This window comes from Streptomyces sp. AM25 (genome assembly GCF_058146165.1).
Window position 1 is genome coordinate 449,631 of sequence record NZ_JBKIWN010000002.1, and the last position, 42,263, is coordinate 491,893.

The 42,263-nt window shown below is 73.5% G+C and carries 28 protein-coding genes (1 of these 28 only partly in view); 9 read left to right on the forward strand and 19 right to left on the reverse strand.

Going from position 1 to position 42,263, the window contains the following annotated elements; all coding sequences use genetic code 11:
• The 5 genes from ACLHRZ_RS04015 to ACLHRZ_RS04035 form a co-directional block, all read right to left on the reverse strand.
• Positions 1-282 carry the beginning of a thioesterase II family protein gene (locus ACLHRZ_RS04015; RefSeq protein ID WP_490416815.1) on the reverse strand. It extends 456 nt beyond the left edge of the window, so only the first 282 of its 738 coding nucleotides appear in the window; it begins with the start codon at positions 280-282; the stop codon falls past the left edge of the window.
• On the reverse strand, positions 279-6,386 hold the full coding sequence (locus tag ACLHRZ_RS04020; protein ID WP_490416816.1) for a condensation domain-containing protein: 6,108 nt from the start codon (positions 6,384-6,386) through the stop codon (positions 279-281). The genes ACLHRZ_RS04015 and ACLHRZ_RS04020 overlap by 4 nt, the downstream gene beginning before the upstream one ends.
• The gene (locus ACLHRZ_RS04025) at positions 6,383-8,089 is read right to left on the reverse strand and encodes a non-ribosomal peptide synthetase (protein ID WP_490416817.1); all 1,707 of its coding nucleotides are present in this window, start codon (positions 8,087-8,089) and stop codon (positions 6,383-6,385) included. The genes ACLHRZ_RS04020 and ACLHRZ_RS04025 overlap by 4 nt, the downstream gene beginning before the upstream one ends.
• A gap of 6 nt (positions 8,090-8,095) precedes the next feature.
• Positions 8,096-8,713: a cysteine dioxygenase gene (locus ACLHRZ_RS04030; RefSeq protein ID WP_490416818.1), complete on the reverse strand. Its 618-nt coding sequence runs from the start codon at positions 8,711-8,713 to the stop codon at positions 8,096-8,098.
• Positions 8,714-9,163: 450 nt separating this feature from the next.
• On the reverse strand, positions 9,164-10,024 hold the full coding sequence (locus tag ACLHRZ_RS04035; protein WP_490416819.1) for an SCO6745 family protein: 861 nt from the start codon (positions 10,022-10,024) through the stop codon (positions 9,164-9,166).
• A gap of 224 nt (positions 10,025-10,248) precedes the next feature.
• On the opposite strand from ACLHRZ_RS04035, the gene ACLHRZ_RS04040 reads away from it, so the two are divergent.
• Positions 10,249-11,457 carry an NAD(P)/FAD-dependent oxidoreductase gene (locus ACLHRZ_RS04040; protein WP_490416820.1) on the forward strand — a complete coding sequence of 403 codons (1,209 nt, stop codon included), beginning with the start codon at positions 10,249-10,251 and terminating at the stop codon, positions 11,455-11,457.
• A gap of 38 nt (positions 11,458-11,495) precedes the next feature.
• Here the strand turns inward: ACLHRZ_RS04040 and ACLHRZ_RS04045 are convergent, their stop codons facing one another.
• The 5 genes from ACLHRZ_RS04045 to ACLHRZ_RS04065 all read right to left on the reverse strand — a co-directional run bounded on the left by ACLHRZ_RS04045 (position 11,496) and on the right by ACLHRZ_RS04065 (position 18,251).
• Positions 11,496-12,278, reverse strand: coding sequence for an SDR family NAD(P)-dependent oxidoreductase (locus ACLHRZ_RS04045; RefSeq protein ID WP_490416821.1), 783 nt, complete (start codon positions 12,276-12,278; stop codon positions 11,496-11,498).
• Positions 12,279-12,363: 85 nt separating this feature from the next.
• The gene (locus ACLHRZ_RS04050; protein ID WP_490416822.1) at positions 12,364-13,965 is read right to left on the reverse strand and encodes an ABC-F family ATP-binding cassette domain-containing protein; all 1,602 of its coding nucleotides are present in this window, start codon (positions 13,963-13,965) and stop codon (positions 12,364-12,366) included.
• Positions 13,966-14,026: 61 nt separating this feature from the next.
• The gene (locus ACLHRZ_RS04055; protein WP_490416823.1) at positions 14,027-15,403 is read right to left on the reverse strand and encodes an MFS transporter; all 1,377 of its coding nucleotides are present in this window, start codon (positions 15,401-15,403) and stop codon (positions 14,027-14,029) included.
• A gap of 108 nt (positions 15,404-15,511) precedes the next feature.
• Positions 15,512-16,933, reverse strand: coding sequence for an aldehyde dehydrogenase family protein (locus tag ACLHRZ_RS04060; RefSeq protein ID WP_490416824.1), 1,422 nt, complete (start codon positions 16,931-16,933; stop codon positions 15,512-15,514).
• A 67-nt stretch (positions 16,934-17,000) separates the two neighbouring features.
• Entirely contained in the window at positions 17,001-18,251 is a 1,251-nt protein-coding gene (locus ACLHRZ_RS04065) for a cytochrome P450 (RefSeq protein ID WP_490416825.1), read from the reverse strand.
• A gap of 792 nt (positions 18,252-19,043) precedes the next feature.
• On the opposite strand from ACLHRZ_RS04065, the gene ACLHRZ_RS04070 reads away from it, so the two are divergent.
• Genes ACLHRZ_RS04070 through mdlC form a run of 7 tightly spaced genes read left to right on the forward strand, consistent with a single transcriptional unit; the run spans position 19,044 to position 26,491 of the window.
• Positions 19,044-20,387, forward strand: a complete 1,344-nt coding sequence (locus ACLHRZ_RS04070; protein ID WP_490416826.1) for an aromatic ring-hydroxylating oxygenase subunit alpha — start codon at positions 19,044-19,046, stop codon at positions 20,385-20,387.
• Entirely contained in the window at positions 20,384-20,971 is a 588-nt protein-coding gene (locus ACLHRZ_RS04075; protein ID WP_490416827.1) for an aromatic-ring-hydroxylating dioxygenase subunit beta, read from the forward strand. The genes ACLHRZ_RS04070 and ACLHRZ_RS04075 overlap by 4 nt, the downstream gene beginning before the upstream one ends.
• Positions 20,946-21,212, forward strand: a complete 267-nt coding sequence (locus ACLHRZ_RS04080) for a hypothetical protein (protein WP_490416828.1) — start codon at positions 20,946-20,948, stop codon at positions 21,210-21,212. Before ACLHRZ_RS04075 ends, ACLHRZ_RS04080 begins: the two co-directional genes overlap by 26 nt.
• Positions 21,209-22,069, forward strand: a complete 861-nt coding sequence (locus ACLHRZ_RS04085; protein ID WP_490416829.1) for an FAD binding domain-containing protein — start codon at positions 21,209-21,211, stop codon at positions 22,067-22,069. The genes ACLHRZ_RS04080 and ACLHRZ_RS04085 overlap by 4 nt, the downstream gene beginning before the upstream one ends.
• Positions 22,066-22,530, forward strand: a complete 465-nt coding sequence (locus ACLHRZ_RS04090; RefSeq protein WP_490416830.1) for a (2Fe-2S)-binding protein — start codon at positions 22,066-22,068, stop codon at positions 22,528-22,530. Before ACLHRZ_RS04085 ends, ACLHRZ_RS04090 begins: the two co-directional genes overlap by 4 nt.
• On the forward strand, positions 22,527-24,911 hold the full coding sequence (locus ACLHRZ_RS04095; protein WP_490416831.1) for a xanthine dehydrogenase family protein molybdopterin-binding subunit: 2,385 nt from the start codon (positions 22,527-22,529) through the stop codon (positions 24,909-24,911). Before ACLHRZ_RS04090 ends, ACLHRZ_RS04095 begins: the two co-directional genes overlap by 4 nt.
• A complete protein-coding gene (gene mdlC, locus ACLHRZ_RS04100) occupies positions 24,908-26,491 on the forward strand; it encodes a benzoylformate decarboxylase (protein ID WP_490416832.1) in 1,584 nt (527 codons plus the stop codon). Before ACLHRZ_RS04095 ends, mdlC begins: the two co-directional genes overlap by 4 nt.
• A 14-nt stretch (positions 26,492-26,505) precedes the next feature.
• On the opposite strand, the gene ACLHRZ_RS04105 is transcribed toward mdlC, so the two are convergent.
• From ACLHRZ_RS04105 to ACLHRZ_RS04145, 9 genes are all read right to left on the reverse strand, one after another.
• Positions 26,506-27,294, reverse strand: a complete 789-nt coding sequence (locus ACLHRZ_RS04105; protein ID WP_490416833.1) for an SDR family oxidoreductase — start codon at positions 27,292-27,294, stop codon at positions 26,506-26,508.
• 58 nt (positions 27,295-27,352) lie between these two features.
• Positions 27,353-28,417 carry a VOC family protein gene (locus ACLHRZ_RS04110; RefSeq protein ID WP_490416834.1) on the reverse strand — a complete coding sequence of 355 codons (1,065 nt, stop codon included), beginning with the start codon at positions 28,415-28,417 and terminating at the stop codon, positions 27,353-27,355.
• 412 nt (positions 28,418-28,829) lie between these two features.
• A complete protein-coding gene (locus tag ACLHRZ_RS04115; RefSeq protein ID WP_490416835.1) occupies positions 28,830-28,991 on the reverse strand; it encodes a hypothetical protein in 162 nt (53 codons plus the stop codon).
• Positions 28,991-31,819 carry a condensation domain-containing protein gene (locus tag ACLHRZ_RS04120; RefSeq protein WP_490416836.1) on the reverse strand — a complete coding sequence of 943 codons (2,829 nt, stop codon included), beginning with the start codon at positions 31,817-31,819 and terminating at the stop codon, positions 28,991-28,993. Before ACLHRZ_RS04120 ends, ACLHRZ_RS04115 begins: the two co-directional genes overlap by 1 nt.
• A complete protein-coding gene (locus ACLHRZ_RS04125; RefSeq protein ID WP_490416837.1) occupies positions 31,809-33,584 on the reverse strand; it encodes an amino acid adenylation domain-containing protein in 1,776 nt (591 codons plus the stop codon). Before ACLHRZ_RS04125 ends, ACLHRZ_RS04120 begins: the two co-directional genes overlap by 11 nt.
• Positions 33,585-33,631: 47 nt before the next feature.
• Positions 33,632-35,503 carry a non-ribosomal peptide synthetase gene (locus ACLHRZ_RS04130; protein ID WP_490416838.1) on the reverse strand — a complete coding sequence of 624 codons (1,872 nt, stop codon included), beginning with the start codon at positions 35,501-35,503 and terminating at the stop codon, positions 33,632-33,634.
• Positions 35,503-38,616, reverse strand: coding sequence for a non-ribosomal peptide synthetase (locus ACLHRZ_RS04135; protein ID WP_490416839.1), 3,114 nt, complete (start codon positions 38,614-38,616; stop codon positions 35,503-35,505). The genes ACLHRZ_RS04130 and ACLHRZ_RS04135 overlap by 1 nt, the downstream gene beginning before the upstream one ends.
• A gap of 106 nt (positions 38,617-38,722) precedes the next feature.
• Positions 38,723-40,018 (reverse strand): non-ribosomal peptide synthetase, encoded by a 1,296-nt coding sequence (locus ACLHRZ_RS04140; protein ID WP_490416840.1) that lies wholly within the window; start codon positions 40,016-40,018, stop codon positions 38,723-38,725.
• Positions 40,019-40,074: 56 nt separating this feature from the next.
• On the reverse strand, positions 40,075-41,355 hold the full coding sequence (locus ACLHRZ_RS04145) for an MFS transporter (RefSeq protein ID WP_490416841.1): 1,281 nt from the start codon (positions 41,353-41,355) through the stop codon (positions 40,075-40,077).
• A gap of 377 nt (positions 41,356-41,732) precedes the next feature.
• On the opposite strand from ACLHRZ_RS04145, the gene ACLHRZ_RS04150 reads away from it, so the two are divergent.
• A partial coding sequence (locus ACLHRZ_RS04150; protein ID WP_490416842.1) for a GNAT family N-acetyltransferase occupies positions 41,733-42,263 on the forward strand: 531 nt, incomplete at its 3' end.

Here is a 42,263-nt window from a genome sequence, read left to right on the forward strand (position 1 = left end):
CGACCCCGACGAGTGGCCGTACAAGACGATCTGCGCTCCGCCCGCGTGGGCGCGGATGGCGTCGGCCGACTGCTTGGCCAGGACCGGGAGGTCGCTGAGCGGAGGGTCGTCGAGCAGTGCCTCCCTCCCGGGCAGGCGGATCGCCACCGGGTGCGGGTCCGGGGCCAGGGCCCGGCCCAGTGCCAGCACCGCGCTCACGCCTGCACCCGCGTGCGGGAACAGGTACGCCACCCGCTCCGGCCGCTCGGCGGGCACGAGGTCCACCAGCCATTTCCCGCTCACCGCGACTCCTTCCGCTGTGCTGTGTCCAGGTCGGTGGCGAGGGCACGGAGACAGTCGCAGGCGGTGTCCAGAAGGCGTTCCGCCTGGCCTTCGTCCCCCGCGTGCGCCAGTCGCAGCGTCAGCTCGTTCCCCTTCGTGTATGCGCTGAACTCCCAGTGGAACGGCCTGGGGTTGTCCGGGCCGCGGTCACCCCGGTCCGGCAGCGGGACTTCCGCAAGGTCGTCCTCTCCGCTTCCCGCTGTGCCGGCGAACACCGATCCGAGTCGGCCCAGGTAGTTCACGCTCATCCACGGGCGGTCCGCTGCCGTGAGCCGGGCGTTGTGCGAGCGGGCGGCCCGTGCGTTGTCGAGCACCTTGCGCGGGTCGGCGTCCGGTGCGGTGTCGACCAGTACGGGGGCCAGCGCGGTGAACCAGCCAACCGTCCGTGACAGGTCCGCGTCGTCGACCACGTCCTCGTCGCGGCCGTGCAGTTCCATCACGGCGCGGACCGCGCGGCATCCGAGGGCCGCGGCGGCCGCGGCGGTGGCCGCCGCCAGCACGGCGTCCGCCGGGTGTGCACCCTGCCCCAGCAGTCCGTCGAGCAGCGAGCCGGTCTGCGCGGAGCCGAGCGTGCGCTCGGCGACACGGGTGCTGCCCTCGTACGTCGTGGGCGGCGGACCGGGGACCGCGCCGGGTGCGTCGTACCGCCCGGCGAGGCCGGCGGTGTGCCCCTGCACAGCGCGCGCCCACTGGTCGTAGGCGACGGGCACGGGGGGCAGCCGGACGGGATCCCCCGCGGTCCTGTGGGCGCAGGCGGTGCGCAGGTCGTCCAGCAGTACGCCCCACGACAGCACGTCCATCACGAGGTGGTGTGCGGTCAGGACCAGCAGGCGGCGGTCCGCCGCGTCCCGGATCAGGGTGGCGCGCAGCAGCGGGCCCGCGGCGATGTCCAGGCCCCGCCTGGCCCGTTCGATCGCGGCCGCCACGGCCTCGTCCCGGGCGGCCGACACCTCCTCGATGGCCACGGTGTGTGCCGTCGGGTCGCTGACCTGCTCCCAGTCCGTTCCCCGCTTGCGGAAGCGGTGACGCAGCACACCGTGGTGGCCGGCCACTGACTGGACGGCGGCCAGCAGCGCCTCGGAGGACAGCGGTTGCGGTATCTGCAGCGCGACCGACTGGTTCCAGTGGCCCGCATCGGGCAACTCCAGCCCGAAGAACCAGCGTTGGACGGGGGTCAGGGGGATGGACCTGCGCCGGGCGAAGCTCTTGCTCACCGTGACCGACCGGGCGGCCGAGGTGGTGACCTGGGCCAGCGAGCGGACGGTGGGGTGGGTGAACAGGTGCCGCCGGGTGACCTGAAGCCCCCGGTCGGCGGCTTTCGTGGCGATCCGTACGGCCTGTACCGAGTCGCCGCCCAGGGAGTAGTAGTCGTCGTCCAGGCCGACGTGCTCGACGCCGAGGATCTCGCGCCAGACGTCCGCCAGTGCCGCCTCGGTCTCGGTCATGTCCTCGATGGGCCCGGGCGCCTCGGGACCGGTGTCCGTCGGCCCCGGCAGGGTGCGTGACGCCTTGCCGTCCGGTGTCCTGGGCAACTGCTCCTCGCACAGCAGCTGTTGGGGCAGCAGGTGGGCGGGTATCTCGCGGCGCAGCAGGTCCATCAGCTCGCTCGTGGAGACGGTGCCGTCCGTTTCCGCCACCGCGGTGGATCCCTCCGTCCCGCCTTCTGGAGCCGTGGCCGCCCGTACGGCGGGGTGAGTGCGCAGCACCTGCTCGACCCGCGCCGGGTCGTGGTGGTAGCCGTGTGCGGAGCGGATTTCCGCGTCCCGGCCGAGGACGACGAGCCTGCCGTCCGGGAGGAACACGCCTGCGTCGCCCGTCCGTTGCACGTGGGCGTGCGGGAGCAGAGGGTGTGGGAGGGCGGGGGTCTCGGGCGCCGCCCCGAGGGGCGCCGGGGCATCCTCCGCACCGATGCAGATCTCCCCGGGAACCCCTGTCGGGCACGCGCGGCCCCATGCATCCACCACGCACAGTGGTGAACCGGCTGGGGGCCTGCCCACCGGCACGATGCCGGTGGCCGGCGGTGCGGTCGGTGCACCGTGGTCGACGGGCACCTCCTCCTCGGACAGGGCCGGTCCCCACTCGACGCCGCCGTACGCATGGACGAGGCGAACGCTTGGGGCGTGGGAGCGCCACCGGTGGACGAGGTCCTGGCCGAGCGTCTCGCCGCCGACCACCAGGGTCCGTACCGCGGGGGTGCCGCCGTCGGCGTCCAAGCGGGAGACGAGTGCGGCCAGTTCGGTGGAGGCGATCGTGGCCGAGGCGGCTGCCCGCCCGCGCGCCAGCTGCTCCAGTCGCACGTCCGGGGCCAGGGGCACGGCGGCGTTTCCCGCCGCCAGGGTGGTGAGCAGGTCGAGTGCGAGCCGGTCGGCCGTGCCGCGGGCGATCAGTACCTCGCCCGGTCCGTCGTCGCGTACCGCGCGCGCGAGCGCCCGGTGCGTGAGCATCATCGGACGTCGGGCCCCGGTGGTGCCGCTGGTGCGCACCACCAGGGCGGGTGCTGCGAGGCCGACGGGGTGCGCTGCCGGGGGCGCGGACGCAGAGTCGACGCGCACCACCGGGGTGCCGGGGACGTCCGCGGATCCCGTCATGTCCAGCAGGGCCGACGCTCCCGCCTCGGACAGCTCGGCGGGTGCGGAGTCGCCCCCGGTGACGAGGGGGGCGCAGACCAGGCCCGCGCGCAGCACTCCCAGGCACGCGGCGGCCAGGTCGGCGGACCGTTCGGCCTGCACGGCCACCACGGCGGAGGGGCCGAGGTCGGTGCGTGCATCGAGTGCGGCCGCCACCAGGTCCGCGGCGCGGTCGACCTCGCCGTAGGTGGCGGTGTCCGGGCCGTCGACGACCGCCGGGGCTCCGGGGTCCGCTGCGGCCCACCGTCGCACGCGGTCGGTGACCGGTTCGCCGGGGCTCTCTTCGGGGAGTGTGTCTGCGCGCGGGGCCAGTGCGGTCAGGGCGCGCAACTGGGCATCGGGTGCGGCGAGCAGCGCATCGACCAGGATCTCGAACCGGTTTGCCAGCCGGTCCACCGTGGCCGCGGTGAACAGGTCGGTGTCGTACTCCCAGGTGATCGCGATCGAGTCGTCGTTTTCGAAGACCGCACCGGCCAGGTCGTAGACGGCCCCTGTGCGGGGCAGCGCGACGGTTTCCAGGGTCAGTCGGCCCAGGGGCACGCGCTCGCCGTCGCGGTCGGCGGACAGCAGGGTGCCCGCCGTGCTCAGCGCGGGGTCGTGCGCGGTCTGCTGTCCGAAGCAGACCTCCACCAGTGGAGCGCGGCCGCGGTCGCGGGGGACGTCCACCGACCCCAGCAGGTTGTCGAAGGTGACGCCGCCGTGTTCGAGTCCCTCCAGAAGTTCCCGGCCGACGGCGTCGGCCAGGGCCGAGAACGACTGGTCCGGCGTCATCCGGACCCGGTGCACCACGGGGTTGGCGAAGTAGCCGAGGACGTCGGCGAATTCGGGCCGCTCGCGGTTGGCGGTGAGTACGGCGACAGCGCTGTCCGCGCGTCCGGTGCAGGCGTGCAGCAGCACGTGGAACACCGTGAGCAGTACGGCGAAGGGGGTCGTCCCGGTGGTACCGGCGTACGCGCGCACGGCGGCGGCCTGTGCCGGTGAGAGGTCCCTGCGCAGCGTCGCGCCGTGTTGCCCGCGCACCACCGGCCGGGGCCGGTCGGCGGGCAGGTCCGCGGGCGGGGGCGGGGGCGTCAGCCGCTGCACCCAGTGTCGGAGGTCGTCGGTGCCGAGGGGGGTACGGGCCCGCGCGAGCGACCACGTCGCGAAGTCGGCGTAGCCGTGCGCGGGCGCGGGCAGGTAGGCCTCGGTGCCGGTGCTCTCCGCCGCGTAGAGCACCGCCAGCTCCCGCAGCATGGTGATCATGGACCAGTAGTCGGTGATCAGGTGGTGCTGGGACACCACCATCACCGGGCCCCCGGACAGTCCGGTGTAGAGGCGGACGCGCAGCGGTGGCCGTGCGGTCAGGTCGAAGGGCGCGAAGGCGGAGCGGACCAGGTCTTCGCGGTGCGTGCGGTCCCAGTCCGGTGGCACCGGCACGGTCGAGAAGTCCAACCCGGGCTCGGCGGCCACTTGTTGGACGGGGTTGCCGTTGTGCAGGGGGAAGGCGGTGCGCAGTACCGGGTGCCGGTGGGCCAGGGCCGTCCAGGCCCGCTGCAGGGCCTCCGCGTCGCAGCCGTCGGCGAAGCGCGCGGCGACGGCCACCACGTAGGCCGACCCGCCCAGGTCGAGATGCTCGGCGTGCCACAGCGACATCTGGTTCGGTGCGAGCGGGAACCGGCCCTCGGCCGGCCCGTGCGGAACCGGGTCGGTGTCGTCCTCGGGTTCGTCGAGGCGTTCGGCGAGCTCGTCGGCCAGCTCCATCAGCGTGCGGGGGCCCAGGATGTCGGGCAGCGGCAGCTTCACCCCCAACTCCCTGTGCACGGCCATGCGCAGCCGCAGCGCGGACAGCGAGTCCACACCGGCCGCCCGGGCCGGGGCGGCGGGGTCCACCGTCGCGGGTGCCGCGCCCATCACCTCGGCCACCTTGAGGCGCAGGTGGTGGCCGACTTCGGCGCGGCGCTCGTGCGGGGGCAGTGCCGCCAGCCGCTCGCGCACCCCGGCCTCCGCCCTGTCCTGCTCGTCCGCGAGCAGGGCGGCGAGGGATGGACGGCGCACCTTGCCGAGCGGAGTGCGCGGCACTTCGGTCACCACGCGCACCCGCCGGGGCACCGCGTGGGCGGGCAAGTGCCGTGCGCAGTGCGCGAGGATGTCGGCGGGCTCCGTCCGTGCGCCGTCGCGCAGTTGCACCGCCGCCACCAGCAGTGCTCCCCGGCCGGGCAGGGGAACGCCGGCCACTCCGGCGTCGGCGACCAGCGGGTGGTCCGCCAGCACCTGTTCGACCTCGACCGGGTTCACCTTGTGTCCGCCGGTGTCGATCAGTACACGGGAGCGTCCGACGACGGTCAGTCTGCCGTGGGCGTCGAGGCTGCCGAGGTCGCCTGTCCTGTGGTGGCCGTTCCCCGGGTCGTCGACCACGGCGCGGCCGGACACCACGATCTCGCCCGTCGCACCGGGAGGCAGGGGAGTGCCGTGCGCGTCGAGGATCTGGACCCGCGCGCCCTCCAGGGGTGTGCCCACGGTGCCGGGGGAGGGTTCTTCGCCGACGTCCCAGCAGACGCTGCCCGCCTCCGTGCTCCCGTAGGTCTGGCGCACGGGGAGACGGAAGCGTGCCTCGAAGCGCCGGACCACGGCCGGGTCGAGGAAGTTGCTCCCGGACAGGCACAGGCGCACGGTGCCGAGTTCCACCGGTGTGTCCGGGGGGAGGTCGGCCAGGGCGTCGAAGAGCTGGGGCACGGCGATCAGCAGCGTGACCCGGTGCCGGGCCAGCGCTCGTACCACGGCGTCCACGGAGGAGGTGCCCGCGCTCCGGTCCGGCAGTACCAGCGTGGCACCGGAGCGCACCGCTGCCAGCAGGCAGCAGAACTGTCCGAGCGCGTGGAACAGCGGTACCGGGCAGAGCAGGACGTCGTCGGCGGTGATGCGGGCCGTCGCGGTGATGTTGCCCGCCTCGGCGACCTGGTGGGCCTGGGTGCGGACGATGCGCTTGGGTTCGCCGGTGCTGCCGGAGGAGAGCGCTGTCACCCACGGGCCGTCCACAGGTGACGGCCGGTGCCGTGCGCCCGCCGGGGGTCGGGGGAGGGGGCCGTCCACCGTGAGGACGGGGCCGTCGGTGAGCGCGGTCATGGGGTGGCCTGCCGTGGTGACCACGACGGCCGGCCGGCTGTCGGCCACTCTGCGCCGCAGCACCTGCTCCGGCTGGTCCGGATCGATGGCCTCCACCGTGCAGCCCGCTGCGGCGGTGGCGAAGTAGGCGACCGCGAACTCGGGCCGGTTGTCCATCACGAGCAGCACGTGCGCACCGGGGGAGGCGCCTGCGCCGGCCAGCGCCCCGGCGAACCGGGTGACGGCCGTGGCCAGTTCGTCGTAGGTCAGTGACTGTTCGCCCTGGACGATGGCCGTCGCCGTGGGGTGGGCGGTCGCCGTGGTCGCGACCATGTCGAGCACGGGGCTTGCGCTCACCGGGTCTCCTCCGCCAGCCGCTCGGCCAGCTCAGCAGGGGTGGGGTGGACGAACACGTCGCGCGCGGTGACCTGCAGGCCCAGCTGCAGGCCGATCTCGGTGACGGCGGTCACTGCGCGCGCAGAGTCACCGCCGTGCAGGAAGAAGTCGGAATGGACGGTGAGGCCGGTGACGCCCAGTACCCGCTCCCACACCCGCACCAGCGCCTGCGGGGTCGGCGCCGGGAGGGAGGGGCCGGATCGCCGGCGCAGCAGCGCCGCCCGGTCGACCTTGCCCGAGGGGGTCGTGGGGAGCCGGTCGACCGTGTGCACCTCGGTGGGCACCATGTAGTCGGGCAGCAGCCCCTTCACGTGGGCGCGGAGGAGCGCTGCGTCGGCGTCGCCGTGTCCCGGTTGCCATTCGACGAAGCACACGAGACGTTCCGCGCGGCCCGCGCCGTCCGTCGGAGCGGCCACCGCCGCCCGCCGGACCGCGGGATGGGTCGTGACCGCGCTCTGCACCTCGCCCAACTCGACGCGTTTGCCGAGGAGCTGTACCTGGTCGTCGATGCGGCGCAGGAACTCCAGGTCGCCGGAGGGGAGTTCGCGGACCAGGTCGCCTGTGCGGAAGCACCGTTCGCCGTTCACCTCGACGAACCTGCGCGCGGTGCGTTCGTCGTCGCCGAGGTAGCCGATCCCGACCGTCGGACCGCCCAGGTACAGCTCACCCGGTGTGCCGGGGGTCACCGGTCGTCCCTCGGGGTCGCGGATGCCGGCCTTGATGTGCGGCAGCGGTGTCCCGATCGGCGGCAGGACGGTGCGGTCGGACCACGCGGAGACGTCGCAGAACAGCGCGCCGGCCACGGTCTCGGTCGGCCCGTACTCGTTGAGCACGCGGCTGGGGAACCCCGGCGGCGGGTAGGCGGCGAGGCGCTCGCCGCCGGTGCGGATGAGCCGTACGTCGCCCAGGTCTGCACCGTCGAGGCGGAACATCGACTCCAGCAGCAGCGGGGGGACGTAGGTCTGGGTGATCCGCTGGGCGTGCAGCCAGTCGACGAGTGCGCGGGGCGAGGAGCGGTCGGCGTCGGAGGCGATGTGCACGGATGCGCCCGTGCTCAGGAAGGGCCAGAGCTCGTCGATGGTGACGTCGAATCCGGGCGAGCCGATCTGGGCTCCGCGCTCGCCCGGCGAGGCGCCGACCAGCCGGGCGTAGGCGGCGACGTAGACGTCCATCGCGGCACGGCTGATGAGGGTGCCCACCGGTGTCCCCGTCGATCCCGAGGTGAACAGGCAGTAGGCGGGGTCCTGCGGCCGGGCGCCCGGATCGCGCAGGGCGGGGCCTCCCCGGGCCGGCAGTGCGTCGGGCCGGACGGCGGGGCTGCCGCAGGCCTTTGCCAGTACCTGGTCGTCGGTGACCAGCAGGGCCACCGAGGCGCGGTCGAGCAGCAGGCGCAACCGGTCCGGTGGCTGGGCCTGGTCCAGCGGCGTGAAGCAGGCGCCCGCGAGCAGGACGGCGAGTTCGAGCACGAACAGATCGGCGGTGCGGGGCAGCACCAGCCCGACGCGGTCCCCGGGGCCCACGCCGCGCGCGGCCAGGGCGCCGGCCGCCGCACGGGCGCGGGAGTCGAGTTCGGCGTAGGTCAGCCGGGTGCCCCGGTGGTCGGTCAATGCCACGGCGTCCGGCGCCCGGCGTGTGTGCCGGGCGACGGCCTCCAGCAGGTCCATCGATTGCTACCCCTTTCGGGAGCGGGCGCGCACGGCACCCGTGGGCATCCTGCGCCCGACTCCCCACTCGTCGAACCACAGCCGGGTCTCGGCCGTGCGGAAGGCGCCGCCCGGCGCGGGCTCGTACTGCCGGTAGTGGTCGATCGCGGTGAGGTAGACGTGGACGGTGGCCGCCCAGCACGTCCCCTCGTTGACCATCAGATGCAGCCGCTTGTCGTCCTCGGGCAGGATCGGTGTGATCCGGCCGGGCGCGATGGTGAACTCGCTTGCCTCGGCGAGCTCGACGCACTCTCCCGCGCGGCGGGTGACGGCGTACTTGATCTCCTTCGTCTCGCCGGTGAGCGCGCTGACCACGCCGGTCGTGTCGTCGTGGTCGTGGATCGGGCTCCCCTTTCCCGGGCCCCAGAACACGAGGACGATCTGGTAGGGATCCCGCGGGGAGTTCAGCAGCAGTCGTGTGTAGTTCCCGCTCGGCCGGTACTCCTCGGCGAAGCGCTGGTTCTCCGCCGAGGTGGTGAACTTCGCGAGCGCGGCGGAGAGTCGGTCGATCACCTCCTGGTGGGTGAGCTCGTCGGCCTGGCTCTTGGTCCTCGAGACCGCATCGATGAGTGCGGTGACGTCCATGAGTCACTTCCCCTGGGGGTCGTCGTATGGCGAGGTGCGGGAGCGCAGGAGGTGGGTGCCGGCCATGGCCGGCACCCACCGCACGGCGGCTGGATGCGGCGAACCGCCGCACGGGCGTTCACGGTGACGCGCGCCCGGCAGATGGAAGAGCCCGTGTGCCGCGGTGCTTCGCGGAGCGGAGGACCTGCCACGGCGTTCGGGGCGTGAACGGCGGGTTGGGAGCGGAAAGCCGGTGACACCCGTCCCGCAGGGGGGAACGGTCCGTGTCCGGATGGCGGTCCGGAGACGGCGCCCGGCGGCGGGACGGGGATCGGCCGGAATCAGTGGAGTTGACGGCGCCTGGCGGGCGGCGCGCTGGATCCTCCTTTCCTGCCTGCACCGGAGGCCGGCGGGCACCACCGGTGCACGGAAACGACGGCGTATGGCGGTACCGCTCGTGAGCGGACAGGACTACGCGTCGTTGCGGGGCAGTTCCCCGGAGGCGATGACGGCGTCGTGGAGCGGTGCGCACAACGCGATGAGCCGCTCCGCGCGTTCGGCCCCCAGGGAGCGGTAGGGAGGAGCCGCGGCGGTGTCGGTCGCCTCCTCGATCCGGGCGCGCAACTGTGTGCCCGCCTCGGTCAGCCGCCCGGAGGAGTCCAGGACGCCCGATGCGGTGAGCGTGGCCACCTCCGCATCCCAGGCCTGTTGGGACCAGGCACGGTGCTCGCGCACCTGCTGGGCGCCGAAGAGGCTTCTGCCGGTGGCGACATCGGTGACCAGCGCCGCGATGGCGCCGACACCGTGACTGACCAGCGCGGCGATGTGACCGTCACCGCGGTGCTCGCGCAGGAGTGTGATGCCGTGCCACAGCGCGAGGTGCGCTTCTTCGGGCCACGGCAGCTCGGCGTGCGCGGCGAACAGGGGCCGTCCTTCGGGGGAGCACGCCGCGGCGGCGGCCCTGGCGAGGCCGGCCGCCTCGGCGATCTCCGGGCTCTTCACCACCTCGTCGCCGAGAATGCGGCGCAGCGCGCGGTCCACCGCGGTCAGCCGGGCCTCGATCACGCGCTCCGGCGAGGCCAGGTCCCACGCCCTGGGCAGGTGGCGGGTGATGAGCGCCGGGTTGAAGTTGTAGAACGTGGCTGCCACCGCGGCGGCGGACGCACGGCCGAGCGCAGCGGCGCGGCCGGCGAAGTACCCCATGTGCCCCGGCTCGAGTCCCGCGGACGTGAATTCCTCGTCGACCTCGGGGGCGAAATAGCAGAGCAGGTGTGCGGGTTCCCCCGCCTGATGAAACCGCGAAGCGAGTAATCGTTGCGATTCGCTGATCATGTTCCGATGCTAGGACGCCTTTTCGAGGGGTGTCAACGGCTTCGTGAAATTGAAGTGATGTGCATAGAGTGGGATCCGACGGGGAACCATGCATGAGCCATGGGCCGTTTTGCGGGCGCGATCGAGCCAGGCGACGAGGCTGTTTGCCCAATCCCCCTACAACACCTTTGACCTGCCTGAACGTTGGGTGTGCGCTTTCTTCGAAGAGAAGTGGACGCGTTGAGATGACTGCTGCCGAAATAGGCTCTGAAAAAGATACGTGCGACGTCGTCATCGTGGGAGCACGGTGCGCCGGAGCCCCGCTGGGAATGCTGCTCGCGCAGCGGGGATATTCAGTGGAAATGGTGGACCGGGACCCTGTCGGAGCCGACACCGTTTCCACTCACTGGATCAGGTGGCCGGGAGTTCAACAGCTCCGCTCATGGGGGCTCGTCCCGGCGCTGGAGAAAACGGGATGCCCGCCCATCGTCAGCGCGTCCCTCGATTTCGAGGGCCGTGTACTGAAGGGCGGGCCGCGGGCCGGCGGGATGGAAGCCGCCACCTACGCCCCCCGCCGGACCGAACTGGACGCGCTGCTGGTGGCCGAGGCCCGCGCCAAGGGGGCACGGCTGCGGGAGCGCTGCGCGGTCACCGGTCTGCTCGTCACGGACGGCAGGGTCACGGGCGTGCGGGGGAGTGGCCCGGACGGGCCCGTCGGCCTGCGCGCGCGGGTGGTCGTCGGGGCCGACGGCCGAAACTCGACGGTCGCACGCCTGGTGCAGTCCCCGGTCGTCGAGGACAGGGGAGCGCTCGCGCGCAGCCTCTACGGCTACTGGTCGGGCGTCGCGGAACGGGGAGTGCGCGTGGTCTTCCGCGGCAGGCGCGGCATCTCCCTGTGGCCCACCCACGACGGTCTCACCGTGGTGTCGCTGGTCTACCCGCCCGAGGAAGCCCCCGGCACGGGGCATGCGGCACTGGCGGACTTCTACGCGTCGGCGCTGCGGGAGGTGCCCGAGGTCGAACAGGCCCTGGCAGGCGCCGACTTGGTGTCCCGGCCCCGGGCCGCGGCCGTCCGCAACGCCCGCAGGCACGCCCACGGCCCGGGCTGGGTCCTGGCCGGGGACGCCGGCATCACCAAGGACCCCGTCTCGGCGCAGGGCATCTCCGACGCCTTCGCCGACGCCGCCGTGCTCGCCGACGCCCTCGACGCCGGACTCTCGGGCTCGGCCGGACTCGACGAGGCGCTGGCCGACTACGCCGCCACCCGCGACGCGCAGCGGCTCGCCGCCTTCGCCTACACCTGCGAGCAGGCCGAGTTGCGCCCCTTCGGCGCCGGCTTCCTCGACGACCTGGCCCGCACCGCCGCCGACGCGCAGGCCGTCGAGGCGTTCGTGAACACCTTCGTCGGCTGCGAGACGGCGTCGGACGCGGACTGGCTCGGCGAGTCCCACTAGGACCACAGGCTCCTCCCCTTCGTCGCCGGCGGACGGGGTCAGTGCATGACATCCGGGGGCATCCCCAGGAACAGGCCGCCGCTGACCTCGATGAGCTGTCCGGTGACCCACCTCGCGTCGTCCGAGGCGAGGAAGGCCACGACGTCGGCGACGTCGGCGGGGGTGCCGATCCGGCCGAGCGCGGTCATGTCGATGACGACCTGCCTGGCCTCCGGCTGCTCCCGCCGCTCCACCGCGGTCAGATCGGTGTCCACGGCGCCGGGGGCCACGGTGTTCACCGTGATGCCGCGCTCGCCCAGCAGGTGCGCGAGCGTACGGTTCATCGCCACCACCGCGGCCTTGGCCATCGTGTAGGCCACATCCGCCACCGCGACCCGGATCGCCGCGGAGGACACCGACACCACCCTGCCGCCGTCGGTGAGCAGCGGCAGCGCGCGCTGCACCAGGAAGAAGGGTGCCCGGGCGTTCACCGCGATCAGCCCGTCGAAGATCTCGGGCGTGGTGGCTTCGAAGAACGTCGTGCTGAACCCCGCGTTGTTGACCAGTACGTCGAGCCGGTCCCTGCCGCCGTCGGCGAACCGGGAGCCCGTCTCGGTCAGCAGTGCGTCCACCCCGGCGACCGTCGAGAGGTCGGCGCCGACGGCGAACGCCTCGCCGCCGCGTTCGCGGATGTGCGCCACGGTCTCCTCCGCGGCCCGGTCGTCGTGTCCGTAGTGAACGGCCACGTGCGCGCCGTCCGCTGCCAGCCGCTCGGCGATGCCGCGGCCGATCCCGCGAGAGGAACCGGTGACCAGTGCTGTACGGCCTTTCAGGTCGGGCATGGTGCTCCCTTGGGAAGGTGGGCCGGTCCGCAAGGACCGGGCAGGGCCGGTGGGTTGTGGCGCGGCTCGGGGCCGCGGTGCGGGATCAGGCCAGGGAGACGAGGTCGGCGTAGCCGTCGCTCCACAGGTCCTCGTCGCCGTCGGGAAGGAGGAGGACGCGGTCGGGGCGCAGTGCCTCCACCGCGCCGCGGTCGTGGGTGACCATGACGACCGCGCCCGGGTAGCCGGACACGGCGGCCAGCACCTCGTCGCGGGAGAGCGGGTCCAGGTTGTTCGTGGGCTCGTCGAGCAACAGCACGTTCGCGCCGGAATGGACGAGGCAGGCCAGTGCCAGCCGGGTCTTCTCACCGCCGGAGAGCACACCGGCGGGCTTGTCGGCGTCGTCGCCCCGGAACAGGAACGCGCCGAGCACCTGGCGGACTTCGCCGTGGGTCAGCTCCGGGGCCGCGGCCGCCAGCGACGCGAACACCGTCGCGGCGGGGTCGAGCGTGTCGTGCTCCTGGGCGAAGTACCCCAGGCGCAGGGCGTGGCCCGGCACCACCCGCCCCCGGTCGGGCTGCAGTTCGCCCGCCAGGATGCGCAGCAGCGTGGTCTTGCCCGCGCCGTTGAGCCCGAGCACGACCAGCCGGCTGCCGCGGTCGACGGCCAGGTCGATCCCGTCGAAGACCGTGTGCGCGCCGTACGACTTGGCCAGACCGGCCGCCGCCAGCGGGATGCGCCCGCAGGGTTTCGGGGTGGGCAGCCGCACCCGTGCCACGCGCTCGCCCCGGCGCACCGGCTCCAGCTCCCGCAGCATGGTGTCCGCGCGCCGCGCCATGTTCCGCGCGGCCACGGCGGTGGCCACGTGCGAGCGCATCTTCTCCGCCTGTGCACGCAGCGCCGCCGCCTTGCGTTCGGCGTTGGCGCGCTCCCTGGCCCTCCTGCGCTCGGCCGCCTGGCGATCGGCCCGGTAGCGCCGCCAGCCGGTGTTGTAGACCTCCAGCGCCGGCAGACCGGCGTCGATGTGGAAGACCCGGTTCGCCACGGCGGAGACGAGACCGATGTCGTGACTGATCATCATCAGGCCGCCGGAGAAGCCCGACAGGAAGCCGCGCAGCCAGGTGACGGAGTCGGCGTCGAGGTGGTTGGTCGGTTCGTCGAGCAGCAGGGTGTCCTGCTCGGCGAACAGGATCCGCGCCAGCTCGACCCGCCTGCGCTGCCCGCCGGACAGCTCGCCCAGCCGCTGTGCCAGCGCCCGGTCGGGCAGCCCGACGCCCGCGGTCACCTGGGCGGCGGCGGCCTCGGTCGCGTAGCCCCCGAGGGCGTCGAACTCGTCCTGCGCCCTGGCGTAGGCGCGCATGGCCCGGTCCTGCTCGGCGTCCGACCGGGCTCCGGCCATGGCGGTCCCGGCGGTGTGCAGCGCGGCGGTGACGCGATCGAGGCCGCGGGCGGCCAGGATGCGGTCGGTGACCGTCTGGTCCTGGTCGGCTCCGCGCGGATCCTGTGCGAGGTACCCGACCGCTCCCGTCGCGTCGACGGCCCCGCCAGCGGGCCGCAGTTCGCCCGCCAGCGTGCGCATGAGCGTCGTCTTGCCCGCCCCGTTGCGCCCGACGAGGGCGATCCGGTCACCGGGGGCGATGTGGAAGTTGACGTCGGACAGCAGCAGACGTGCGCCGACGCGCACATCGACATTGCGAACAGTGAGCAAGGAATACTCTCCGTTTGCCGCGGGGGCGTACGAGGCGAAGTGCTCTGCGGGACCGGGGGGTTCAGCCCACGGCGGCGTGCTCCTTCAGGGGGGCCGTGCGCGAGGTGCCCACCGCGGCGGCGGCGCAGACGCCGGTGGCGACGATGCCGAGCACCGCCATCGCGGAGCCGAACCCCAGGCCCCCGGCCGCGGTGGCGCCCACGAGCACCCCGGCCCCGCTCGTGCCGAGACCGGCCGCAGTGACGTCGCTGATCTGCAGCGCCGACGAGTTCGTGCCCGTCTCGTCCTCGGCGGACTGGTCGAGCACCAGCACACCGGTGGTGGGCACGCACACGCCCATGCCCAGGCCGCCCACGATCCACAGCAGGTACACCGGCCACCCCGGTGCACCCGGCAGGCACAGGGCCGCCATCCCCACGAAGCAGCACACCAGGGCGATCAGCCCGTACCGCAGCAGGGACGACCTCGCGACCGTGGTGACCCTGCCCTGCGCCTGGGCCCCCGCCCACCAGCCGACGGCGCCCGCCAGCAGAGGCAGACCCGAGGCCACGGTCCCGAAGCCGTGGAGCGTGACGAGGGTCAGCGGCACGACGGACTCGATGGCGTAGAACGACCCCGCCAGCAGGCCGCGTACGGTGACCACGGCGGGAACGCCCCGGCGCAGCCGGGCCGACCCCCGCGGCAGCAGTTCCCGCAGCCCGAATCCCAGCGCCAGCAGTCCCGCTGCCAGCAGGGGCACGGCCAGCACGGTCCGCCCGGCGACGACGGCGTTGCCCCCCGACTGCAGGACGACGACGCCGATCCCGGCGAGCAGGGCGAACAGGGGCTTGCGGGACCTGCCGGCCGGCGCGCGATCCGGTGTCGGCGCCGTGCGCAGGGCCGGGAGCAGGATCAGTCCGCCCGCCACCACCAGGGGCACCAGCCCGAGGAACACCCAGCGCCATCCGACGTGCGCAGTGATCGTGCCCGAGATGACCGGCCCGACCAGGGCCGGCAGGACGTAGGCCGCGGAGATGATGGCCAGTGCCCTGGGGCGCAGCCGGGGCGGGTAGGCGGTGGCCACGAGCTGGAACACCGCGATCGATGCCAGCCCGACGCCGATCCCCTGTGTGCCCCGGCCCAGGACGAACACCGCCATGTGCCCGGCGGATCCCGCCAGCAGCAGTCCGGCGGTGAACACGGCGATGCCGGTGAGCAGGGGCCGGCGCGGACCGACACGGTCGCACCACTGGCCCGCCACGCCGAGGCCCACCAGGTTCATGACCAGGAAGGCGCTGTAGGGCCAGCCGAAGAAGGCGAGCCCGTCCAAGTCGCGCACCGCCGAGGGCATCGCGGTCGCGACCGCGATGCCCTCGAAGGCGAACAGGCTGATGGCGAGGGCTATGCCGATGCTGGTGAGCCGCCATTGCGGCGCGAAGACGCCGGGGGAACGTTCCACGATTTCCTAATCCCACGAAGCTCTGCGGCCGGACGGGAGTCCGGGTACCCGGCCCAACGCCGTGCCGGCCGCCCTTGGTTGTCGTTGCGTGTGTTGTACAGCAAGACACTACAAGCGGTGCGTCACCTGTTTGATCCGGGTGTACGCCTCGAAGCCGTACCGTGAGAGGTCCTTGCCGTGGCCGGACTGGCGGAAGCCGCCGTGCGGCAGCTCCGAGGGGAACTGCAGGTGGGTGTTCACCCACACCGTTCCGTAGTCGAGACCGGCCGAAAGCCGCATCGCCGTGCGGTGGTTGTCGGTCCATACGGCAGAAGCCAGGCCGTAGGGCGAGGAGTTGGCCCGCCGCAGGGCGTCCTCCTCGTCGGCGCACCGCTCGACGGTGATCACGGGCCCGAAGATCTCGGTACGGGTGATGGCGTCGTCCTCGCGCACTCCGGCGATGACGGTGGGGGCGTAGAAGAACCCCTGGTCGCCCACGCGGTGGCCGCCGGTGACCACCCGCGTGTGCGGTGGGAGGGTGTCGATGCATCGCTGCACCCGCGCCAGGTGCTCGGGGTTGTTGAGCGGCCCGTACGCGGCGTCGGGGTCCGAGGGCGGGCCGGGGTGCCGTGCCGACGCCTCCGCCACGAGCGCCTCCAGCAGCGCGTCGTGCACCGCGTCGGCCACCAGGACCCGGCTGGCGGCCGTGCAGTCCTGTCCCGCGTTGGCGAGTGCCCCGGTGACGATGGTCCGCGCGGCGTCGGCGATGTCGGCGTCGGCGCACACCAGGACCGGGGTCTTGCCGCCCAGTTCGAGGTGGGTGCGCTTGAGCGTGGCGGCGGCGCGGGTGGCCACGTCCACGCCGGCCGCGACCGATCCGGTCAGCGAGACCGCGGCGGGCACCGGGTGCTCGACCATGAGCCGTCCCGTGGCAGGTCCGCCGCAGACCACGTTGAGCACACCGGGCGGCAGGACCCGGGCGGCGACGTCGGCCAGCAGGAGCGCCGACGAGGGGGTGGTCTGTGCGGGCTTGAGCACGACGGTGTTGCCGGCGGCGATCGCCGGGGCCGACTTCAGCACGGCCATCAGCAGCGGGAAGTTCCAGGGCGCGAGCTGCGCGCAGACGCCCACCGGTTCGCGCCGGGTGTAGGAGGTGTGCTCCCGTGCGTACTCGCCGCCCGCCACACCGTCGAGCAGCCGTGCGGCACCGGCGAAGAAGCGCAGTTCGTCGATGATGCCGTCGATCTCGCCGGCGGCGTCCCGGCTGCCGGTGTCGCCGAGTTCGGATGTGCCGAACCCGGCGGCCTGCCCGGCGACCGCGTCGGCCACTTCCAGCAGGGCGGACTGGCGCTCGCCGGGCGTGGTGCGCGACCACTCGCCGAAGGCCGAGGACGCCGCGCGCATGGCGCGGTCGACGTCCTCGGCGCCGGTACACGGTGTGCGCAGACGGGCGTGGCCGGTGCACGGGTCGAGCAGCTCGATGTACTCGGTGCCCGCGGCGGGTTCGGCCTGTTTGCCGTCGATGACGTTACGAACGGTGGGTGTTGTCACGGTGGAGTTCTCCTGGTGGCTCGGCCGGTCCGGTGATCAGACGTCGGTGTTCCGCCGTGTGCGGCGCTCAGCTGCCGCCGGTGACCCGCAGCGAAGTGAAGCCGTGGAAGCCGAGGTTGTTGTTCCAGTTGGCTTCCTGCGGCGGCACGTGCAGCTGCGGCCACCTGCGGTACAGGCTGCTCAGCGCGATCCGGGTCGTCTGGCGCACGAGCGGGTCGCCGAAGCACAGGTGCCGGCCGATGCCGAAGGTGAGGTGCCGGTTGGGCAGCGGCCGGTCCAGGACCAACTCGTCCGGGCGGTCGAAGACTTCGGGGTCGCGGTTGGCCGAGGCCACGTACAGCAGCAGGGGCTGTCCCTCGCGCAACGGGAGGACGGTCCCGTCGGACGCGGTGTACTCGAAGTCCGTGCCCGCGATCCGGCCGACGAAGGAGACCGGTGTGCACATGCGCAGGAGCTCTTCGACGGCGGGACCGACGGTGCCGGGGTGCAGCAGCAGGTCCCGCTCGGCGGTGGGGACGCCGGCGAGGGCGTGCACGCAGTTGCCGATGAGGTAGCGGATGGACGCCACACCCGCGAACAGCAGCAGTGCTGCCTGCGCGACCACATCGCGCTCGGAGAAGCGGTGCCCGCGCACGCTGATCTCCCGCAGCTGGTGCAGCAGCCCGCCCTGGGCGCGCGAGTGGCGCGCGTTGTCCTCGGAGGCCAGGAAGTCGGCGAGCTGCCGGGTGCTCTCCCTGGTCCGGCGCAGGTGTTCCACCGAGACCGAGGTCGAGCCGAAGAGGTGCGCGATGTCGTCGGTCCAGCGGTTGAGGTCGGCGTGGGCCTCGACCGGGACGCCGAGCACGTCGGCGATCACCATCGCCGGCAGCGGGAAGGCGAACTGCGAGATGAGGTCGAAGCCGGAGGGGTCGACCCGGTCGAGCAGTCCGTCGACGAGCCGCTGGATGCGCGGTTCGAGATGCTCGTCGGTGAACGGGACGTAGCTCCTGTTGGCCTGCCGACGGTTGCGGGTGTGTTCCGCGCCGTCGTGGAACGCCAGCCAGCGGCCGTAGATGTCGAGCATGTCCGCGAACTCCTCGCGCTGCTCGGCCGGCAGGAAGCGCAGCGGGACCGCGGAGCGCGCGTTGGACAGCCGCTCGTCCTTCATCAGGCGTGCGCAGTCGGAGTACCGGAACATCAGCCAGGTGCCACCGAAGATCGTCCCGGACAGGTGGGCCGGGCGGCGCTCACGCATCAGCGTGTAGAAGGAGAACGGGTCCTCGATGTAGTCGAACTGGTTGTGGGAGAAGTCGTCGACGGATATGACGTCAAGAGACAAGGCAAGGACTCCCGAGAAGTCGGTGGGAGATACTTGGGCATCCGATCCTGTCGGAGTGAGCGGCCGTGGCTCGCCCGAGATCACCGTAGGGCAGTTTTCGACGGCATCTCAAGGTCGCGAGTCGGATTTCCTTTCCAGTCTCCGGATCCAGCCTTCGGACGGGATTCGGATTCGGCCTCCGGCCGGGATTACGGATGCCGATGCAGCCAACTTTCAGCCAGGTTCGGCAGATTTTCGGACGCCGCCCCGCAGGGCACGGGCGGGGCGCGGGCCTGCGGCAGCGGTGCCGGGGACACGGCCGCCGAGCGCGGCGGGGGAGCCCGTACCGGGGGTACGCGGGACGGGCTTTGCCCAGCTCACGTCGTTGGCGCGGCGCCGGCACGAGAGGGTGGGACGGCCGGACGTCCGGCCGTTACGTACGGGGCCGGTGTGCGGTGAGGGACGGCGTGAGTCGTCCGCGACGGATGGTCCGGCCTCTTGCGTGCTGGAGCCACCGGCTTTTAGCGTGGCTCTACCACCAACCGGTGAGGAACGGTGTGTGTCACGTGCATGCGTACCGTCCGGGCCGGTTCATCGACGAGCAGTGCTCCGCGGTCTGGCGGGACCCGGCATGTTCGTCCGACAGCGGGTTCTCCGGCGTCGTTGCCCGGTGCGGCCCGCGCCTATTCCCTGTCCTCCACGACTTCTGATCCGTCGTCGTGGTGCGCCCGTGCTCCGCGAATTCCGGTAATGGCGAACCGTCATGCACGGTGCGTTTGCCCTGTCGTGGAATTGCCCTCGAGGAGGGGGTCTGTGCCGTTCGGAGCCGATGATTTCGTGCGCGCGGTCGACCGTCGTGCATTTATTGACAGTGACGTTCTCGATATCGAGCTCGACCGGGTCTTCCATCCTTCCTGGCAACTGCTCGGCTTCGCCGACGAGGTGCGCGAGCCGGGCGATTACGTCGTACGCACACTCGGCCGGGACGAGGTCGTCGTCGTCCGCGGGGAGGACGGCGAGGTACGCGCACTGCACAACTCGTGCACGCACCGGGGCACCCGCCTGTGCCGCGCAAGCCTGGGCAACACCGCGCACCTGCGGTGCAGTTACCACGGCTGGACCTTCGCCAACGACGGCCGGCTGGTCGGCGTGCCCGCGCTCCGGTCGGCCTACCCGCCGGACTTCGAGCGCAGCGGGCACGACCTGCCCACCGCCCGCGTGGTGTGCCGGCGGGGATTCCTCTTCGCCACCTGGGACGCGGAGGCTCCCGAGCTGGAGGACTACCTCGACGGGATCTCCTGGTACCTCGACGCCCTCCTCGACTGCGGAGGAGGACAGTGGGAGGTCTGCGGACCGCCGCAGCGGGTCCGCGCCAAGGGGAACTGGAAGATCCCCACGGACAACTTCGCGGGCGACGGCTACCACATGCGGACCACGCACCAGATCGCACTCGACCAGGGAATCTACGGCGACACCCTGGCCAACGGCACCCGGGGGCGCGCGGGCACCGACCTCGTCGCGGTCAACATCGCCACCCCGGGCGGGCACAGCGTCCGCGCGGGCTACGTAGTGGAGAGCGGGACCTCCGTCGAGGACAGGGATCTCACCGCCCCGCAGTTCCCCGGCTACCCGCCCGAGCGGTGGGCCGAACTGGCCTCGGCACAGACCCCGGAACAGGTGGCGTTCACCTCGCACTGCGAGGTCGCGCACGGGGTGATGTTCCCCAACACCGTGTTCCTCAGCGTCGCTCACGACCGCGCGGTGGGCGAGGACACCGACCCTCTGACCCGCCTTCTGGTGGTGCGCACCCATGTGCCGGTCAGCGCCCGCGAGACCGAGTGCCTGTACTGGACGCTCGTGCCCACCGCGATGGACCGGGAGTGGCGGGCCCGCTCCTACCGCTTCCAGGCCCGTACCCAGTCGGCGGGAGGAATCCTCTTCGAGATGGACGACTTCGAGAACTTCGCCCGGATCGATGCCGCCCTGGCCCGCTCGGCCCCGGGACGGGGGGGACCCGTGGACCTGACGCTCGGTGCCGGCCGCGGCACCCCGGCACGGGACTTCCCCGGCCCCGCGCAGGCCGAGGCCGCCACCCTCAGCGAGCACAACCAGCGCGCCTTCTACCGGCGTTGGGCCGATCTGGTGGGTGAGCTGTGACCGGCCACCCGGGTCCGCGCCCTGCGGCGCGGACCGCCGACCGCCCGGAAGACCTGGCCGACGGCCCCTTCCCCGACCGCGGCGCGCGGCTCCCGGGCCTCGACCCGGAGATCGCCGCCGTGCTCACCGAGGAAGGCGCCGCACTGGACGAGGGCGAGCACCGGCTGTGGCTGGACATGCTCGACCCCGCCTTCCGCTACGCGATCCCGGTGCCCCTGCTGCGCGAGGACCCCGCGCTGCCCCGGCACAGCCGCTCCGCCGTGCTGTTCGAAGCCACCAAGCGGGTCTTCGAACTGAAGCTGGGCCGTGCCGGACTGCTCCAGGCCTGGTCGGACCGCCCCGCCACCACGACGCGGCACTTCCTCGGCGCAGTACGGGTGTTCGAGGCGCCCGCCGCCGACGTGGTACGCGCCGACACCAACCTGCTGGTCACCGGCAACCGCGGGGCCGAGCACACCGTGCTCGTCACCGCCGCGCGCCAGGACCTGCTCCGCCGGCGCCACGGGCGCTGGCTGCTGCTGCGCAGGCGAGTCCTGCTCGACGTGGAGGTCGCCACCCATGAACAGCTCTCCCTCATCTTCTGAAGCATCTTCCGAAGCCGGGCACCGGGAGGACGTCCTGCTGTGCAGGGTCTCGTGCGAGTCGGCATCGGTCGCCGTCCTGCTGCACCCGACCGGCAACGGCCGACGGCTGCTGCTGGTGTCCGAACGCACGGGGCAGAGCGCACTGCTCGACGCCACGGCCCTGGACGCGCTGTGCGCACTGACCCCTCGGACGGCCACCGACCTGGTGCGTGCCGCCGTGCAGGAGGGCGCGCCCACGTGACCGCTGTCGCCTTCGACCACACCGCGCCCACGACCCTCGACGGCGTCCTGCACGCACTGGACGCCCCCGGGCGCACGGTGACACCGCTGGCGGGCGGGCAGAGCCTGGTCCCGCTGCTGACCTACCGTCACGTGCGCCCGGACACGGTCGTGGACCTCAACGGCGTGGCCGGCCTCACCGGGATCGACATCGGCCCCGACCGGATCAGGATCGGTGCGATGACCCGGCTGCGTGACGTGGAGCAGCACAAGGAACTGGCCGCCGCCCTGCCCGTCCTGGCGTCCGCCGCCGCCTGCGTCGCCCACCCCCACATCCGCGTGCGCTCCACGCTGGGCGGCTCGCTGTGCCACGCGGCCCCGGCCGCCGAAATGCCCGCGGTCGCGGTCGCGCTCGAAGCGGACGTCGTCCTGCGGTCGGTGCGCGGTGTGCGATCGGTTCCCGCGGCCCGGTTCGCCACCGGTGCAGGGACCACCGTCCGTGCACCGGACGAGCTGGTCACCGGGATCACCTTCCCCCGCACCGGCGAACTCTCCTACATCTTCACCGAGTTGTGCACGCGCGGCAGCACCGGCTATCCCGTCGCCGGCATGTGCCTGGGACTCCGGGTCGGCGACGGCCTCGTCCGGGCCGCGCGCGTCGTGGCGTCCGGGTGCGGTCCCGTTCCTCTCCGGCTGCCCGGCGTCGAGGCCGCACTGGTGGGCCGGCCCGTCACCGGACCGCACCCGGGACTGATCGCCTCGCTCGTCGCAGAAGCATCCCGGGGCCCCGGGCCCGAGGACCAGGAGTACCGGGCCGAGGTGGCCGGCGTGCTGCTCACGCGGGCCTTGGCGGCGCGAGCCGACGAGGAGAGGCGATGAACGTCCGGACGATCAAGATGCAGGTCAACGGAGTCGTACGCACCGACGACGCCGAACACCACACCACCCTGGCCGAACACCTGCGCACCACACTGCGGTTGACCGGCACGCACATCGGCTGCGGCACCGGCGACTGCGGTGCCTGCGTGGTGCTGCTCGACGGCGAGCCGGTCTGCTCCTGTCTCGTGCTCGCGGTACAGGCCGACGGCCGGGAGATCACCACCGTCGAGGGCATCGCGGGCCACGGCGAGCCGACGCGGGTGCAACGCGCCCTCGTCGAGGAGCACGGACTGCAGTGCGGATTCTGCACCCCCGGTCTGCTGGTACGGATGGCCCACGCCGCCGGCCACGACGGCGGCGAAGCGGACGTGCTGGCCGGGCACTTGTGCCGATGTACCGGCTACGACGGCATCCGCGCCGCCGTGCGCAGGACCCTCGGCGACCTCGGGGCCGGCACGTGACCGGGGAGAACCGCCACATCGGCAAGCCCGTCCCACCCCGTCACCACGACCGGCTGGTGCGCGGACACGGCCGCTTCCTCGCCGACCTGCGCGCGGAGGGCATGCTGCACGCGGCCCTCGTGCGCAGCCCGCTCGCGCACGCCGCAGTCGTCGGCTTCGACGCCACCGCCGCCAGGAACGACCCGCGCTGCGCGCTGGTGCTGGGCCCCGACGAACTCGCCGAGCGCACCGCGCCGATCCCCACGGCCTGGCGGCTGCCCGGCCAGCCCGAGGACAGCATCCCCCTCGCCGCCCGCACCGCCCGCTACGCCGGGCAGCCGCTGGGCATCGTCGTCGCGGACTCGCCCACCGCGGCCGAGGACCTGGCCGAGGCCGTGCACCTCGACCTCGCCCCCCTGCCCCCGCTCCCCACGCTCGCCGACGCGCTGGCCGAGGGCGCCCCGCCCGTCGTGCCGGGCACGACGGGCAACGAGGCCGGCCGCATCCGCTTCGGCTCCCCCGAGCAGGACATCGCCTCGGCCCTCGCACGGGCGGCGCTGGTCGTGGAACGCGAGTTCACCCTGCCGCGGGTGAACCACTCCCCGCTGGAACCGCGCGGTGTCCTGGCCGAGTACGACCCGGGCACCGCGCTGCTGACCGTGCGCGCCAGCAGCCAGTCGCCCAACGCGATGCGACAGGACCTGTGCGCCGTGCTGGGACTGCGCGCGGACAGGGTGCGCGTCATCGCCCCCGACGTGGGCGGCTCGTTCGGCAGCAAGGTCCTGCTCTACCCGGACGAGGCGATGGTGTGCGCCGCCGCCCACGCCCTGGGCACCGCGGTGCGCTGGGTGGAGTCCCGCGCGGAGAACTTCGCCGGCGCCTACCAGGGCCGGGGCCAGCGGACCACCTCCCGCCTCGCCGTCGACGCCGGGGGCCGGTTCCTCGCCTTCGACGCACACATCCTCGCCGACCTGGGCGCGTACGCGACCCAGGCGGGCAGCGGCCCGCACCAGGTGACCGCCCTGACCCTCCAGGGCCCGTACCGCGTGGACGCCGCCGCAGCCACCGTCACCGGGGTGTACACGACCCGCGTGCCCACCGGCGCCTACCGCGGATACGGCATGCAGGAAGCGGCGTTCATCCGCGAACGTCTCATCGACGAGGCCGCCCGCGAACTCGGCCTTCCCTCCGTGGAGTTGCGGTCACGCAATCTGATCCGCCCGGAGGAACTGCCGCACACCACGCACACCGGACTCACCTATGACAGCGGTGACTACGGCGCCGCACTGCGCCGGGCCGTCGCCCTGGCCGACCGTCCGCGCCCTGCGGACCCGCCGTGGGTGCGCAGGGGCACCGCCGCCGTGGCCGCGGTGGAGATCAGCGCGTTCGCGCCCTCGGCCCTGCTGGAGGCCTTCGGCATCGAGTGGAGCGGCTGGGAGGGAGTACGGCTGCGGATCAACCACGACGGGACCGTCACCGTGTACTCCGGGGTGATCGCGGTGGGCCAGGGCATCGAGACCAGCCTGGCGCAGATCGCGGCAGAAGGACTGGGCGTCCCCCTGGACTGGGTGCGGGTCGAACTCGGCGACACCGACACCGCCCCGCACTCCGATCTGTCCGCCCAGGCCAGCCGGGCGCTGACCCTCGTAGGCGGCGCACTGGTCATCGCCGCCCGGCGGCTCGCCGACCGGATGAGAACGCTCGCCGCCGCCTTCCTGGACACCGAACCCGAGCGGGTGACCCAGCAGATCGCCGCCACTGCGGACCCCTCCTCCCCGGACGCCGCCTTCCACGGCGCCGACGGTGCACGGATCACCTGGCGCGAGGTCGCCCACCGCGGATACCGGGGATGGGGGAGAGGACAGCGCACCGACCCCGTCCGTCTGGAGGAGTCGGTGGACTTCGACCCGCCGCAACTCACCTTCGCCCACGGCGCACATGCCGCCGAGGTCGCGGTCGACCTCGGGACCGGCCGCGTCACCGTGACCGGCTACTGGGCCGTGCACGACAGCGGCGTACTGGTCAACCCCCTGATCGCACACGGGCAGATCGTCGGCGGCATCACCCAGGGACTGGGACAGGCACTCACCGAGGAAGCCAGGGCCGACGCCGAAGGCACCCCCGTCACCCGGTCGTTCCGCGACTACACCCTCCCCGCGGCCCAGGACGTCCCGGAGGACCTCGTCGTCGAGCACACGTGCACCCCCAGCACGGCAATTCCCGGCGGCTTCAAGGGACTCGGCGAAGGCGGCACCATCCTGCCGCCCGCAGCGGTCGCGTGCGCGCTCGCCGCCGCGGTTCCCGAGATCGCACACACCCTCACCTCGCTCCCGCTCACCCCGCCGCGCGTGCGCGCGGCCCTGCGGGCAGCGGGCATCACGGCGGAAGGCGGTATCCGATGACCCGGCCGAACCAGGCGACAACGGTACGCGAGGCGGTCTTCGGCCTGCTCCGTGCGGAGGGCATGACCACGGTCTTCGGCAACCCCGGATCAATGGAACTGCCCATGCTGCGCGACTTCCCCGACGACTTCCGGTACGTGCTGGGACTGCAGGAGTCCGTGGTGGTGGGGATGGCCGACGGCTACGCACAGGCCACGCACCGCCCCGTACTGGTCAATCTGCACTCGGCGGCCGGAGTGGGGCACGCGATGGGCGCGCTGTTCACCGCGCACCGCAACCGGACGCCCCTGGTGATCGTCGCCGGCCAGCAGGCGCGCTCACTGCTGGAGGGCCACCCGTACCTGCTCTCGCAGGACGCGACCACACTGCCCCGCCCCTACGTCAAACTCAGCCGCGAACCCGCCCGCGCCGAGGACGTACCGGCAGCCATCGCCCGCGCCCGGCACCTCGCGACCGCTCCGCCCGCCGGGCCCGTGCTCGTGTCCGTCCCGAGCGACGACTGGGACCGCCTCGCCGAACCCGTCGCGGCCCGCCGGGCGAGTACCACCATGGCCGCGGACCCCGCCCTGCTCGCCCTCGCCGGCGAGGCGTTGGCCCGTGCGCAGTCGCCCGTGCTGATCGCGGGCTCCGGGGTCGACCGCGAGGGAGCCGTGCCCGAACTGGTGGCGCTGGCCGAGGCGCACAACGCGCCGGTGTGGGCGGAGCCGTTGTCGCACCGCTGCGCCTTCCCCGAACTCCACCCGCTCTTCGCCGGCTTCCTGCCGCCGGTGCGGGAGAACATCGTGAGCGCACTGGCGGGCCACGACCTGGTGCTGTCGGTGGGCGCGCCGGTATTCACCTACCACGTCCCGGGCACCGGCCCGCACCTGCCGCCCGGGACCGACCTCTACCTGCTCACCGACGACCCCGAACAGGCCTCCTGGTGCCCGGGAGGAACCGCCGTCATCACCGGCCTGGCGCCGGCACTGCGGACGCTGGGCACCCACCCGCCCACGATCCCGCGCACCCCGCCGCCCGCCCGCCCCCGCGCCGTGCCGCCCACGCCGTCCGCCGGCGGGATCACCCAGGCCCACCTCGTGCACACCCTCGCCGAGGAACGCCCCGCAGGATGCGTCCTGGTGGAGGAAGCCCCCGGAACCCGGCCGGTGATGTGCGAGCACCTGCCCAACCTGGGGCCCGAGACCTTCTACACCACCGCCAGCGGCGCGCTGGGACACGGACTTCCCGCGGCGGTCGGCATGGCGCTGGGCAGGCCGGGGACGCGCGTGGTCGCCGTGGTGGGCGACGGATCCGCCATGTACGCCGTCCAAGCGCTGTGGTCGGCCGCCCAGTTGCACCTGCCGCTCACCGTCATCGTGGTGAACAACCGTCGCTATGCCACGGTGGAAGGCTTCGCCGAGCGGTTCGGCATGCCGAAGCCGGTGGGCACGGCGCTCGACGGGCTGGACTTCGCCGCGCTCGCCGCCGCCCAGGGGTGCGAGAGCAGCCGGGTCGACGACCCCGCCGCCCTCGCACCCGCGTTGCGCACCGCACTCACGGCCACGTGCCCGTACGTGCTCGAGGTGGTCGTGGAAGAATGAGCTGTGCGGAGCGCTCAGCGCACGGCCAGACCGCCGTCGGGCCGCAGCACCTCGCCGGTCATGCCCCCCGCCAGGGGGGACGCCAGGAACCGGTAGAGCGGGGCGACCTGCTCGGCCTGCAGCACCACGCCCAGGGGGTTGAACTCCCGTACGGTCGCCGTGACGTCCTCGGCACCGGCGAAGACGCGACGGCCGCCCACGGTGCGCAGCCCGGTCACGACCCCGCCCGGGGCCACGGCGTTGACCCGGACCGACGGAGCGAGGTCGGCCGCCAGGTGGCGCACCACCCCCAGCGCGGCGTGCTTGGCGGCGGCGTAGGCGATGCCCGCGCCGTTGCCGCGCACGAGGTAGGACGCGTCGGACAGGGTGAAGACCATCGACCCGCCGCTGTCGGTGAGCGCCCCGGCGGCGGCGCGTGCCCCGAGCAGGTAGCCGACGACGTCCACGTCCAGGACGTGCCGGGCGACATCGGCCAGCTCGGCGCCGGGAAGGTCGCGCACTCCGATCCCGCCGTCGTGGACCCCGGCGTTGCCGACGAACAGGTCCAGCCCTCCGAAGCGGGACAGGGCGACGTCCACCACCCGGTCGTGCGCGTCGGCATCGCGTACGTCGCCGGCCACCCACTGCACGTGGCCGGTGTCGCGGTCCGTGCCACCCTCCTCGGGAACGTCGCGGTCGAGCACCGCGACCCGGTAACCGTGCGCCGCCAGATCGGCCACGACGGCGCGGCCGATCCCGGAGGCGCCGCCCGTCACCACGGCCACCGGCTCCCGTTCCGCCCGCTGCCCACCGCCTGTCGCCATACTGCCGTCTCCCTCCACTCGTCGCCCCACCCGCCGACTGCGCTTCCTGCCTGCCCGGTCACGCCGGCGGTGGTTGCCACAGACCCGTGTCGGGGCAGCCCCGCAGAGCCGCCGACACCGCCTCGTCGCGCGCCGCCGCCACCCCCCAGGTGTCACTGGTCTGCGCGTTGGCCGGGTAGACACGAGGAGTCCACTCGTGGTCGGGGTCGATCCGCAGCATTCCTGTGGTGTATTCGGCGACGAACCGTGATGTCGGTTCCTGGAAATAGGTGAAGGTGTTCGCCCCGACCCCGTGCCGGCCGGGTCCCCACAGCGGTGCGTACCCCTTCTGCAGCATGACACCGGTCGCCCGCATGAATTCATCGATTCCCCGTAATTCGAATGCGACGTGATTCAGGGACGTGTGCGGTGCACGCGTGAACGCGAGCATGTGATGGGCCGTCCCGGTGCGGAGGAATACCATGACGTCCTCCACCCAGTCGCTCACTTCGAGGCCGAATATCGATCGGTAGAACGCCGACGTGGCCGGCAGGTCCACCGTATTGAGCACCACGTGGCCGATGCCGATCGGCCGGCCCTCGCCCGGCTCGACGGGCCGAAACGCCCGTGCCGCCACCCCGGAGGACACCTCGACGGTGCGCCCCTCGCAGTCGAGGAGCCGGAACCGGTATCCGCCGCCCGCATCGTCGCAGGTGGCAGGCATGCTGACGAGGCGGGCACGCGGGTGTGCCGCCACCCGCTCGGCGATCGCGTCCACGTCCGCCCCGGTGGCCGCGGCCAGGCACAGCAGATCCACCCGGGGCTCGGCGGTGGCCCGCAACCGCAGCACGTGGTTGTCCTGGCACCCGGCTCCCAGGAACACCCGGTCCGCGTCGGTGCCCACGAGGTCCAATTGCCAGTGCTTCTCGAAGAATTCCTGTGCGGCGCCGATATCCGGCACGCCGAGCGCCACACTCCGGACATGAGTAATCATCAGGGCTTCGCCCCCAGTCTGATCTTCGGCGGTTTCGGCACGACAATACCGTCGCGCCGTGGAAAAGGACCGCCTCATCCGGCCATTTTCGGTGCCGATGGCTTGCCGGCCGTTCCGGAATTTGCGGACGATGCGGTCGCCCCCGTGCATGCCGAATGCCGGGGCGGCCGCCGGCGAATCGGTGCGCGACAGCGGGTCGTTGCACGGGGGCGTCGGCTGCGGTCCGGGTGTCGGCGAAGGCCGACTCTCCTCGATCAGGCAGCACAGCGCCTCGGCGACGGCGAGCAGACCGGGGGCAGGGGGCGCAGTTCGTGGGTGACATCGGCTGCGAAGCGCTGCTCGGCGCGGAGCCGATCCTGGAGGGCAGCGGCCATCCGGTCGTCGGAGGCGGCGAGTTCGGTGACCTTCGCGGAAGCCCGGATGGGGCCGCAGCCCGATGAGTGAGACGGTGGCTGCGCTGCCGGTGGCCGGCACGAGACCACGGCGAGCCACCGCTGAACGTGAAAGGGCCTGGACCGGCACCGCAGTGCCGTTCCAGGCCGTCAGGCCGGCATGAGTGGCTTCACAGGATGCCGTGAACGGCCTGCGGGTCGGTGGGCGGCAGGGCGGCCCCGGCCTTCAAGGAGGCGGGCGCCGGAGTCGCATAGACCGGTGCGGGGTCGGGCTCGGCGCGGAGTTGGCAGTGGGGCCGGTTCCCGGAACCGGCCCCACCACGTTGCCGCATCAGGCCCCCGCGACGCCCGTCATCGAGGCGAGCACCGTGTGCAGATCCTCGCCCGGCTGCGGGCGCAGGGCGTCCGCCAGCCGGTCCGCGCGGTAGTGCCAGTGGTGGTCGAGGTCCGGGTGGACCTCTTCCCCGTACAGGACCCGGCTGTTGCTGCCGAGCAGCCCCACCAGCTCGGCCGCCAGCTCCGGCCATGCGACGTGCCCGCTCACGGCGTTGGCCACGCCGTGCACCGGATCGTCGAGGCAGGCGGTCACGGCCCGGGCCAGCGCGGCGGCGTGCACCCAGGGCGCGCCGTACCAGGTGTGGCCGTGGGTGCCGGGCCCCGGCAGGACGATCGGCCGGCCGTTCACGGCGGCCTGGTACAGGATCCCCGTCGCCCCCCACTGCAACTGGTCGCGCAGCCGGGCGTGCGGTCCCCAGACGAGGGGCGACCGCACGGCGCTCGCACCGCCCCGGCCGCCGCTGCCGGCAGCCTCCAACAGGAGCCGCTCGCAGTCGAGTTTGGCCCGGCCGTACGGGCTCAGCGGCTCCCCGGACTCCGCCCCCTCGGCCACCTGCGCGTCCGCGGGGTGCCCGTAGGCGTCCACGCTGCTGACGAACACGAACGGCCCGCGGCACCACGCCCCGGTCATGGCCTCCATCGCCGCCACGTCCACCTCCGGGCGCGTGAAGGTGCAGGCCGCGTGGATCACCGCGTCCGCGCTCGCGACGGCGGCGCGCAGCCCGTCCAGGTCGCTCAGGTCGCCCTCGACGACGTCCACGCCGTCACCGGCCACCAGGTGCGCCGACTCCGGGCGGGCGAGCGCCAGGACCGGCCGACCGGCGGCCGCCAGTTCGCGCAGGACGAAGGAACCGACGCCCCCTGTGCCGCCGGTCACCAGGACGGTGCCGGTGCGGGCGCGGCGCGGGCGCGCCGACGGCCGGGCGGCCGCCTGCTCCGTCGCGCGGGTCTCCAGCAGGGCCGCGACGGCGCGCGGGGTGCGGGACTGCATGACGTCCAGGCCGTTGAGCGGCAGTCCGAGGGCGGTCCGCAGCTGCTCCGCCAGCTGAACAGCCGTCAGGGACTGGCCGCCCAGGGCGAAGAAGTCGTCGTCCGGACCCGGTACTCGGTCCAGGACGGCGGCGAACGCCTCCGTCACCGCGGCCGCGCGGGGCCCGTCCAGTGCCGGTGCCGCCGGGGCTCCCGGCAGCCGGGCCGCGTCCACCGCGCCCTGCGGCGTGCGCGGCATCGCGTCCAGCAGGACGACGGCCGCGGGGACCGACTCCGGCGCCAGCTGGGCACGCAGGACGGCGCGCAGCCGGGCGGGCGGCGGGCCGTCGGTCCGCCGCAGCACGGCGTAGGCCAGCAGCGGTTGCACGGCGGGATGCGGTACGACGGCCTCGGCGACCTCGGGGTGCGCGCGCAGCAGGGCCTCGGCCGGGTGCCCCCCGCCGTCCTGTTCCACGGCCCGGCCGGGCAGCCGGGACAGCCGGATCCCCGGGTCGGCTGCGACGGTGCTCAGCAACGCGGCGAAGGACCGCCCCAGTTCCGCACCGGTCGTCCCGTCCAGCGCGGACCGGCGATGGCGGACGAGCGCTTCCGGACGGCCGGTGTCCAGCAGCCCGAAGGACAGGTCGAACTTGGCGTCCGCCAGGCCGACTTCGACCGCCTCGGCCCGCAGGCCCGGCAGCCGCAGGGCCGTCGGCTCGCGCAGTACGTCCGACGTCACCCGGACCAGGGCCGTGCCCTCGGTGTCGCGGGCTCCTGCGCCGAGCCGCTCCAGGATCAGGTCGAACGGGACGTCACGGTGCTGCTGGGCGTCCAGCAATGCCTCCCGTACCCGCTCGACCAGCACCGTGAATGCGGGGTCGCCGGACAGGTCCACCCGCACCGGCAGGGTGTTGACGCACAGGCCCACCAGGCCGCGCATGGCCCGGCCTTCGCGGTGGGTGCCGGCACAGCCGATCACCAGGTCGGTCTCGCCGGTGAACCGGTGCAGGGCGGCGAAGGCGGCGGCGAGCGTGACGGTGAACAGCGTGGCACGGTGCTGTGTGCCGAGGTCGCGCAGGGCGGGCAGGACGGGTGCGTCCAGGGGTGCGGTGTGGGTGTCGGCGTGCTGCGGGTCCGTGCCGGCGGACCGGGGCAGCCGCAGCGGGGTGGCTCCGGCCAGCCGGCGGGCCCAGTGGTCGAGGCCCTCGCCGAGGGAGCCGGTCTGCGCGCACTCCCGGCGGGCGAAGTCCGCGTACTGCGGCGGCTGCGGCTCCCGGTAGGGGATGCCGTCCCTGGCGGCGGCGTAGAGACCGGCCAGTTCCTCGGCGACGGTGTCCAACGAGGGCCCGTCGATGGAGATGTGATGGAACGTCAGCAGTAGCGTGTGGTCCTGCGGGCCGTGCCGCAGCGCCAGGGCGCGCGGGACGGTGCCTGCGGCCAGGTCGAACGGGCGCCCGGCCTCCTGCGCCAGCAGCTCCAGCCCGTCGCCGTCCGCGTCGGCCAGCCGGACCGCGACCGGGGCCGGTGCGGGAAGCGGCTCCTGGTACGGCTCGCCGTCGCGTCGGCCGTAGCGGGTGCGCAGGATCTCGTGGCGGCGCACCAGGTCGGTCAGCGCCGTGCCCAGGGCGTCCACGTCGAGCGGCCCGTGCAGGCGGGTGGCGAACGGCACGTTGTACTGCGCGCCCCCTCCCGGCCCGAGCTGTTCGGTCAGCCACAGCCGGCGCTGGGCCCGGGACAGCGGGGCGGGTCCGTCGGCACGGGATGTCGACGGTCCCGGGCCGTTGTGCGTGCGGGCGGCCGCGCGGGCGCGGCGCAGCAGCTCTTCCTGGAGGGCCGCCGTGGTGTCAGTGTGCATCGGTGTCCTCCGGCGCAGGGCCCAGGTCGCTGTGGGCGGCCAGCAGTGCGCGTTCGACCAGCGCGGCGTGTGCGGCCACCGTGGGGGTGGTGAAGAAGTCGGCGAGGGACAGCTCCACGCCGAGGTCCTCGCGCAGGTCGTCCGTGACGGCGAGGGCGAGGAGGGAGTGGCCGCCGAGGGCCAGGAAGTCGGCGTCGGGTCCCGGTACGTCGCAGCCCAGCGAGCGGCCCCAGATGTCGGCGACGGCCTGCTGGAGCGGGGTCATCGACGCGCGTGCCGCGGGCGTGCTCGCCGTCGTGCGCTCGGCGAGCGCACGACGGTCCACCTTCCCCGACGTGGTGAGCGGCAGCCGCTCGACGACGGTCAGTTCGTCCGGCACGAGGTGCGCGGGCAGCAGCCCGGCGAGCCGCTCGCGCAGCACCTCGGCCCGGGGCACGGCGCCGGGCGCGGCGACCACGAAGGCGGCCAGGCGGGCGTCGTCGGGGGCCGGGCGGCGCACCGTCACGGCCGCCTCCTCCACCTCCGGCAGGTCGCGCAGCGCGTGTTCGACCTCGCCGGGCTCGATCCGGTGGCCGCGCACCTTGACCTGGTCGTCCGTGCGCCCGTGGAACTCCAGCACCCCGTCCGGGCGCGCGGAGACCACGTCGCCGGTGCGGTAGAGGCGCCCGAAGCGGGGGTGGTGGACGAACCGCTCGGCGGTCAGGGCCGGTTGTCCCGTGTAGCCGGCGGCCAGCCGGCTGCCGCCGATCCACAGCTCGCCGCGCTCACCATCTGCGACGGGCTGCCCGTCCGGGTCCAGGACGTGGGCCGTCGCACCGGCCACCGGCCGGCCGATCGGCACCGGACCGTCGCAGTCCGCGTCGGTGACCCGGTGGGCGGTGGCGAAGGTCGTCGCCTCCGTCGGACCGTAACCGTTGACCAGCTCCAGCCACGGGAACTCCCGCAGCACCGCCCGTGCATGATGGGCCGCCAGTGTTTCGCCGCCCACCACCACGGTGCGCAGGAGCGAGAAGACGCGGGAGCGGCGCGCGGCGAGCTGGTGGAAGAGGGCCGTGGTGAAGAAGCCGACGGTGATGCCGTGCTGCTCCACCTGGCGGGCCAGGTCCTCCAGCGAGGGCTGGGCGACGGTGCACACCATCACGGCCGCACCGTTGGCGAGCGCCGCCCACACCTCGAACGTGGAGGCGTCGAACGTGGCGGGGGAGTGCAGCAGCGTGCGGTCGCGCGGGGTGATCGTGACGTAGGCCGGGTCGGTGGCCATCTCCGCGACGGCGCCGTGCGTGAGGGCCACGCCCTTGGGGCGGCCGGTGGATCCGGAGGTGAACAGGACGAACGCCGTCGCATCCGGCCCCGGCCCGGCGGCGGACGCCTCGGGCCCGTCGGGCAGTGGCTCGTCGGGCAGTGCCAGGCACGGGCCGAGGCCGTCCGTGGCGTCGAGCAGCTTGCCGTCGCCCAGGGTCAGCGCGGCGCCCGAGCCGCGGAGCACGGCCTCGGTCCGGGCGCGCGGATGCGCCGGGTCGAGCGGTACGCACGCCGCACCCGCCCGCCACAGCGCGAGCTGCGCGACGAGGGTCCGGGCCGAGCGCGGCATCAGCAGCGCGACGCAGTCGCCGGACCGTACACCGCGGTCGGTCAGATAGGCGGCCAACGACCGTGCTGCGTGGTCGAGTTGTGCGTAGGTGAGCGCCTGGTCGCCGTCGGCCACGGCCAGGGCGTCCGGGGTCCGCGCGGCGTGGTGCGCCACGAGGGCGGGCAGATCGGTCACAGAGGGTTCCTTGGATTCGTCACGGGCGAACTGCGGGGAGAGGAGGGTCATTTCAAGCCTCCGCGGCGCTTGTCGAGCACCGCCGCCACCGCGCGAAGGTCCGGCTGGCGCAGCACTTCCGGTGCGCGCAGGCGCACGCCGGTCTCCTGCTCGACGGCCGCCAGCAGCCGGGCCACGACGAGGGACGTGCCCCCGGCGTCGGCGAGGTTGTCCCCGAGCGCGGTGTCGGAACGGCCCAGCAGATCGCGGACCGTGCGCAGGATCAGCCGCTCGCTCTCGGACGCGCCCTCCTCCGTGACCGCGACGGCTGCTTCGGCGGGAGCCTCCTCCCGCTTGAGCAGCACGGAACGGTCCACCTTGCCGTTGGCGTCCAGCGGGAAGGCGTCCACGATCCGCACGGCCGAGGGGACCGCCTGTTCGGGCAGCCAGGCCCGGACCGTGGCCAGCAGCCGGTCCGCGGCGGGCGCGGCGCCGGCGGCCGGGAGGACGTGGGCCACCAGCCGCGCACGCCCGTCCGCGGACCGGGGAGCGGTGACCACCGCGCTGCGCACGGCCGGGTCCTGCTCGAACGCGGCCTCCACCTCGGCCGGTTCGATGCGCAGGCCGCTGATCTTCACCTGGTCGTCGAGACGGCCGAGGAACTCCAGCCGCCCGTCGTCGAGCATCCGCACCCGGTCGCCGGTCCGGTACAGCCGGTCCGTGCCGGCCAGGGACGGCTCCGCGGGCGGGGCGGTGAACCGCCGTGCGGTCAGCTCCGGGTCCAGGTAGCCGAGGGCCAGGCCGGTGCCGCCGATGTGCAGTTCGCCCTGTTCGCCGCGGGGCAGGACGCGGCCGCTCTCGTCGAGGACGGCGACGGTGGCCCCCGCCACGGGCCGCCCGATCGAAGGGGCCGCCTCGCTGCTCACGTCGTCGTCGCAGGCCCGCATGGCGTGCGTCGTGCTGATGACGGTGGCCTCGGCCGGACCGTAGGCGTTGTGCACGGTCGCGGTGACGTCGAGGCCCGGACGGCGGCGCATCCGGTCGCCGCCGACGAACATGTGACGCAGCTTCAGGTCCGTCGGCCAGGGGCGGTCGAGGAGCGGTTCGACCATCGGCGTGGCCGTGACGGCCACCGTGACACCGGCCTCGCGCCACCACCCGGTGAGCAGGGCGGGGTCCCAGCGCACGGAGTCCGGGGCGGGTACCAGGGCCGCGCCGGAGGTCAGCCCGGCCCACAGCTCCAGCACGTGCGGGTCGAACGCGACACCGATCAGCAGGGACTGCCGGTCACCGGGGGCCAGCGCGGTCTCGTGACGGAACCAGTCCAGCAGGGCCGCCAGGGCGGACTCCGCGACGGCGACCGCCTTGGGCCTGCCGGTGGAGCCCGAAGTCAGCACCGCATACAGCGACTTGGGCGGTGCGGGGAGAGCCCCCGGCGCGGGCGGTGCGAAGGCCGCGACGGCGGTGGCGGGGGCGTTCACTCCCTTCAGCGGAAGCGGCAGGGCGAGCTGTTCGGCCGCGCGGTGACGGTCCGGCAGGACGTCCGGGTCGCCGATCAGGCAGACGACGCCGATGTCCTCGGTCACGGTCCCGATGCGGCGCTCTCCCGGGCGGGGGCCCAGCGGAAGGTAGACCGCGCCGATCCGGGCGAGGGCGACGGCGGTCACCACCAGCGCGGCCGACCGGTCCAGACACACGCCGACCAGGTCACCGGGCCGGACTCGCGTTTCCAGTACGCGCGCGGTCGCGTCGGCCGCCTCCGACAGCTGCCGGTAGCTCCAGCAGTGGGGCCCGTCGACGACCGCGGGGGCCTCGGGCGAGCGGCGCACCCACTCCTCGAAGCGGGACAGCACACCGGAGGTGACAGCGGCGGCGGGCAGAGGGGTGCCGTGGACCACGCTCGGGACGAGGCCCTGCTGATCGGTCATCAGGTCGGACATCAGGACTCCTTCGAGGCGGTCGTGGCGGCGAGGGCACGGGCCTGGTCGGCCAGCACGGGATGGCGGAAGAGGGTGCGCAGCGGCGGCCGGCCGCCCAGGCGCGGCTCCAGCCAGGCCGCCAGTTGCGCGGCGAGCAGCGAATGCCCGCCGATGTGGAAGAAGTGCGAGGCCTCGTCGAAGCGGCCGTGCCCCAGCACCTCGCGCCAGCCCTCGGCGAGCAGGGTCACCGCGGGGTCGTCCGACAGCGCGGCATCGGCCGTGGGGGCGTTCTCCTCGGCCGTCTGCGGCGTCCGTTCCAGGCCTGCGGCCAGGCGGCCCAGCGCCACCCGGTCGGGCTTGCCGCCGGCCAGGGTGGGCATCTGCTCCAGCTGCACCCAGCAGCTCGGCACCAGGGCGCCGGGCAGCCGGCTGCTCAGCTCGGCGTGCAACACCTGCTCGTCCCAGGCCTGTTCGCCGTCCGTGGCGCCGTCGAGGAAGCCGACCAGCCGGGGGTTGCCCGGGGTGTCCCGGTCGAGGGCGACGGCGCAGGACCGGCCGCCGAGCACCGCGGACGCCGCGGCCTCCACCTCCTCCAGCTCGATGCGGTGGCCGCGCAGCTTGACCTGGTTGTCGCGGCGGCCCAGGAAGCGCAGCAGTCCGTCCCGGCCGCGGAAGCCCAAGTCGCCGGTGAGGTAGACCCGTTCGCCTCCGAGCGCGTCGATGCGGACGAACCGGGCCGCGGTGACCTCGGGGTTGCCGGCGTAGCCCTCGGCCAACCCGGCTCCGGCGATGGCCAGTTCGCCGACGGCGCCGTCCGGCAACGGGCGCAGGTGCGCGTCCAGCACGTGGATGCGCTCGCCGGGCAGTTCGGTGCCCAGCGGGATCTCCGTGCCGTCCGCCAGGGCGTCCCGGGTGATCTCGTGCACCGTGGTGGTGACGGCCGCCTCCGTCACGCCGTAGGCGTTGAGCACCGTGGCATCGGTGTCGTCGAGGAAGCCGCGCAGGGCGTCCGCCGGGATGCGCTCGCCCCCGAGCACCAGCAGCCGTGGCGTCCAGCTGCGCTCGCGCAGCGGCGCCTGCAGCTCCTGCCGGGTGGCGAGGAAGTAGCTGGTGGGCAGGTTGGCCACCGAGACCTGCGCGGAGGCCAGCAGTCCGGCCAGCTCGGTACCGGTGGGCACCTCCCACTCCGGCACGACCAGACAGGCGCCCGCGTACAGCGACGGCAGCACCTCTTCGAGCGCCACGTCGAAGGACGGCTGGGCGAAGAGCAGCACCCGGTCGTCGGCCGTCAGGGCGAACCGTTCGGCGGTGCCGGTCAGATGGTTCTGCAGGGCGGCCCGGCCGACCACGACCGGCTTGGGTATGCCGGTCGACCCGGAGGTGTGGATGACGTACGCACCGGCGAGGGAAGCGCACGGCTGCGCGGGCGGCAACGAGGGGGCGCCGAGCGCGGCGGGGGTGAGCACCAGCGCCGGGGACAGCCGGTCGAGCAGCAGCTCCAGCCGTGCGGGCGGGTCGGACGGCGACAGCGGGCAGTACACCGCGCCGGTCCGCAGGCAGGCCAGCAGCGTCACCACGGAGTCCACGCCCCGGGGCAGCACCGCCGCGACCGGCTGACCGGCCTGCACCCCGGCCGCCCGCATCCGCTCGGCGAGGGAGGACGCTCGCTCGTTCAACTCGCCGTAGCTGATGCGGCGTTCGCCGACCAGCAGTGCGGGCCGGGCCGGGTCGTGGGCGGCGAGAGGGTCGAGCGGATCGCGGTCCGCTGCGACGGGCGGCGCGGGGGGTTCGGGTGCGGTGGGCGGGGCCAGGTCGGCGAGGGTGGTGGCGGGGGCGTCCAGGTAGGCCCGCAGCAGGTCCAGGAAGCGCGCGGCGAGCAGCTCGGCGACGTCCGCGCCGAACAGGTCGGCGTCGTAGTCCCAGACCAGCAGCATGCCCGGGACCCCGACCCGGGGGCCGACTCCGCGCCGGTCGTCCGGGATGAGCACCACGTCGAGGTCGAAGCGGGTGGTGCCGGTGTTGAACCCCTCGAACAGGGAGATCTCCAGGCCCGGTACGTCGATGTCGGGCAGCACGGCGTCGTGTGCGCTGAACATCACGCTGAACAGCGGGTTGTCCGCCCCCGACGTGTGCAGGCCCAGCGCGCGGGTCAGCTCCTGCACCGGTATCTCCTGGTGCGGCAGGGCGCGGATGAGGGTGTCGGTCACCTCGTCCATCGCGTCCTCGGCCGGGGCCTCGGGATCCAGCCGCAGCCGCAGCGGAACGGTGTTGACGAACATGCCGACGGCGTCCTCGAAGCCGCGCGGCCGGTTGCCGACCGCGGTGCCGACCACCAGCTCGGAGCGGCCGCCGTGGCGGCGCAGCAGCTCGGCGAAGAGCCCGAGCAGCGCACCGAACGGCGTCAGCCCGCGCTCGCGGGCGTGGGCCCGCAGCCGTTCGGCGAGGTCGGCGCCGATCGACTGGCGCAGCTGCGCACCCCGGTGCCGGCGCTGCGCGCCGGGCCGGGTCAGGCCGGGCAGCGGCATGTCGTAGGAGGCGTCGCGCAGTTCGTCGGCCCAGTACTGCAGGCTCGCCCGGCGCTCCTCGGCCCGTACGCCCTCGGTCTGGGCGTGCACGTGGTCGGCGTAGGAGGAGGCGGGTGCGGGGGTGAACGCTTCGCCGCGGACGTGGGCGCGGTAGGCGCCGAAGACGTCGCCCAGCAGGATCGCGAACGAGTGCCCGTCGTGGATCAGGTGGTGTTCCACGTGCACGAGCCGGTGCTGCTGCTCGGAGAGCCGGACCAGGGTCCAGCGCAGCAGCGGTGCCTGGAAGGTGTCGAGTGGTGCTTCGGCCTCGGCGCGCAGCAGTTCCTCGAACGCGGCCTCCGGGTCCGTTTCCCCGGACAGGTCCACGGTGTGCAGCCGCGGCGTGCAGCCGTCGGCGACCCGCTGGGCGGGTAACGCCCCCTCGGCGGAGACGAGTTCGAGCCGCAGGCCGGGGTGGCGGCCGAGCGCGGTACGGAGTCCGTGGTGCAGGGCCTCGGTGTCGAGGGTGCCCCACAGGTCGAGTGCGGCGGTGAAGTTGTAGGCACGGCTGCCCGGTTGCACCTGTTCGTGCAGCCAGACGATCTCCTGCGAGGAGGAGAGGGGGAACATGGGCGATCCCTGAGGTTGTCGGGTCATCAAAAGGTCCGGGCGGGGTGAGGCCCGGTGGTGGCCGGTGGGGCAGCGGGTCGCGCTGCCGGCCGGCGGGGTGGCCGGGTCAGGCCGGGACGGGGGAGCTCAGCGCTCCCCGGAAGGCGGTGAACGCCTCCTCGGCGGTGCGGTCGTCGAGGACCGCACGGTCCCACGCCATGCGGAGGCGGAGCTCGGGCCCCTGGGTGACGGCGAACGCGAAGGGAGCGGGTATCCGGCGCCCGTCGACGTGCACCTCGCGGCCCTCCACCCCGCCCAGGCGCAGCGGGGGACGGCGCCGGACGTCGTCCACGGTCAGCATCCCGTCGAGGCGGCCGGCCCACGGGGCCCCGGCGGACCGGGCGGCGTGCACCACTTCGTCGAACGGGGTGTCGGCGCGGTCCAGGTCGTCCCACCACGCCTCGGCCGTCGCGTCGGGCGTGGCCGGTCCGGTGCCGGTGGCGGCCGGGAAGACCACGGTGTTGAGGAAGCAGCCGAGCACGGGCGGCGCGCCCGCCGGGCGCCCGCCCCACGGGTAGCCGACGGGGGAGACGCGCCCGGTCCCGAACAGGGCCTCGGCCGTGGCCCGGCAGGCGTCGAGGAGGGCGGGGAACGGGGCCCCGTCGGCGGGGGAGGGCAGGAGCGACTCGGCCGCCCCGGTGGGCAGTGTGCCCGCGGGGAGGGTTCCGGGCCGGGGGAGCGGGGCCGATTCGCCCACGGTGCGCAGGCGTTCGCCCCAGTAGGCCAGGGCGTCGGGCGTCGCCGCCCGGTGTTCGGCGTCGAGTTGGAGCAGCACCGTCTCGCGGTAGGCGGTGAGTTCCGCGGCCGCGGCGGAGGGTGGCACGTCGGCGGGGCCGCGGCCGTCGCGGTAGGCGGCGCCCAGTTCTTCGACGATGCGGGCCAGCGACTGGCCGTCGCAGACGGCGTGGTCGAGCACCACCGCGAGGATCTCCTCCGCGGCGGACGGGCCTCCTTGGGCCAAGTACAGCCGCAGGGGCGGGCCTTCGGCGGCCCAGCCGGACAGGGCCCGGCGCAGTACCGCGTGCACGTCCTCGCCGGGGGCGCCGCAGAGGAGCTCCAGCGGCACGTCCGGCTCGGCCGGGCGGAGGACGGGGGTGCCGCGGACGACGCCGGGGCGGGCGCGCAGCGCGGGGTGGAGGGCGGCGAGGTGGCCTGCGGCCGCGCGCAGCCGTGCGGGGTCCACGGTGCCGCGCGGGAAGGCGAAGAACATCGGGACGACGTCCGGCCGGCCCGCGGTGTCGAGGGAGCGCACCAGGACGAAACGGCGCTGGGCACCGGTGAGCGGCAGCAGGTCCGTCGGCTGATCGGCTGTGCCGAGGCGTCGGTAACGGGCCAGGTACTGGCTCGTGATGCTGGGAGACACGGGGTCTTCTCTCGTGATCGGGTCTCGTGGTCGGGAAGGGTGGTCGGTCGGCTGCGTCAGCCGGCGGCGACGGTCTCGGCGCGGTCCTGGTGCTCCGGCGCGGGCAGGTCGCGCATCCGCCGCAGCGGCGAGAGCAGCAGGGGCAGGGGGACGAGGAGGAATCCCACCGCGCAGAGCCACAGGGCGGCGCGTGCTCCGTAGGCCTCCGCCAGGGCACCGCCGGCCAGGGCGCCGAGCGGCAGGGTGCCCCACATCAAGAAGCGCAGCGTGGCGTTCATGCGGCCGAGCAGCCGCGGCGGGCACAGCGCCTGACGGAAGCTCACCTGGGCGACGTTATAGACGACGGCGCCGAAGAAGACCACGCCCGAGGCGAGCGCGAACAGCGCGGCGGTCCCCTTCCCCGACAGCGGCCACAGCAGCGCGAACGGCCCGGTGACCAGGGCGGACAGCCAGATGATGCGGGCCTGCCCGAACCGGCCGGCCAGTCGGCCCGCGCACAGCGCGCCGGCGAGGCCGCCCACGGCGGAGACCGACAGCATCAGCCCGAGCGCGGCCGGTTCGAGGCCGGCGACCCGCACCAGGAAGACGGTCTGTGTGGCCATCAGCACCGCGGTGAAGAAGTTGCCCAGGGCGGTCGTGGCGGCGATGACGCGCAGCAGCGGATGGCCCAGGACGAAGCGCAGGCCTTCGGCGATGTCTGCGCGCAGGGAGGCACCGGGCGCCGGCTGCGGCGTGCTCTCGGGGCGGCGGATGCCCAGGAGGAACAGCGCGGAGAGGACGTAGCCGAGGGTGTTCGCCACGATCGCCAGGTGGGCCCCGACGAGTTGCACCAGCCCGCCGCCGATCCCGGGACCGGCCACCTGGGAGGTCGAACGCACCGCCTCCAGCGCCCCGTTGCCCGCGACCAGCCGGTCCCGGGACAGTAGCTGCGGCAGGTAGCTCTGGTGGGCCACGTCGAAGAAGACGGTCGCCACGCCGGTGACCAGTGCGACGGCGTACAGCTGGGCCATGGTCAGCACACCGGCGGCACCCGCCAGGGGAACACTGGCCATGGCCAGGGCGCGGACGACATCGGCACGGATCAGCAGCGGCAGCTTGCGCATGCGGTCGACCCATGCCCCCGCCGGCAGCCCGACGAGGAGGAACGCGGCGGTCTCGGCGGCGGTGAGCAGCCCGACCTGGAAGGCGGGCGCGTCGAGTTCGAGGACGGCCACGAGCGGCAGCGCGACCAGGGTGACCTGGGCACCGGCCTGGCCGGCCGCAGCACCCGCGAGCAGGAAGCGGAACTCGCGCATGCGGAACAGGCCGCCGGCGGCGACCCGGGGTAAGAGGGACATGGACGAGACCCTGATCGTGGCTCGATCAGGAGTCAAAACACAAAGAACACTTTGAGTCGTTTCTTCCTCCCATTTGCACCTTGAACGCTAAATCTTTCGCATGTGGTGGGTTGGGGGCGGATGAACGGAAGATGCTGCGCAGCATGACGGGAAGGCTTCCGTCCGGGGGTGGCGGGCTCCGTGGGGGGCGATGTTCCGGCACACCCCATGGGTGGGTGTTTGTCCGAAAACCGTCAGGTGGCACCCCCTGTGCCGGATCTGCCCGACCGGCACGTTGACGGGCCGTCCGGGGCGGGTCGCAATGTCACGTATCGCCCATATCCGAAATATTCGCGTAACAGTTCCCCGCTAGCGTGCGCGCCGAGGAGGGAGCACGCATGCACCACGCCACCGGCACCGGCCCCGCCACCGGCATACGCATCCGCCCGGCAGCACCCGCGGACCTGGACGGGCTCACCGACATCTACAACCACTACGTGACCCACACCCCGGTCACCTTCGACATCGAACCCGTCACCACCGAGCAGCGCCGCGCCTGGCTGGAGGCCCACCCCGGCACCGGCCGCCACCGGCTGCTCGTCGCCGACGAGGCGGGCCGCGTACTCGGATACGTCTCCAGCGGCCCCCTGCGCCCCAAACAGGCCTACGAAACATCGGTGGAGACCAGCATCTACCTGGCCCCCGGACACACCGGCCGCGGCCTCGGCGGCACGCTCTACCGCGCACTCTTCGAAGCCCTGGCCGGCGAGGACGTCCACCGCGCCTACGCCGGCATCACCCAGCCCAACGAAGCCTCCGTGAAGCTGCACGAACGCTTCGGGTTCCGCCCGGCCGGCGTCCACCACCAGGTCGGCCGCAAATTCGGCACATTCTGGGACGTCTCGACTTTCGGGGTTTTCGTGGGCCTC

Bases quoted from the DNA above. Each gene is read 5' to 3' on its own strand.
- ACLHRZ_RS04135 (WP_490416839.1), bottom strand. From the start codon at position 38,616: ATGTTCCCCCTCTCCTCCTCGCAGGAGATCGTCTGGCTGCACGAACAG.
- ACLHRZ_RS04090 (WP_490416830.1), top strand. From the start codon at position 22,066: ATGAACGTCCGGACGATCAAGATGCAGGTCAACGGAGTCGTACGCACC.
- mdlC (WP_490416832.1), top strand. From the start codon at position 24,908: ATGACCCGGCCGAACCAGGCGACAACGGTACGCGAGGCGGTCTTCGGC.
- ACLHRZ_RS04030 (WP_490416818.1), bottom strand. From the start codon at position 8,713: ATGGACGTCACCGCACTCATCGATGCGGTCTCGAGGACCAAGAGCCAG.
- ACLHRZ_RS04025 (WP_490416817.1), bottom strand. From the start codon at position 8,089: ATGGACCTGCTGGAGGCCGTCGCCCGGCACACACGCCGGGCGCCGGAC.
- ACLHRZ_RS04080 (WP_490416828.1), top strand. From the start codon at position 20,946: ATGAACAGCTCTCCCTCATCTTCTGAAGCATCTTCCGAAGCCGGGCAC.
- ACLHRZ_RS04115 (WP_490416835.1), bottom strand. From the start codon at position 28,991: ATGCGGCAACGTGGTGGGGCCGGTTCCGGGAACCGGCCCCACTGCCAA.
- ACLHRZ_RS04110 (WP_490416834.1), bottom strand. From the start codon at position 28,417: ATGCACGGGGGCGACCGCATCGTCCGCAAATTCCGGAACGGCCGGCAA.
- ACLHRZ_RS04040 (WP_490416820.1), top strand. From the start codon at position 10,249: ATGACTGCTGCCGAAATAGGCTCTGAAAAAGATACGTGCGACGTCGTC.
- ACLHRZ_RS04045 (WP_490416821.1), bottom strand. From the start codon at position 12,278: ATGCCCGACCTGAAAGGCCGTACAGCACTGGTCACCGGTTCCTCTCGC.
- ACLHRZ_RS04120 (WP_490416836.1), bottom strand. From the start codon at position 31,819: ATGCACACTGACACCACGGCGGCCCTCCAGGAAGAGCTGCTGCGCCGC.
- ACLHRZ_RS04035 (WP_490416819.1), bottom strand. From the start codon at position 10,024: ATGATCAGCGAATCGCAACGATTACTCGCTTCGCGGTTTCATCAGGCG.
- ACLHRZ_RS04130 (WP_490416838.1), bottom strand. From the start codon at position 35,503: ATGTCCGACCTGATGACCGATCAGCAGGGCCTCGTCCCGAGCGTGGTC.
- ACLHRZ_RS04145 (WP_490416841.1), bottom strand. From the start codon at position 41,355: ATGTCCCTCTTACCCCGGGTCGCCGCCGGCGGCCTGTTCCGCATGCGC.
- ACLHRZ_RS04105 (WP_490416833.1), bottom strand. From the start codon at position 27,294: ATGGCGACAGGCGGTGGGCAGCGGGCGGAACGGGAGCCGGTGGCCGTG.